Genomic DNA, 56,302 nt, shown 5'->3' with positions numbered 1-56,302 from the left:
CTATCAAGATCCGCAATCGCAACGTCCAGCGCGACTCCGACGGCAATCTCATTGCCATGGTCCGCAACATGTCCATCGTGGTCGTAGACAGCGACGGCAACGAGCGTGCGGTTCACCGGGTCACCTACGGTTCCAAGCTGCACGTGGATGACGGCGACACCGTCAAGCGCGGCCAGCGGATCGCGGAATGGGATCCTTATACACGTCCGATGCTCGCCGAAGTCGACGGTATCGTGGACTTCGAAGACCTCATCGATGGGGCTTCGGTTCAGGAAACGGCCGACGAGGCGACCGGGATTACCAAGCGTGTCGTCATCGACTGGCGTTCGTCGCAGCGCAGCCAGGATCTCAAGCCGGCCATTATCATCAAGAATGACAAGGGCGAGATCGAGAAGACCAGCCGCGGCAGCGATGCCCGTCTGTTGCTCTCGGTGGATGCGATCCTGTCGGTCCAGCTGGGCTCCAAGGTCAAGGCCGGTGACGTTCTGGCCCGTATCCCGCTGGAAAGCGCCAAGACCAAGGACATCACCGGTGGTCTGCCGCGCGTAGCCGAACTGTTCGAGGCTCGCCGTCCGAAGGACCATGCGATCATCGCGGAAATCTCCGGGACGATCCGCTTCGGCCGCGACTACAAGAACAAGCGCCGCATCATCATCGATCCGGCCGAGGAGGGCATGGAGCCCGTGGAATACCTCATCCCGAAGGGCAAGCACTTCCATCTTCAGGAAGGCGACGCCATCGAGAAGGGGGAATACATCCTCGACGGCAACCCGGCGCCGCACGACATTCTGGCGGTTAAGGGCGTAGAAGCGCTCGCGGCCTATCTCGTCAACGAGATCCAGGAGGTCTACCGGTTGCAGGGTGTGACGATCAACGACAAGCACATCGAGGTGATTGTTCGCCAGATGCTGCAGAAGATCGAAGTCACCGATGCGGGCGATACGGAGTTCTTCCCGGGCGAGCAAATCGACCGAATCGACTTCGAGGAAGCCAACGAACGGGCGGTCAACGACGCGAAGCAGCCAGCCAAGGGCAACCCGGTTCTCCTGGGTATCACCAAGGCAAGCCTGCAGACCCGCTCGTTCTTCTCCGCGGCCTCCTTCCAGGAAACCACGCGCGTCCTCACCGACGCCGCGGTCAACGGCAAGGTCGATCCGCTGGTCGGCCTGAAGGAGAACGTGATCGTCGGACGTCTGATCCCGGCCGGTACCGGCGGTGTCATGAAGCGTATCCGTCAGATCGCGACCCATCGCGACGATCTGATCCAGGAACAGCAGCGTAAGGAATCTTCCGAAAGTGCTGCCGAAGGCCTCCTGGAAGATCTGAGCGGCGCGGCCGAATAAGCCTGCCGCATGATTTCGGCAAGTTGACGAAAGGCCGCCTTCGGGCGGCCTTTCTGCGTTGGGGCCTGACCCTTGAGCATGTCTCCCAAAAGTGGATACCGATTTTGGGGGTAAAGACATGCGGCGAAACAATTAAAGAGAGCATGTGGTGTGAATGGCAATGAACGCGAGATGCTTTAAGGAGATGAAGATGAACGACAACGACGAAGATATGGAAGCGACCGTCTACGTCATTATCGGCCGGGTCTGGGCGGAAGAAGGCGGACGGCCGGATACCGCGATCCCGGTGCACGCGTTGCTCAAGGCAGCCGATGACGACGATGCCGTCCGCAAGACCCTGGAGGCCCTGTCGGGCCAGGGTTACGTCGAAGCCGAGCTCGACCAGATCGGCGTGCTCGAGGGTGAGCCGGACGAGCCGCTTTACGAAGAAGCCTATCAGGATGCGCTTGCCGGCAATGTGGCGGTGGTTGCCTTCAATTCCTGAGTACGGGATCGAATCTGCGGCCAATGCATGGATCCCAAGCAAAGTGCGGAGCCTTTTTGTCGGAATTTGAATCAGTGGTTTAACGGCTGATTCATATTTGTAGAGGGGGCACTGTTGCGGCTTGTGTGGAAAGTTGCGTCATGAGGGCTTGATACTTTCCGTTTATTACAAAAAATCGGCCTCCGGCTTCCTGGAATTACCGGAAACCCGCGGATTTCGGAGAAATGCGGAATTTTGGACAAATGACTTGACTGGGAGGGGGCGGATGAGTAGTTTCCGCGCATCCCGAAGGCAGGCGGTAAGTCCTTTTAATGTCCAAGCGCATCAGGCGCCGGACAAAACGGTCTTAAACGCTGCCGGGTTCATATAGGCGAATAAGCGTCGATTGCATGACCGCTGGGCGACCGGTGGTCCTCTGGTTTTTCGCAGCGCCGGCCGTCTCGTTGAGAGACGCGCTGGTGCGATTCTGCTTGCGCAGAGCCTGCGAAGACTGCAGTTGCATACGAATTTTTGGATGGACGAGGTAAAGGGCACAGAATGCCGACCATCAACCAGCTGATCCGCAAGCCGCGGAAGGACCCGCCGAAGCGGAACAAGGTGCCGGCCATGGAGGCCTGCCCGCAGAAACGTGGCGTTTGTACGCGCGTTTACACGACGACGCCGAAGAAGCCGAACTCGGCTCTGCGTAAGGTGGCTAAGATCCGCCTCACCAACGGCTTTGAAGTCATCGGTTACATCCCGGGTGAAGGCCACAACCTTCAGGAACACTCGGTGGTGATGATCCGCGGCGGCCGCGTGAAGGATCTTCCCGGTGTCCGCTACCACATCATCCGTGGTGTGTTGGATACCCAGGGCGTCAAGGACCGTAAACAGCGCCGGTCCAAGTACGGCGCGAAGCGGCCGAAGTAAGGAGCACATCAGATGTCCCGTCGTCACCGCGCAGAAAAACGCGAAATCAACCCGGATCCGAAGTTCGGGGATACCGTCGTCACCAAGTTCATGAATTCCATCATGTACGACGGCAAAAAATCGACCGCCGAGCGCATCGTATACGGTGCTTTCGATGTGATCGAAAACAAGACGCGCGAAAACCCGATCGAGGTGTTCCACGCAGCGCTTGAGAACGTCATGCCGCAAGTGGAAGTGCGCTCCCGCCGTGTTGGTGGTGCGACCTACCAGGTTCCGGTTGAAGTTCGTAACGAACGCCGTCAGGCATTGGCGATCCGCTGGTTGATCACAGCAGCACGCAATCGCAACGAAACCACGATGGTTGATCGTCTTTCCGGCGAAATGCTCGATGCAGCAAACAACCGTGGTACCGCAGTTAAGAAGCGCGAAGACACGCACCGGATGGCCGACGCCAACCGCGCGTTCTCGCACTATCGCTGGTAATTTGACTTCGAAGGGCTGACGCAATGGCGCGCACGCATAAAATCGAGGACTACCGCAACTTCGGCATCATGGCTCACATCGATGCCGGCAAGACCACGACGACCGAGCGGATCCTCTACTACACCGGCAAGAGCCACAAGATCGGCGAAGTCCACGACGGCGCTGCTACCATGGACTGGATGGAGCAGGAGCAGGAGCGTGGCATCACGATCACCTCTGCCGCAACCACCGCTTTCTGGAAAGAAAAGCGCCTGAACATCATCGACACCCCGGGTCACGTGGACTTCACCATTGAAGTCGAACGCAGCCTGCGCGTGCTCGACGGTGCGGTCGCTCTTCTCGATGCCAACGCAGGTGTCGAGCCGCAGACAGAAACCGTTTGGCGTCAGGCCGACAAGTATCATGTCCCGCGCATGATCTTCGTGAACAAGATGGACAAGCTCGGCGCCGATTTCGATCGCTGCGTCGAAATGATCAAGACCCGTCTTGGCGCAAAGCCGCTTGTCATGCAGCTCAACGTCGGTGCCGAAAACGACTTTGCCGGCTGTATCGACCTTCTGAAGATGAAGGCTCTGATCTGGCAGGCTGAAAACCTGGGCGCCGCCTGGGACGAAGTCGACATTCCGGCCGATCTCGTCGACCGCGCTCAGGAAATGCGCGATCTGCTGGTGGAAACCGCCGTCGAAGTCGACGAAGAAGCCATGGAAGCTTACCTGGAAGGCGAAGAGCCCTCCATGGAAAAGCTGAAGGAGCTGATCCGTAAGGGTACCATCAACAGCGAATTCGTTCCGGTCTTCTGCGGTTCCGCGTTCAAGAACAAGGGCGTTCAGCCGCTTCTCGACGCTGTCGTGGACTACCTGCCGAGCCCGGTCGAGGTTCCGGCCATCAAGGGCATCGATCCGAAGACCGAAGAGGAAACGCTCCGCAAGGCTTCGGACGAAGAGCCGCTTGGCCTGTTGGCATTCAAGATCGCCAACGACCCGTTCGTCGGTTCGCTGACCTTCTGCCGCATCTATTCCGGCGTTCTGAACAAGGGCGTTTCCCTGCTGAACACGGTCAAGGACAAACGCGAGCGCGTCGGCCGCATGATGCAGATGCACTCCAACTCCCGTGAAGACATCGATATCGCCTATGCCGGCGACATCGTGGCCATCGCGGGCCTGAAGGACACCACCACTGGCGACACCCTGTGTGACCCGCTGAAGCCGGTGATCCTGGAGCGCATGGAGTTCCCCGAGCCGGTGATCGAGATCGCCGTCGAGCCGAAGACCAAGGCCGACCAGGAAAAGATGGGCCTCGCCCTGAACCGCCTGGCTGCCGAAGATCCGTCCTTCCGCGTGAAGACGGACGAGGAATCCGGTCAGACGATCATCGCCGGCATGGGCGAGCTTCACCTCGACATCATCGTCGATCGCATGAAGCGCGAGTTCAAGGTCGAAGCGAACATCGGTGCGCCGCAGGTTGCTTACCGCGAAACCATCACCAAGCAGGCTGAAGTGGACTACACCCACAAGAAGCAGTCCGGTGGTTCGGGTCAGTTTGCTCGCGTCAAGTTCACCCTTGAGCCGTCAGAGCCGAACGAAGGCTATGTCTTCGAAAGCAAGATCGTCGGTGGTTCCATTCCGAAGGAATATATCCCGGGTGTTACCAAGGGTATCGAGAGTGTGATGTCTTCCGGTCCGCTGGCAGGCTTCCCGATCCTCGACGTCAAGGTAACCCTGACGGATGGTGCCTACCATGACGTGGACTCCTCGGTCCTCGCCTTCGAAATCGCCGGCCGTGCCGGTTTCCGCGAAGGTATCCAGAAAGCGGGTCCGAAGCTTCTTGAGCCGATCATGAAGGTCGAGGTCGTTACCCCTGAAGATTACATGGGTGACGTCATCGGTGACCTGAACTCCCGTCGAGGCCAGATTGCTGGCACCGAAAACCGCGGGATCGTCACGGTCATCACCGCAATGGTGCCGCTGGCCAACATGTTTGGCTATGTGAACAACCTGCGTTCCATGTCTCAGGGCCGTGCGCAGTACTCGATGGTGTTTGATCACTACGAGCAGGTGCCTCAGGCCGTTGCCGAAGAGGTTCAGGCGAAATACGCCTGAGCCCCTCCTGGAACTAGATGAAGAATTAGAGAAAGCGGAGTAATCCGATGGCGAAGGAAAAATTTGAGCGTAACAAGCCGCACGTCAACATTGGCACGATTGGCCACGTTGACCATGGCAAGACCACGCTGACTGCTGCGATCACGATGACGCTGGCTGAAGCCGGCGGCGCGGAAGCCAAGGCCTATGACCAGATCGACGCAGCGCCTGAAGAAAAGGCACGCGGCATCACGATCTCCACGGCCCACGTTGAGTACGAGACGGAAAACCGTCACTACGCTCACGTTGACTGCCCTGGTCACGCCGACTACGTGAAGAACATGATCACCGGTGCTGCCCAGATGGACGGCGCGATCCTGGTGGTTTCGGCCGCCGATGGCCCGATGCCGCAGACCCGCGAGCACATCCTGCTTGCCCGTCAGGTCGGCGTTCCGGCTCTGGTCGTGTTCATGAACAAGGTTGACCAGGTCGACGACGAAGAGCTTCTCGAGCTCGTCGAAATGGAAATCCGTGAACTGCTGTCTTCTTACGAGTTCCCGGGCGACGACATTCCGATCGTCAAGGGTTCTGCCTTGGCAGCTGTTGAAAACCGCGACCCGGCCATCGGCCGCGACGCGATCCGTCAGCTGATGGCTGAAGTGGATGCCTACATCCCGACCCCGGAACGTCCGAAGGATCTGCCGTTCCTGATGCCGATCGAAGACGTGTTCTCGATCTCCGGCCGCGGTACGGTTGTGACCGGCCGTGTCGAGCGTGGCATCGTCAAGGTTGGTGAAGAAGTCGAGATCGTCGGCATCAAGGACACGCAGAAGACGACGGTTACCGGCGTTGAAATGTTCCGCAAGCTGCTGGACAGCGGTGAAGCCGGCGACAACATCGGCGCCCTGATCCGCGGCGTTGGCCGTGAGGACGTTGAGCGCGGCCAGGTTCTTTGCAAGCCGGGTTCTGTGACCCCGCACACGAAGTTCAAGGCCGAAGCCTACATCCTGACGAAGGAAGAAGGCGGCCGTCATACGCCGTTCTTCACGAACTACCGTCCGCAGTTCTACTTCCGTACGACGGACGTGACGGGTGTTGTGACGCTGCCGGAAGGCACGGAAATGGTGATGCCGGGCGACAACGTGTCGGTTGACGTCGAGCTGATCGTGCCGATCGCCATGGAAGAAGGCCTGCGCTTCGCTATCCGCGAAGGTGGCCGCACCGTCGGTGCAGGCGTCGTCGCTTCCATCATCGAGTAATTGACAGCAGGGCCTGTCGCTTCTTTTGAAACGCCGGCAGGCCCGCCTGTCTCATCGGGAAACCAAAAATGAACGGTCAGAATATCCGGATCCGCCTCAAGGCATTCGACCACCGTATTCTCGACGCCTCCACCAAGGAGATCGTCAATACGGCAAAGCGGACCGGTGCGCAGGTGCGGGGACCCGTGCCGCTGCCGACGCGGATCGAGAAGTACACCGTGCTTCGCGGACCGCACATCGATAAGAAAAGCCGCGATCAGTTCGAGATGCGCACGCATAAGCGCCTGCTCGACATCGTTGATCCGACGCCCCAGACGGTTGACGCTCTTATGAAGCTCGACCTGGCCGCTGGTGTCGACGTCGAGATCAAGCTCTGAGGCGGATCGAAGGGGACACGTCAATGCGTTCTGGAGTGATCGCTCAGAAAGTGGGCATGACCCGTATCTACAATGATGCGGGAGAGCATGTGCCGGTGACAGTGCTGAAACTGGACGGCTGCCAGGTGGTTGCCCACCGGACTGAAGAAAAGAACGGCTATACCGCGCTGCAGGTCGGTGCAGGTATGGCCAAGGTAAAGAACACGCCGAAGGCGATGCGTGGCCACTTTGCAGTTGCAAAGGTTGAGCCGAAGCGCACGCTCGTCGAGTTCCGGGTGTCGTCTGACAACCTCATCGACGTTGGCGCGGAAATCACCGCCGACCATTACGTCGAAGGCCAGTTCGTCGACGTGACCGGCACCTCGATCGGTAAGGGTTTTGCCGGTGTGATGAAGCGCCACAACTTCGGTGGTGGCCGCGCATCCCACGGTAACTCGATCTCGCACCGTTCCCACGGTTCGACCGGTCAGTGTCAGGACCCGGGCCGCGTGTTCAAGGGCAAGAAGATGGCCGGTCACATGGGCGACGTCCGCGTGACCACGCAGAACCTGAAGGTTGTGCGCACTGATGTTGAACGCGGCCTGATCATGGTCGAGGGCTCTGTTCCGGGCGCCAAGGGTGGCTGGATCATGGTTCGCGACGCGATCAAGAAGGCGCTGCCGGATGGGGTTCCGATGCCGGGTGCATTCCGGGCTCCCGAGGCTGCTGCCGCCGCCGGGAAGGAGAGTGAGTGATGGAACTCCAGGTCAAGACCCTCGAAGGCGGGGCGGCCGGTTCGATCACGGTGTCTGACGAGATCTTCGGTCTCGAGCCGCGCACCGATCTGATCCACCGCGTGGTGCGCTGGCAGCTTGCCAAGCGCCAGGCCGGTACACACAAGGCACTGGCACGTTCGGAAGTTTCCGGCACGACGAAGAAATTCGTCCGTCAGAAAGGCTCCGGCGGCGCCCGTCACGGCAACAAGAAGGCCCCGCAGTTCCGCGGCGGTGGTAAGGCATTCGGCCCGGTCGTTCGCGATCATGGTCATGACCTGCCGAAGAAGGTGCGCGCTCTCGGGCTGAAGCACGTTCTGTCCGCCAAGGCAAAGGCCGACAGCATCATTGTTGTCGAAGACGCCAAGGCAGCCGAAGCCAAGACCAAGGCGCTCAAGGCTCAGTTCTCGAAGCTGGGTCTGTCGAACGCCCTGATCGTCGACGGTGCCGAGCTGGACCGGAACTTCGCTCTCGCATCGCGCAACATTCCGCATGTGGATGTGCTGCCGGTCCAGGGCATCAACGTTTACGACATCATGCGCGCCGGCACCCTGGTGCTGACGAAGGCTGCGGTGTCTGCACTCGAGGAGCGCTTCAAATGAGCAATCTTCCTCACTACGACAAGATCGTCGGCCCGGTAATCACCGAGAAGGCGACCATGGCTTCCGAAGAGAACAAGGTTGTCTTCAAGGTCGCGAATGACGCGACGAAGCCGGAAATCAAGGCAGCGGTGGAAGCACTGTTCGGCGTAAAGGTCGCAGCCGTCAACACCCTCGTCCGCAAGGGCAAGGTGAAGCGGTTCAAGGGCCGTCTCGGCCGTCAGTCCGACTTCAAGAAGGCCGTCGTAACGCTTCAGGAAGGTCACGCTATCGACGTGACCACCGGGCTCTAGGGCGGGGACGATAGAAAATGGCACTTAAGACATTCAATCCGACCTCGCCGGGCCGCCGCCAGCTGGTCCAGGTTGACCGGTCCGATCTGTGGAAAGGCAAGCCGGTCAAGACCCTGACCGAAGGTCTGTCCAAGACCGGTGGCCGCAACAACATGGGTCGCCTGACGTCTCGCAACGTCGGTGGCGGTCACAAGCGCTCCTACCGTCTGGTCGACTTCAAGCGTCGCAAGTTCGACGTTCCGGCCAAGGTCGAGCGTCTGGAATACGATCCGAACCGGACTGCATTCATCGCGCTGATCCGTTATGAAGACGGTGAGCTGAGCTACATCCTGGCGCCGCAGCGTCTGGCCGTCGGCGACACCGTCGTCTCGGGTCAGTCGGTCGACGTGAAGCCGGGCAACGCGATGCCGCTGTCGTCCATTCCGGTCGGCACGATCGTTCACAACATTGAACTGAAGCCGGGCAAGGGTGCGCAGATAGCTCGCTCCGCCGGTGCTTTCGTTCAGGTCGTTGGCCGTGACCAGGGTTACACCACCCTGCGTCTGATGTCTGGCGAGCAGCGCCGTGTTCTCGGCACCTGCATGGCCTCCATCGGCGCAGTGTCCAACCCGGATCACAGCAACATCAACTACGGCAAGGCCGGCCGTTCCCGCTGGCTGGGCATCCGCCCACACACCCGCGGTGTTGTCATGAACCCGGTCGACCACCCGCACGGCGGTGGTGAAGGCCGGACTTCCGGTGGCCGTCATCCGGTTACCCCTTGGGGTAAGCCGACCAAAGGTAAGCGCACGCGGCGTAACAAGTCGACGGACAAGTACATTGTCCGTAGCCGTCACGCGCGCAAGAAGTAAAGGACAAGGATCGTGGCACGTTCGATCTGGAAAGGTCCGTTTGTTGACGGGTATCTGCTGAAGAAAGCGGACAAGGTTCGTGAATCCGGCCGCAACGAGGTCATCAAGACCTGGAGCCGCCGCTCGACGATCCTACCGCAGTTCGTCGGTCTCACCTTCGGTGTCTACAACGGTCAGAAGCACGTTCCGGTGCTGGTGTCTGAAGAGATGATTGGTCACAAGTTCGGCGAGTTCTCGCCGTCCCGGACCTACTACGGACACGGCGCCGACAAGAAGGCGAAGAGGAAGTAACGATGGGCAAGCCGAAGCGTGAGCGGACGCTCGCTGACAACGAGGCCCGGGCAATGACCCGCATGCTGCGCATTTCTCCGCGCAAGCTGAACCTCGTTGCGGCTGCTATCCGCGGCAAGAAGGTCGGAAACCGCGATTGCGGACCTGACGTTCTCCCGCAAGCGTATCGCTCAAGACGTCAAGAAGACCCTGATGTCCGCGATTGCGAATGCGGGAAAACAACCACGACCTGGATATCGACAACCTGGTGGTTGCCGAAGCTCATGTTGGCAAGGCTTTTGTCATCAAGCGTTTCCAGCCCCGTGCACGCGGTCGTGTTGGCCGGATCGAGAAGCCGTTCTCGAACCTGACCATCGTTGTCCGTGAAGTCGAGGAGAGTGCCTGATGGGACACAAAGTCAACCCGATCGGCAATGCGCCTCGGGATCAACCGCACCTGGGATTCGCGTTGGTACGCCAACAAGGGTGAATACGGCGATCTTCTGCACGAAGATTTCCGCATCCGTGAATTTCTGCTCAACGAACTGAAGCAGGCAGCTGTTTCCAAGGTCGTTATCGAGCGCCCGCACTCGCAAGTGCCGCGTCACCATTTCACTCCGGTCGTCCGGGTGTGGTCATCGGCAAGAAGGGTGCGGACATCGAGCGTCTTCGCAAGAAGATCGCCGAGATCACCAATTCGGAAGTGCACATCAACATCGTTGAAGTGCGCAAGCCGGAAATCGACGCGACGCTGGTCGCCGCTTCGATCGCACAGCAGCTGGAACGCCGTGTTGCCTTTCCGCCGCGCCATGAAGCGGGCCGTTCAGTCGGCCATGCGTCTCGGCGCTCAGGGCATCCGGATCAACTGCGGCGGCCGTCTCGGTGGCGCTGAAATCGCGCGTATCGAATGGTACCGCGAAGGCCGCGTGCCGCTGCACAACCCTGCGCGCCGACATCGACTACGGTGTCGCATCCGCTCACACCGCTTACGGTGTCTGCGGCGTGAAGGTGTGGATCTTCAAGGGTGAGATCCTCGAGCACGACCCGATGGCGTCTGAGCGCCGTGCGACGTCCGGCTCGGATTCAAAACCAGGGTGATCGCGGCGGACGCCGGGATCGTGGTCGCGAGCGCGCAGCTTAATTTAAGCTGCTCGCCGCTCGTCAAACACTAGGAACGAGAGAAGAACGATGCTGCAACCGAAGCGAACGAAGTTCCGCAAGCAGCACAAGGGCCGCATCCATGGTCTGTCGAAGGGAGGGCACCGACCTCAACTTCGGCAAACTACGGTCTGAAGGCGTTGGAGCCGGAGCGGGTTACCGCTCGTCAGATCGAGGCAGCCCGTCGTGCCATGACCCGTCACATGAAGCGTGCGGGCCGTGTCTGGATCCGCATCTTCCCGGATGTGCCGGTCTCCACCAAGCCGGCGGAAGTCCGCATGGGTAAGGGTAAGGGTTCTCCGGATTACTGGGCCTGCCGTGTCAAGCCCGGCCGGATCATGTTCGAGATCGATGGTGTGCCGGAAGATATCGCGCGTGAAGCGATGCGTCTTGCCGCTGCCAAACTGCCGATCAAGTGCCGTTTCGTTCAGCGTATCGGCGAATAAGGCGGTTGAGGAGTTAAGGCCATGAAGGCGACAGACGTAAGGGCAAAGACCCTGGACGAGCTCCGCACGGAACTCGAAGGCCTGAAGAAGGAGCAGTTCAACCTGCGCTTCCAGAGGGCAAACCGGTCAGCTCGAGAACACTGGGCGTGTGCGGCAGGTTCGCCGCCAGATCGCTCAAATTCAGACGATCATGCGCGAAAAGCGCGTGGCGGCAAGCGCGTAAGGAGACGGATATGCCGAAGCGCATTTTGCAGGGCACCGTTGTCAGCAACGCGAATGACAAGTCGGTGACGGTGAAGGTGGAGCGTCGCTTCACACACCCGCTGCTCAAGAAGACCGTGCGCCGGTCCAAAAAGTACCGCGCGCATGACGAAGCAAACAAGTACCAGGTTGGCGACATTGTTCAGATCGAAGAATGCGCGCCGATCTCCAAAAACAAGCGTTGGACCGTGGTCAGCTGACCACGCTCTAAAGGTTGAGCATCAGGCGCCCGTGGCAGGTGCGCCGGACAGAGAACAAGGCAGCCAGTCATGATTCAGATGCAAAACAAACCTCGACGTGGCCGACAATTCCGGCGCCCGTCGTGTCATGTGCATCAAGTGCTCGCGGCTCAAAGCGCAAATACGCCCAGGTTGGCGACATCATTGTCGTCAGCGTCAAGAGGCTATTCCGCGGGGCCGCGTTAAGAAGGGCGACGTGATGAAGGCTGTCGTCGTGCGCACGGCGAAGGATATTCGCCGCCCCGACGGCAGCGTGATCCGGTTCGACCGCAATGCGGCCGTCCTGGTGAACAACAACAAGGAGCCGGTCGGTACCCGTATCTTCGGTCCGGTGCCCCGCGAACTCCGTGCAAAGAACCATATGAAAATCATCTCGCTCGCGCCGGAGGTGCTCTGATGGCTGCGAAAATTAAATCAGGCGACACGGTTATCGTGCTGACGGGTCGCGACAAGGGCAAGACCGGCGAAGTCATCAAGATGATGCCGGATGACAACAAGGCCCTGGTTCGCGGCGTAAACATGGTGCGTCGTCACCAGCGCCAAACCAGACGCAGGAAGGCGGGATCGTCGCTAAGGAAGCGCCGATCCACCTGTCGAACATCGCGATTGTCGATCCGAAGGACGGCAAGGCAACGCGCGTCGGTTTCAAGGTGCAGGATGACGGCACCAAGGTCCGTGTGGCCAAGCGCTCGGGAGATCTGATCGATGGCTGAGACCAATACCATGCCGCGTCTGCGTCAGCAGTATGACAGCGTCATCCGGCAGCAGCTGCAGGAAAAGTTCAATTACAAGAACCCCATGCAGGTGCCGGCTCTGGAAAAAATCGTCTTGAATATCGGTGTCGGCGAAGCCGTTGCCGATTCAAGAGTCACTCGCCGCTGAGGATCTGGCTCTGATCGCAGGTCAGAAGCCGGTTATCACAAGGCGAAAAAGTCGATCGCGACCTTCAAGGTCCGTGAAGACATGCCGCTGGGTACGAAGGTGACCCTGCGCCGCCAGCAGATGTACGAATTCCTTGACCGCCTGATCACCATCGCGCTGCCGCGCGTTCGTGACTTCCGCGGTTTGAACCCGAAGTCCTTTGACGGCCGCGGCAACTATGCCATGGGCATCAAGGAACATATCGTGTTCCCGGAAATCGAGTACGATAAAGTCGACCAGATCTGGGTATGGACGTGATCGTCTGCACCACGGCTCCGAATGATGACGAAGCGCGCGAGCTTCTGCGCGCGTTCACTTCCCGTTCAGCAAGTAAGCGGCGCGGGAAAGGAACGAGGAACGACGATGGCGAAGAAGAGCGCGGTCGAGAAAAAACAAGCGTCGCGAGAAGCTTGTCGAGAAATACGCTGAGAAGCGCGCTGCCCTCAAGGCGATGGCCAAGGACGAGAGCCTGTCCCTTGAAGAGCGGTTCAATGCACGTCTCAAGCTGGCGAAATTGCCGCGGAATTCCGCGCCGAACCGGTTCGCAACCGTTGCGAAGTCTCGGGCCGGCCGCGCGGCTACTACCGCAAGCTGAAGATGTCGCGTATCGCGCTTCGTGAACTGGGTTCCCTGGGCAAGATCCCGGGCCTGGTCAAGTCGAGCTGGTAAGGAGAAACTCCGATGGCAATTTCCGATCCGTTGGGGGATATGCTGACCCGGATCCGCAACGCGCAGATGCGTCGCAAGGGCAAGGTCAGCTCACCAAGTTCCAAATTGCGTGCACATGTGCTTGATGTGCTCGCAAAGGAAGGCTACATCCGTGGCTACACGACGGTTTGAATACGAGGGCGGCAAGTCCGAGTTGGAAATCGAACTGAAGTATTTCGATGGCGAACCGGTCATCCGCACGATTGAGCGGGTCTCCAAGCCGGGCCGCCGGGTTTATTCTTCGGTTAAGAACATCCCGCATGTCTCCAATGGCCTGGGCGTGTCGATCCTTTCGACCCCGCGCGGCGTCATGAGCGACCATCAGGCGCGGGACGAAAACGTAGGCGGCGAGGTTCTGTGCCGCGTCTTCTGACGCGGTGCACTCGCATTAACTAAAACCACAAGGTTGGTCAGATGTCTCGAATTGGCAAAAAGCCAGTCCCCGTGCCGAGCGGGGTAACGGCAACGATCAACGGCCAGACGGTTTGCCGTCAAAGGGCCGAAGGGTGAACTCTCCTTCATGCTCAATGACAACGTGCTGGCCGAAATGACGGACGACGGGATCCAGGTTGATCCTCGCGGTAACTCCAAGACGGCTCGCTCCATGTGGGGCATGAGCCGGACCATGGTGCAGAACATCGTCACCGGCGTGAGCGACGGCTTCGAAAAGAAGCTGGACATCACCGGTGTCGGTTACCGTGCACAGGTCCAGGGTTCGAACCTTCAGCTGGCGCTGGGTTTCTCGCACGATGTTCTCTATCCGATTCCGGAAGGGATCGACATCAAGTGCCCGAAGCCGACGGAGATCATCATCTCCGGCATCGATAAGCAGACAGTAGGCCAGGTAGCGGCCGAAATCCGCAAATTCCGCCCGCCGGAGCCCTACAAGGGCAAGGGCGTTCGTTATGCAGGCGAGTTCATCGTCCGCAAAGAAGGCAAGAAGAAGTAACGGACCAGGATCATGGCGAACAGCAAAATTGCTTTCGAACGCCGCCGCGATCGCGTGCGCCGTTCTATCAAGAAGGTGGCGAACGGACGTCCGCGGCTTTCTATCTTCCGCTCGTCGAAGCAGATCTACGCTCAGATCATCGACGACGGCAAGGGACAGACCATTGCCTCTGCCTCAACGATCGAAAAGGATCTGAAGGGCAACCTGAAAACGGGCGCCGATACCGCTGCTGCGGCAGCCGTCGGCAAGCTTGTCGCGGAGCGTGCTCTGGCCGCCGGTGTCAAGCAGGTCGTGTTCGACCGGGGCGGATACATGTATCACGGGCGCATCAAGGCGCTTGCCGATGCAGCCCGCGAAGGCGGACTGGAATTCTGACCAGCGCCCGTTGGCGCTCCTAAGAACGGAAGACGTAAAAAAATGGCGAGACAGGATAATCGCGATCGCGAAGAGCGAGACAGCGAATTCGTCGACAAGCTGGTCCACATCAACCGCGTCGCCAAGGTGGTCAAGGGTGGCCGCCGTTTCGGCTTCGCAGCGCTGGTCGTCGTCGGCGATCAGAAGGGCCGTGTCGGCTTCGGTCATGGCAAGGCGCGTGAAGTGCCGGAAGCCATCCGCAAGGCAACGGAAGCTGCCAAGCGCACCATGATCCGCGTTCCCCTTCGGGAAGGCCGGACCCTCCACCACGATGTGGAAGGCCGTCACGGTGCCGGCAAGGTTCTGCTGCGTGCGGCTCCGGCCGGTACCGGTATCATTGCCGGCGGTCCTATGCGTGCGGTTTTCGAAACGCTTGGCGTGCAGGACGTGGTGGCGAAGTCCCTGGGGACCTCCAACCCCTACAACATGGTTCGCGCTACCTTTGCAGCGCTGACCAAGGAAGACAGCCCGCGTTCGGTCGCGGCACGTCGTGGCCTGAAGGTCTCGGTGTTGCAATCGCGCCGTCGTGATAAAGATGATGCGGCTCCGGCAGCTGCCGAGGCTTGACCTCGGCCGCACCGGTACCCAGCTGAATAAGGGTTAGTTCCATGGCGAACACCGAAAACACTGTCACGGTCGAACAGATCGGCAGCCCGCTGCGCCGTCCCAAGGACCAGCGCGCGACGCTCATCGGTCTCGGCCTGAACAAGATGCACCGCCGTTCCACACTGAAGGACACTCCTGAAGTGCGCGGCATGATCAATAAGGTCCAGCATCTCGTTCGCGTCGTTGAAGACGCGTAATCGGGATCGGGAGATAAAAAGATGAAGCTCAACGAACTCAGGGACAATCCCGGTTCTACTTCGAGCCGCACCCGCGTCGGACGCGGCATCGGTTCGGGCAAGGGCAAGACCGGTGGCCGTGGCGTGAAGGGGCAGAAATCCCGTTCCGGCGTTGCGATCAAGGGCTTTGAAGGCGGTCAGATGCCGCTTCACCGCCGTCTGCCGAAGCGTGGCTTTACGAACATTTTCGCCAAGGAATACAATGTTGTTTCCCTTGGCCGTGTTCAGCAGGCAATTGACGCCGGCAAGCTCGATGCTGCAGCGGCCGTTACGGTCGAAGCACTCAAGGCCGCCGGCATCGTCAAGCGCGTCAAGGACGGTGTCCGTCTGGTAAGCGATGGCGAACTGAAGGCTGCTGTCACCTTTGAAATCGCAGGCGCCTCCAAGGCTGCCGCTGAAGCGGTTGAAAAGGCTGGCGGCAAGGTTGTCGTTCTGGGAGCTCAGGCCTAACAGGCCTGGGCTTTTCCCGTTTGTCGGCACAAAACTGACCGGAGTAGGGCATGGCATCCGCCGCCGAACAACTGGCGTCAAATCTCAATTTCTCAGCTTTCGCCAAGGCTGAAGAACTCAAGAAGCGCATCTGGTTCACGCTGGGGGCGCTTTTGGTTTATCGACTGGGGACTTACATCCCGCTTCCTGGCATCAACCCGGATGCCTTCGCGAACGCTTTCAACCAGGCGCAGTCCGGCATTATCGGCATGTTCAACATGTTCGCTGGCGGTGCGGTCGAGCGTATGGCGATCTTCGCCCTCGGCATCATGCCGTATATCTCCGCCTCCATCATCATGCAGCTGATGACGAGCGTCGTGCCGTCGCTTGAGCAGATGAAGAAGGAAGGGGAGCAGGGACGCAAGGTCATCAACCAGTATACCCGCTACGGTACGGTGATCCTGGCTGCTTTCCAGGCTTACGGCATCGCTGTCGGGCTTGAGAGCGCAACCAATGTTGTGTCCGATCCGGGCTGGTTCTTCCGCGCTTCGACGGTGATTACCCTGGTCGGTGGCACCATGTTCCTGATGTGGCTGGGTGAACAGATCACTTCGCGCGGCATCGGTAACGGCATTTCGCTGATCATCTTCGCCGGGATCGTTGCCGGGCTGCCGTCGGCAGTCGTATCGACCCTGGAGCTCGGTCGTCAGGGGGCGCTCGCTACCTGGATCATCCTGTTGGTGATCGCGCTCGCGATTGCGGTGATCGGTGTGATCGTCTTCATGGAACGGGCGCAGCGGCGCCTGCTGATCCAGTATCCGAAGCGCCAGATGGGCAACCGGATGTTTGAGGGCAATACGTCGTTCCTGCCTTTGAAGCTGAATACCGCCGGTGTCATTCCGCCGATCTTCGCGTCCTCTCTGTTGCTGGTTCCGGCCACGATTTCGGGCTTCGCAGGTCAGGGCGGGCAGAATGAATGGGTGACCACCATCACGGCCCTGCTGGGTCACGGGCAGCCGCTCTACATGGTCTTTTACGCGACCATGATCGTTTTCTTCTGCTTCTTCTATACGGCAATCGTGTTCAATCCGAGCGATACGGCCGACAATCTGAAGAAGCACGGCGGCTTCATTCCGGGTATTCGTCCGGGTGAGCGGACAGCGCAATACATCGATTATGTGCTGACTCGCATCACCGTGGTGGGTGCAATCTACATCACCCTCGTTTGTCTATTACCCGAATTCCTCATTTCGGCGACCGGCGTTCCGTTCTATTTCGGGGGAACCTCGCTTTTGATTGTGGTCAGCGTGACCATGGATACTGTATCCCAGATCCAGGGCCATCTGCTCGCTCATCAGTACGAGGGCCTTGTAAAGAAAGCGAAACTTAGGGGGAGACGTCGATGAGGCTCATACTGGTCGGACCGCCGGGGGCGGGGAAGGGAACACAGGCAACGCGCCTGGTCGCCAAATATGGCATTCCCCAACTGTCGACGGGTGACATGCTGCGGGCAGCCGTTGCCGCGCAGACGCCGATCGGCCTGAAGGCCAAGGAAGTCATGGATGCCGGCGGTCTGGTGTCCGACGAGATCGTCGTCGGAATCATCCGGGACCGGATCGGCGAAGAGGATGCGCAAAAGGGTTTTATCCTTGATGGCTTCCCGCGCACGCTGGCCCAGGCGGAAGCCCTGGATGAGATGCTGGCTGAGAAAGGCATCAAGCTGGACTGCGTTCTCGAACTCCGGGTCGATCAGGAAAAACTCGTTGGCCGAATCATCAACCGCGCCGAGGAAGCCAAGGCGCGGGGCGAAGCGGTCCGCAAGGACGACGATCCGGAAGTCTTCAAGCAGCGCCTTGAAGCCTATAACCGGGACACCGCGGTGGTCGTTCCTTTTTACGACAAGAACGGCCTTTTGACCGTTGTTGACGGAATGCAGTCAATCGACGAAGTGACGGCGGCGATCGACGCCGTGTTGTCTGGTCTTGACGAAAACGTTTAGAGCCGTTAAACGACGCGCTCAATCTGAAATGAATGGTGTCGCTCCCGTCTTTCGCGGGACCGGCACGTTCTGTGCTTGGTGAACCTGATTCCGTCGGGAGACCTCGCAAAACAAGCGCTCCGCAAGGGCCGGCCTCCACCGGACGCGGGGAATAATAGTGGACGCGGCCGCATTTGCGGTCGCCAGAAATGGAGACGAACGTGGCACGTATTGCTGGCGTTAACATCCCGACGAACAAGCGCGTCGTTATCGCGCTTCAGTACATTCACGGCATTGGCCCGAAGCTGGCGCAGGAAATCACCACGAAGGTGAACATTGCCCCTGAGCGTCGCGTGAATGAGCTTTCCGACGCAGAAGTCCTGCAGATCCGTGAAACCATCGACCGGGATTACATGGTCGAAGGTGATCTGCGCCGTGACACCGCAATGAACATCAAGCGTCTGATGGACCTTGGCTGCTACCGCGGCCTGCGTCATCGCCGTGGCCTTCCGGTTCGGGGTCAGCGGACGCATACGAACGCACGTACCCGCAAGGGTCCGGCTAAGCCGATCGCAGGCAAGAAGAAGTAAACCACCAGCGATTGGCGGTGGAGCTGCCGGGATTACGGCAGTGTAGAGATCGAAGTAAGGAACAAGAATGGCTAAAGACACGACACGCGTGCGTCGCCGCGAACGCAAGAACATTTCGTCCGGCGTTGCGCATGTGAATTCCACATTCAACAATACCATGATCACGATCACGGATGCCCAGGGAAATACGATTTCCTGGTCCTCCGCCGGTGCACTCGGCTTCAAGGGTTCGCGTAAGTCTACCCCTTATGCTGCCCAGGTTGCCGCTGAAGACGCTGCCAAAAAGGCATCCGAACACGGCATGCGTACGCTGGAAGTGGAAGTTCGTGGTCCGGGCTCGGGCCGTGAATCGGCTCTTCGCGCCCTTCAGGCTGCCGGTTTCCTGATCACGTCCATCCGCGACGTGACGCCGATTCCGCACAACGGCTGCCGTCCGCGCAAGCGTCGCCGCGTCTAAGGCCTTACCGCCTGACGCAAATGTTTCTCCAATGGCAAAGAATAGTCCGGCCGCAAACAGGCCGGACGGGATAGCCGAAGGGGCAAGAACGTGACCATTCAAAAGAACTGGCAAGAACTGATCAAGCCGACCAAGCTCGAAGTCAAGCCGGGTGAAGACCCCCGGTTTCTGGCGACGGTTGTTGCCGAGCCGCTCGAGCGCGGATACGGCCTGACGCTGGGCAACGCCCTGCGCCGCATTCTTCTGTCCTCTCTCCAGGGGGCAGCCGTGACTGCGGTCCAGATCGACGGCGTCCTGCACGAGTTCTCGTCGATCCCCGGCGTCCGCGAAGACGTCACCGACATCGTTCTCAACATCAAGGAAATCGCCATCCGCATGGAAGGCGAAGGTCCCAAGCGCATGGTCGTGCGCAAGCAGGGCCCGGGTGTCGTGACCGCCGGTGACATCCAGACCGTCGGCGACGTGGAAGTGCTCAACCCGGACCTCGTCCTGTGCACGCTCGACGAAGGTGCGGAGATCCGCATGGAATTCACCGTCAACACCGGCAAGGGCTACGTGTCGTCCGACCGTAACCGCCCGGAAGACGCTCCGATCGGTCTGATCCCGGTCGACAGCCTCTATTCCCCGGTGAAGAAGGTTTCCTACAAGGTCGAGAACACCCGTGAGGGACAGGTCCTCGACTATGACAAGCTTACCCTGACTGTCGAAACCGATGGTTCGGTGAAGCCGGATGACGCTGTGGCATTCGCAGCGCGCATCCTCCAGGACCAACTGTCCATCTTCGTCAATTTCGAAGAGCCGAAGCGCGAAGCAGCCGAGGAAACTGTCCCGGAACTCGCCTTCAACCCGGCCCTTCTGAAGAAGGTCGACGAGCTGGAACTGTCGGTCCGTTCGGCCAACTGCCTGAAGAACGACAATATCGTGTATATTGGCGATCTCATTCAGAAGACCGAAGCGGAAATGCTGCGCACGCCGAACTTCGGCCGCAAGTCGCTCAACGAGATCAAGGAAGTTCTCGCACAGATGGGCCTGCATCTGGGCATGGAAGTGGCCAACTGGCCGCCTGAGAACATCGAAGACCTCGCCAAGCGTTACGAAGACCATCAGTATTAAGGGACGCAAGCGTCCCTGAAGGATCAACCGGGTAGGGCATCAGACGAGCCGCCCGACAGAAAAAGGAGAGGGCCATGCGCCACGGTAAAACCGGCCGCAAGCTCAACCGGACCTCTAGCCACCGTAAGGCTATGTTCGCAAATATGGCGGCGTCGCTGATCAAGCACGAGCAGATCGTCACGACCCTGCCGAAGGCCAAGGAAATGAAGCCGATCATCGACAAGCTGATTACCCTCGGCAAGCGCGGTGATCTGCATGCACGCCGTCAGGCGATTTCGCAGATCCGCGATGTCGCCATGGTGCGCAAACTGTTCGAAACGCTCGGTGAGCGCTACAAGGACCGCCAGGGCGGCTACAGCCGTGTTCTGAAGGCTGGTTTCCGTCACGGCGACAGCGCGCCGATGGCCGTGATCGAACTGGTCGATCGCGACCTGGAAGCCCGTGGTTCTGAAGACCGGGCTCGCGTGGAAACTGCAGAAATGGCAGAAACCGCTGCGTAAATAAAGCTTCAAGTTAATAGAATGTAAAAGGCGGGTGTTAACCCGCCTTTTATTTTGTCTCGAATTGTGATTTTTGAAGAACCTATTTGTTTTCAATAAGATGAGTTTTGGATACTCTGTATTTTTTCCAATTATCGTTATTTTAACCGGCTTAGACGAAAATCGCTTCCAGTCCTAAGTATTATCGCTGGTGGGAGGATGGAATGGCCGCGGAACAGCAATCATCCGCTGAGAATTACAAGAAGAACCGGTTTTTAAGGCTCAAGGTCATTGTGCCGGTTCTTATGGTGGGTGTCACTTTCGCATCCTGCGTAGCAGTTGGCATTGGCGGCTACCTGAACGCGCGTTCGGGCCTGCAAGAAGCGGCCCAGGGTGAATTGTCCATGGTGGCCAAGGCGCGCCAGGCTCTGGTCGGCATGCGGCTGGAAGGGTTGGCCGGGTCGCTGTCGAATGTTTCCTCCGGTGCCGGTGCGTCGCTGGCGCTCAATGACATGAACTCCGCCCTGGTGAACCTGGACAATGACCGGGCATCGCTGAAGGACTATTTCCAGGCAGAGGGATCCACGCCTGAGGAACGGTCGCAGAAGACCGGCAAGGACAACAAGACAATGTATGCCTGGCGTCACACGGACGTCCACGGCAGCTTCTATTCCGAATGGAAGAACGGCAACTACGCCGATATTTACGTCCTCAACAAGGAAGGCCGGGTGATCTACACGGTCACCAAGTCGGCAGACTTCCTTGAAAAGGTCGATGGCGACGTCCTGAAAGATACCGCGCTCGCAGCCATCTATCAGCAGGCAATGGCCGGCGAAAAAGGCCAGCAGTTCTTCTCCAAGTTCGAAAAGTACGGACCTGCGGGCGGCGAAGCTTCGATGTTCATCGGCTCGCCGGCCTTCCTGACTTCCTTTACCGGCGAAGAACTGGGCGGGGTTGTCGTTATCCGGATCAACTCCGGATATCTGGAAGCCGTGACCAACGACCGCAAGGGGCTGGGTGAAACCGGTCAGGTCTATATGGTCAACCAGGACGGTACCCTGATCACCAACCAGCCGCTGTCAGCCGATCCGACCGCGTTGAGCAAGACCATGACGTCCGACCTGGTCATCAAGGCGGCCAATGGTGCTGAAACCAAGGGTGTGATGAGCGGTCAGGATGGCGTCGACCGCATGATGGTGGCAGAGCCGGTTTCCTTCGGGGACGCGAGCTGGGCGATGGTTGCGGAACGGTCCGTTGCCGAGGCGATGTCGAGCGTCGATGAAATGCGCAATTCCATGATCCTGTCGACGCTGATCACCGTCGGTATCGCAGCGGTCATCGCCTTGCTCTTCTCCCGCTCGATCACCAATCCGCTCGGAACGCTGGTGACCGCGCTGGAAGACATTGCTCGCGGCAATCACAGTGCCGATATCTCCGCTGCTCGCCGCGGCGACGAAATCGGCGACATTGGCCGTGCGGTCGTCAAGATCCGCGAAAATGCGGCCGAAGAGCAGGAGCAGCGGGCTCAGCTGGAAGCGCGGAATGCGGCTACCCAGGCCGAACAGCGCAAGGAAATGCTGTCCGGACTGGCTGCCGAGTTCGAGGCAAGCGTCGGCAAGGTGGTCGAACATGTGACCCATTCCGCAAGCACTTTGCGCGAAGCGGCCAATGAAATGCGTCAGATGACGGAACAATCGGGAGACACGTCTACCCGTGCCGCCCAGGTTTCCGCCGATGCCATGAATGAGGTGCAGTCGATCGCGACCGCATCGGACCAGCTGTCGAGCTCCATTCAGGAAATCTCGTCGCTGATCGAGCGGTCTTCGGCGGTTGCCCAGACGGCCACGGTGCGCGCGGAATCCACCAACAGCACGGTGCGTTCGCTGGCGGAAGCCGCAAACCGCATCGGCGAGGTCGTCACCCTGATCAGCGACATCGCCGATCAGACCAACCTGCTTGCCCTCAACGCCACGATCGAGGCCGCACGTGCCGGCGAGGCAGGCAAGGGCTTCGCGGTCGTTGCGTCCGAGGTGAAGGAACTCGCTTCCCAGACGGGCAAGGCCACCGGCGAGATCCAGCAGCAGATCGACGCGATCCGTCAGGCGACCGACGAAGCGGTATCCGCGATCGGCGAAATCCAGGAGACGATCGGAGAGATCACCCAGTCGGTGACCGACGTGTCCGCCGCCGTGACGGAACAAAGCTTCGCCACCCGCGGCATCGCTGAAAACACCCAACGGGCGGCCGAAGGCACGTCGCGGGTCTCTGAAGACATTTCCAACGTCAGCGAGATGTCCCAGAAGACCAACCAATCCGCCAATGTTTTCACTGAAAAGGTCGCGGAACTTTCCCAACAGGCAAGCCATCTGGACGAGGAAGTCCGCGGGTTCCTGTCGCAGGTCCGCTCCGCCTGATCCGCAACGCGGAACCAGATAACACCAGCGGCCGCCGGTCCTTCCGGCGGCCGTTTTTCTTTGTGCTTTGCCATTGCCTCTTTTTGTCCCCATCTGGCATGTATCAGGACCGGCGACCGGTGCGGATTCGCTTATTTTTGGAGAAAGTTTGATGGCAAGGGCAATGTCCAGGGGTGCCTTTCGTGTTTCAATTACCGTCTTGCTCGGGCTGGTGATCGGTTTTGCAGGTGCGGCCCAGGCGCAGCAGGACAACCGGCAGGTGCCGGCGTCGGCGGCGGAGGTCAAGCTCTCCTTCGCGCCGATCGTCAAGCAGGTCGCCCCCGCCGTCGTCAACGTCTATGCCACCCGGAAGGTGGTCGAGCGGCGGTCGGTTTCTCCGTTTTTCAACGACCCCTTCTTTCGCCGGTTCTTCGGCGACAACGGCTCCGGATTTGGCCAGCCCCAGGAACGGGTACAGCGGGCGCTCGGGTCGGGCGTGGTCATTTCTTCCGACGGTATCGTCATCACCAATCACCATGTGATCAAGGATGCCGACGAGGTTCGTGTTGCCCTGAACGATCGCCGCGAGTTTGACGCGGATATCATCCTCAAGGATGAACGCACGGATCTGGCGGTGCTGAAGATCAAGGGTGACGGGCCGTTTGATTTCGTTCCCTTCGCCGATTCCGACAACCTCGAGGTGGGCGATATCGTGCTTGCCATCGGCAACCCGTTCGGGGTCGGCCAGACCGTGACCCAGGGCATCGTATCGGCCCTGGCGCGGACACAGGTCGGCGTCACCGACTATCAGTTCTTCATTCAGACGGATGCGGCGATCAATCCGGGCAATTCCGGCGGTGCGCTGGTGGACATGCACGGCAAGCTGGTCGGCATCAACTCGGCGATCTTTACCCGCTCCGGCGGGTCCAACGGCATCGGTTTCGCCATTCCTGCCCATATGGTCCAGTTCGTGGCCTCACAGGCGGGGCAGGGCGACAAGATCAAGCGGCCCTGGCTCGGGGCGACGGTCCAGCTGGTGAGCGCGGAAATCGCCGACGCGATGGCGCTCGAACGTCCACGCGGCGTCCTGATTACCAATGTTTATGACGGGTCTCCGGCGAAAGAGGCGCAATTGCAAGTCGGCGACCTGGTTCTTGCCATCGATGGCAAGGAAGTCTCCGATCCGGATTCCTTCGGCTACCGCTTTGCCACCAAGACGCTGGGTGGAACGGCGACGTTCACCATCGAACGTGATCAGAAGCAGATCGAGGTGGCCGTCGTGTTGCGACCGGCGCCTGAAACCGTGCCTCGGGACGCGCGCCGCCTGACGGAATACTCGCCTTTCGAAGGTGCGACGGTGATGAACCTGTCGCCGGCGGTTGCCGATGAGTTGCGCCTCGACGGCGATCCGGAAGGTGTGGTCGTTTCCGCGATTGCACCGAACGGGGCAGCGGCTCGCATCGGACTGCGGGTTGGCGATATCGTGCGGGCGGTCAATGAGCAGGAGGTGCAGAGCACCCGGATGCTTGAAGCGATCACCCGGTCATCGCCGCGTCTGTGGCAGCTTGATATCGAACGCAACGGCAAGGTCAACCGCATCGTCTTGCGCGGATAGGGCAAAGGGTGGCGCGGCGGTGAGCGATCTTTTCGAAGCTTCCGGACTTGGTGCGAACGTGGCCCGGCCTCTGGCCGACAGGCTGCGCCCACAGAAGCTTGAAGATGTGGTCGGGCAGGATCATCTGCTCGGGCCCGAAGGCACGCTGTCGCGCATGCTCAAGAGCCGGACGCTGGGCTCGCTGATCTTCTGGGGACCGCCGGGGACGGGCAAGACGACCGTTGCCCGGCTGCTGGCGGCGGAAACCGATCTGGCGTTTGAGCAGATTTCGGCGATCTTCTCCGGTGTTGCCGATCTGAAGAAGGTGTTCGAGGCTGCCCGCGCGCGGCGGATGGGCGGGCGGTCCACTCTGCTGTTCGTCGACGAGATCCACCGGTTCAACCGGGCCCAACAGGATAGTTTCCTGCCTGTGATGGAAGACGGCACCATCACGCTGGTGGGGGCCACGACGGAAAACCCGTCGTTTGAACTCAATGCCGCACTGCTGTCGCGCTCCCATGTGATGACGTTTCATTCCCTCAATATCGAGGCGCTTGGGCGGCTGCTGGACCGTGCCGAGGAGGTGGAAGGCAAGCCGCTGCCGCTCGATCAGGAGGCCCGCGCGGTGCTGGTGCGCATGGCCGATGGCGACGGCCGGTCGGCACTGACGCTGGCGGAGGACGTCTGGCGGGCGGCGGACGAGGGCGAGGTGTTCGACGCGGAGCGTCTGCAGGAGATCGTCCAGCGCCGGGCACCGATCTACGACAAGAGCGCGGACGGGCACTACAATCTGATTTCCGCGCTCCACAAGTCGGTGCGCGGCTCGGATCCGGACGCGGCGCTCTACTGGTTCTGCCGTATGCTCGACGGTGGCGAGGACCCGCTTTATCTTGCCCGCCGGCTGATCCGCATGGCCGTGGAGGATATCGGCCTGGCCGACCCCCATGCCCTGGTGCAGGCGAACGCGGCGCGGGACGCCTATCAGATGCTGGGCTCGCCGGAAGGCGAGCTGGCGCTCGCCCAGACGGTGGTCTACCTGGCGACCGCGCCGAAATCCAACGGGGTCTATATGGCCTACAAGGCGGCGACCCGTAGCGCCAAGTCCAGCGGTTCGCTGCTGCCGCCTAAACATATCCTCAACGCGCCGACGAAGCTGATGAAAGAAGAAGGCTACGGAGCCGGCTATCAGTACGACCACGACGCGCTGGACGGCTTCTCCGGTCAGGACTATTTTCCCGAGGATCTCGGCCGCCAGACCTATTACGATCCTCCGGAGCGCGGGTTTGAGCGTGAATTGCGCAAGCGGCTGGAATACTGGAGCAAACTGCGCAGGGAGCGGGGCGGAGCCTAGGCTCACGCAGGACGTCGGCTTGCAACACAACGTGATGCGCGCCCGCGTTGCGGTGCCAATCAAAGCACCTCATCATCTATGCCTGACGTCAAGCCGCTCTTAAGGAGGCTTGGCGTAAACTGCCACATACTCTGTGGGTGTAGGCGCGAACGGGATGAAGGAACTCGAGCTCCGGCTGGCTTTTGTGTTTTATGGCGGCGTTTCGCTGGCCATCTACATGCATGGCGTCAGCCGGGAGGTGCTCAATCTGGTCCGTGCCTCCGCCTCGCGGGCGGCCGGTAACGGGCGCATCTACGTGGCGCCGTCCATGGACAGGCCCGCCTCTCCCAGCGAAGTGGTCTACAGGGACCTTCTCGACCGGATCGCCGGAACGATCGATATTCGTGTCGTGACCGACGCGATCGCGGGCGCGTCCGCCGGCGGGGTCAACGGCATCATGCTCGCCCGCGCGCTCGCGCACGACCTTCCGCTCGACAGTCACCGGGATCTTTGGCTCAAGAATGCCGACGTCACCGAACTGGCGCGGCCGCAGAACGGGTTTTCCCGCTACCTCAAGTCAGGCGTCAGCCCGGTGCTCGACCGGCTGATCTCGCGCCAGTTGAAGGCCCGGATCAAGGATCCCGAGACCCGGGACAAGCTGCGCACCTTCATGCTGTCGCGCTGGTTCAAACCGCCGTTTTCCGGATCCCGCTATATCGGCTGGATGCTCGATGCCTGTGCGCGGATGGACCACCACATGGAAGACGGCAGGACCCTGATCCCGCGCGGCCAGACACTGGACCTGTTCGTGACCCTGACGGACTATTACGGCCAGCGTCGGCGTATCCGGATCGACGATCCGAACTTCATCGAAGAGCTGGATCATCGCCGGATCCTGAATTTCCATGCGATGCACAGGATGCCGGGCGATCTGCAGAGCCAGTTCGGCTCGGACTGCATTCCCGAACTGGTGTTTGCCGCCCGGTCCACCTCTTCCTTCCCCGGCGCTTTTGCCCCGGCGACGGTTTCGGAGATGGATCACGTCCTGAAGAAAACCCGTCTTCCCTGGCCGAACCGAGCGGCCTTTTTGGCCAAGGGGCTTGAACTGGATCCCGAACAGCCCGGCAACCGCTGTTTCGTCGACGGCAGCGTGGTCATGAACAAACCGTTCGGACCGGTGATCGAGGTCATCAAGCAGCGTCCGGCTTCCCGCGAAGTGGCGCGCAGGCTGGTCTACGTGGACCCGTCGCCGGGCGGTGTCGAGGCAGTCGAGGACAACGGGCAGCAGATGCCGAGTTTCTTCCGCACCATTCTGGCCTCGCTTGCCCATATCCCGCGCAACGAACCCATCGGCGATGAACTGAGGGAGATTGAAGCCCGCAACCGACGGGGACGGTGGCTGGCGGAGACGATTGCCGCGGCCGATCCGGTGGTGGACAAGGCGGTGCGCAAGATCCTGCGCGGGCGGACGCGGATCAAGGCCGATGCGCTGACCAAATACCGGGCGCTGGCCAATGCGGATGCCCATGCCCAGGCCGGCTATGCCTTCCTGAACTATCAGTCACTCAAGCTTCATGCGGTCTGCGAACGGCTGTCGGACCTGATCGCGGCCATGGCGGGGCCGACGGGTCGAGCGGAGCGCAAGGATGCGCTGTTATGGCTGATCGGGGGCTACTTCGCGGATCTTGCCAAGGAAAGCGGGGAAGGGCCGCCCGATCCGGATACGGAGGTGGTCGCCTTGCTGCGCGGTCTCGACGTGGATTATCGTGTCCGGCGTCTGCGTTTTGCCATCCGCAAGCTCAACGGCCTTTACCAGCGGATTCGGCAGGTGGACGACGGCGATCAGGCGATTGCCGGTATGGACCACCTCAAGAGCCGGCTCTACCAGCAGATTGACAATCTGCGCTGGCGCTGGCGGGAAGACTTCTACGGCGAAGACAGCGGGAAACTGGCGAGCGATCTGTGCCGGGCCCTGGCCCAGCCGGCTGAAGCGGCTCCGAACAGGACCACGCTCCTGAAGGAGCTTCTGGAGCATCTCGCCCAACTCATGGGGTTGCAGGATCTCGACCGGATGCAGGATGAGGTGTTTGCGGAACTCACCCAGGATCCGCTGCTCACGGATATTGTCGGTCGTGAACTGACTGAGCGCTATGTCGGCTTCGCGTTCTATGACCTGGTGACCTTTCCGCTGCTGCAGAGCAACGACTTTTCCGAGGTCAGCGAAATCCTGGTCGACCGGATCAGTCCGCGCGATGCCGGCAGCTTCGGGGAGGAGGGGTTCGAGCTCAAGGGTGAGAACCTCAATACGTTCGGGGCATTCTTCAACCGGCGCTGGCGCGAGCACGACTATCTCTGGGGACGCCTGAATGCCGCGGACCGGCTGATCAGCATCGTTTTGTCGGCCGCGGGCGCGCAGGTTCTTTCCGCTGACGAGGAACGGGCCTGCCGCCATGCGATCTTCAGCGCCATTCTGGACGAAGAAGAGCCGGTACTGACCGCCGATCCGGATCTGTTCCCACCGATCCGGGCGCAAATTGCCGCATTCGCCGGAGAAACGGTCAATTTCTGTATCTAAGCATTCGCCACGGTTTGCATTGCAACGTCTGGTGTTTTTATAAAGAGATCATTCAGTTGCTCGAAACTGGATGGCTGTGCTGGCCTGTCCGGCTGTTTTTTATTCCCACGCGAGGCGTGTTCATGGCATTGGTGGACAATCCGTTCCTGAACGGTATCCTGGAATTCCTTCTGCTTTTTGCCGCGCTTTATCTGGCAAGCCTCGTCATCCTGTTTTCTGTCGGTCTCTTCATGACCGCGCTCAATGCCCGTCATCCCGAGCGGCGCATCCAGAAGCGCGATCCGTCCCACAAGCCGCTCCGTGACATCAAGTCGTCGATGCGGCAGCTTTCCATCACCAGCACCTGCCTGGCGATCGGTCTCTACGCCCAGTTCAACGGTTGGACTCTGGTGCAGCCCGTGGCGCTCACGTGGTGGTCGGCGCCGCTGTTCTTCGTGCTGTCGCTGTTCCTGCACGACACCTGGTTCTACTGGGGTCACCGGATCCTGCACACCAAGGCGTTCTACCGGTTTCACAAGCCGCACCACATGACCATCACGCCGACGGTCTGGTCGAATGATGCCGGGTCTTCGGTGGACACGCTGTTTGCCCATTCCTACTACGCGCTGGTGCTGTTCGTCGTGCCCATGCCGGCGGCGGTGTTTCTCGCCCACCGGGTGTTCGACCAGGTGTCGGCCGCCATCGGCCATTGCGGCTACGAACATTTCGCCAGCCCGAGCGCGCGCCGGCCGTGGCCGTTGCTGTGCACGCTCTATCACGACCAGCATCACCAGTATTTCGTCTACAATTACGCCAATTATTTCTCCTTCTGGGACCGGCTGTGCGGTACGGTCCACCCGACCTACGACCAGAGGGTCGCGGAGTTCGAAGGGATCTACGCGGAACAGCGGAATTAGGTCATGCACCTCCTGCTCGACTACCTGATCGTTTTCGCCGTGATCTACGCGGCCATGCTGGCCGTCTATTTCGCGACCGGTCTGACCATGACGGCGATCAACCGGCGCCATCCGGACCGGCGCATCCAGAAACACCGGGACGGCATGAAGCGGGTGAAGAAGGAAATCCTCGCGTCGCTGTCCGCGCTTGCAACGTCTTCGGTTCTCCTGTCGGCGGGATATTTCGCGCAGACGCAGGGCTGGACTCTGGTCGCGCCGTTGCCGCTTTCCTGGTGGTCGTTCCCGCTGATGTTCGTGATCTGCATGGTCCTGTTCGACGGCTGGTTCTATTGGGGGCACCGGATCCTGCACTGGCCGTCTTTTTACAAGTGGCACCTGCCGCATCACCGCTCGGTGGCGCCGACGGTGTGGAGCAACGACAGCTCCGCGGTTGTCGACACGCTGATCGAGCACGGGTTCTATCTGGTCGTCTGGTTCGTGCTGCCGGTTCCGGCCCTTTCGGTTTTCGCGCTCAGGCTGTTCGACCAGATCACGGGCATGGTCGGCCACTCGGGCTTTGAATATTTCGCCTCGAAGTCGTCGCGCTGGCCGTCGCCGATGATCTGCACCACCTTTCATGACCTGCATCATTCCCAGTTCCACTATAATTATGGCAACTTCTTCTCCATCTGGGACCGCATGATGGGAACGGTTCATCCGGGCTATGACGCCATGGTCAAGCAGATGGAAACGACGGGCGAGATCCCTGATACGGCTCTTGAAAAGGTGCGCTGATTTGCGCGGATCCTGCCACGGCCTTTCGAGGTACGTTGGCATAAATCGGAACGGAACATGCTGAAACAGGCCCTCGACATCTTTCTGGATTTCCTGCCCTTCTGGGCGGTGGCCTATGCGGTCAATGTGTTCCTGTATTTCGCCACCGGCTGGGTGCTGGTGAAGATCCAGAACCGCCATCCGGAACGCCGGATCCAGGCCCACAGGCGCGGCGAAAAGCGCATGTGGAAGGAAATCCGACAGAGCGTCTGGTCGCTGACGGCGACCGCCGGCTGCCTGGCGGGCGGGGTCTTCCTCTCGGTGCGCGGCTACACCTTCGTCGACCCGCTGCCGCTGACCTGGTGGTCCGTACCGCTGATGTTCATCATCTCCGTCGTCGCCTTCGACGCCTGGTTCTACTGGGGCCATCGGCTGATGCACACCAAGTGGCTCTACCGTTTCCATGCGGAGCATCACCGCTCCGTGGCGCCGACCGTGTGGAGCACCTATTCCGACGATCTGGTCGATGCCTTCGTCATGCAGAGCTATTACCTGTGGGCGGTGCTGTTCCTGCCGATCCCGGCCGTGGTGCTCGTCGCCCACAGGCTGTGGGACCATTTCAACGGCACCATCGGCCATTCCGGCTTCGAGTTCTACGCCTCGCCGCTGTCGCGCATGCCGTCGCCCATGGTCTGCGTGACCTTCCACGACCAGCACCATTCGCGCTTCAAGTACAATTTCGCCAATTTCTTCTCCTTCTGGGACCGGCTGTGCGGCACCATCGATCCGAAATACGATGAACAGGTGAAGAAGTTCGAGGCGATGGGCAAGGATGCCGAAAAGCAGGTTGCTGCGGAATAGGCCGACCTGTCTCCATCCGGTTACTCTCACTCTAGAACCGCTGTTTCGATGCTTGAATTCCTCGACAAGATCCCTCTGACCGGCCTGCTGCTGTTCGCGGTCGTGCTTGGCCTGGCCCCGTTCTTCCCCGAGCCGCATCTGGTGGAAAAGCTGCGCATGCTGGCCCATGGACAGCTGAAAAAGCCCATCGATATCTTCGATCTTTTCTGGCACACATGGCCGATCGTGCTTGTTATCCTGAAGCTGATACGGATGCGGCAGACGGGCGCGTTCTAAGCAAGAGGGGCTCATGAACCATTTCCTCCTTGTCGCCCTTGGCGGCGGCATCGGCGCGGGCTTGCGCCACCTGGTCGGCCTGTGGACGCTGAAGGCCTTCGGGCCTGGCTTTCCCTATGGCACGATCACGGTCAACATCGTCGGTTCGCTGATCATGGGTCTCTTCATCGGCTGGCTCGTCCGCCATGGTGTTGGAGGGTCCCAGTCGCTGCGCTATTTCGTGGCAACGGGCTTGCTCGGTGGCTTCACCACCTTTTCCGCCTTTTCGCTCGATGTGGCGCTGATGTGGGAGCGCGGCGCCACCCAGGCGGCGATTGCCTATGTTCTTCTGTCGGTCGGCCTTGTCGATTGCCGCCGTCTTCGCCGGCCTGTTCGTGATGCGCCAGCTGGCCGCCTGAGGGGCGTCCCTTTCGTCTCCGACAGCAGCAGGGCTTTCAAAATGTCCAGAAACCGCCTATATGCGGGGCCGACCCTATGCGCCGGCCGGATGGCCGCATGCGCCAAAGAGAACGAAATGTCCGCAATCGACCAGAAAACAGTGACCGCAGACGAAGCGGGCATGCGCCTCGACCGTTGGTTCAAGGTGCACTATCCGGGACTTGGCTTCGGCCGGCTGCAGAAGCTGCTGAGGACAGGGCAGGTGCGCGTCGACGGCAAGCGTGCGGAAAGCTCGACCCGGATCGCCAAGGGCCAGATCGTCCGCGTGCCGCCGCTTGGCGTGGAACTGACCGCGGACGACACCAAGAACAAGAGGCCCAAATCCACCAAGCTGATCGCCGACGACCGCAAGGCGGTCGAGGATATGATGCTGTTCGAGGACGATCATGTAATGGTCCTCAACAAGCCGGCCGGCCTTGCCGTGCAGGGCGGCTCGGGGCTGAAGCGCCACCTGGACGGCATGCTGGACGCCTTCACCGACCGCAAGGGCAACAAGCCGAAGCTGGTACACAGGCTCGACCGGGAAACCTCCGGCATCATTCTGGTCGCCAAGACGCGCAAGGCCGCCCAGGAACTCACCAAGGCGTTCCGTCACCGCAACACCCGCAAGATCTACTGGGCGATGCTGGCGGGCGTGCCCAAGCCGAAGCAGGGACGGATCTCCACCTTCCTTGCGCGGTCCGACGAGATGGAGCGCATGCGGGTGGCACGCCAGGGCGAGGACGACGCCCAGCACGCGGTTTCGCTTTATTCGGTGGTTGAGCAGTCGGCACAGAAGCTGTCCTGGGTTTCCATCGCGCCCGGTGACCGGGCCGGACCCACCAGCTCAGGGCCCACGCCGCCCATATCGGTCATCCGATCATCGGCGACGACAAGTACTTCAACATCGAGAACTGGGAATTGCCCGGCGGCATCCAGAACCGGCTGCACCTGCTCGCCCGCCGGATCGTGATCCCGCATCCGTCGGGCCACGGCGTCATCGATGTCTCCGCTCCCCTGCCGCCGCATATGCAGCAGACCTGGAACCTCTTGGGCTTCGATGCTTCCGACTACGACCCGGACATGAACGACCCGGAGGAGTGAGGAGTGGTCGGCGTAGCCGACAAAAAGCAAACGATTTTGCTTTTTGAACGACGAACGCCCGGAGCTCTAGCGGAGGGCAGGCCCGCGCTGGGGCGACAACGATTTGTCGATTGGAATGCCGAACCCGCGGAGCCATAGCGAAGCGCTAGTATTCGCTACAGTTCTAACCCAGCCGCTTCCTCATCTCCAACTGCAACACGCTCTTTTTCGCTCCGACGCATTCCAGGAAAGCCGCGAAGCCGTGGTCGGCGGCGTCGGCAATTCAGGAGCCTGAGATTCACACCGGTGCTGCGTTCCGCTGCGGCCGTGATCAACGTCGATCCGATTCCCTTCTGCCGGTACTCCGGATGAACCGCGATCTGGAACAGGGTGCCTGTCTCCGGTTCAACAATGGCATATCCGGCGGTATTGCCTTCCGTTTCGAAGGTTAGAACGACGAGGCGGTCGCCAAGGTTCGATACGGCTTCATCCGCATTCTGCCAACTCGGCCTCCAGTCCCGGAAGCGTGACACAGCCGGTTGCAGCGTTTGCCAGTCTTTCTGCACGACTTCATACGCTTGCCCGAGGGCGTCCGGGTAGCCCGGCCAGGCGTAGCATTGCAGGTCGCGTATCACCTGGAACCCCAGTTTTTCATAGACACGGATCGCCGGGGCGTTGGTGCTGATCACTTCCAGCTGGAGGCTCGTCACCCCGGCTTGCTTCAACAACGCTTCGCTTCTGCCTGCGAGCGCCTGCGCCAGCCCTTTGCCGCGCCAGGCGGGCAGGGTGCCGCTGGAGATGAGATAGCCGGCAGTCTCCCGCCGTCCGATCAGTCCAGAGGGCAACTGGCTTGCCGTCCTCAAAGGGCGACGGACGTCAGCGCCGGGTCGAAGGAACGCTGGCGCAGCATCGCCTCGAATTGCGCCAGGGTCGGGCGCATGGGCACGACATAATCGGAAAACGCTTCCACCATTGCCGCATGGAGGGTGGCAGTGGAAAGCTGTTCTGCCGTCGTGATTGCGATGCCGGGATTTTGAAAGTCGGTCAAAGCCGCATCCGCCTCTATTGGTAGAGCGCGATCATCCCGATAGAGATCACGACCACCATCAACCCGCCAAGCGCCAGTTTCCAGGCATCCGAGCGTTTCTTCAGCCCCGGCCAGCCGAGCGGCTTGATGATCTGGATCAGAGCCAGGGCAAGCAGGAACAGGACGATAATCTTGGTCAACGGAAGCTCCGGGACGGGGCGGTTGGTGCGAGGAGGATCAATAGAGGGGATGGGCGGGGGAGTCGAGGGGCCTCGCCAGCGAAGATGCCAAGGTGCCGCTCTTCGATTTCATCCAGGGGTTGTTGAGTTGGCAAGGTGCTGATAACACTCGCAAACTTATTTCCTGATTGGTTCCTTTATGCAGATCGAACTGACATTGCTGGCAAAAGCCGGTGCGGACTACAGCGCCCGCGACCTCGGATTTCTCCTTCATAAGCATCCCGATCACCTGCACAAGCGGGAGGTGGCAACGGGCGAAGTGTCGATTTTCTTTTCCGAAGTTTCCGATACCCGGACAACCGCCGTGGTCTATCTGGCGGTCGACCCAGTCGGCCTCGTCCGGGGCCGAAGCCAGCAGGGCGACGGCTTGCTGACCCAGTATGTCAACGACCGGCCTTATGCCGCCAATTCCTTTCTGTCGGTGGCGCTGGCCAGGTCGGTCGGTCAGTCCCTGTCGGGCAAGTCGAAGGAGCGGCAGGACCTGGCGGATCGCACGCTTCCCTTTGAAGCGCGGATCGTCCCGGTTTCCCTAGCCGGCGACACCGACCTGATCCATACCGTTTTCGACCCATTGGGCTATGAAGTCGACATAACGGTTCTTGATCAGGACGCGGGGATCGTAGATCTGACGCTGAAAGGCACGATGCGGCTTTCGTCCCTGCTGAGCCATCTCTATGTGCTGATTCCGGTGCTTGATAATGCCAAGCACTATTGGGTGGACAAGGACGAAGTGGACAAGCTGTTGGCCAAGGGCGAAGGCTGGCTTGCTGAACACCCCAAGCGGGACCTGATTACGCGTCGGGCCCTGAAACACAGGCGGGCGCTGATGAATATGACGCTGGCGCGCCTGGACGAAACCCTGGCAGCTGCGGAAGCGGAAGACGAACCGGTGCCAGAGCCGGAAGAGCGCCTGGAAGAACCGATCCGCCTGCATGACCTTCGGCTGAACGCGGTCGTGGAGATATTGGAAGCCCACCGGGCTGCTACGGTTCTCGATCTCGGTTGCGGTGAGGGCAAGCTCCTGTCCCATCTCGTCAGGAAGCGGGGATTCAGCCGGATTGTCGGTGTCGATCCTTCTGTACACACGCTGGCCAAAGCGCGTCGCAAGTTGCGCCTGGATCAGGCCGGCGATGCGGTGCAGGAACGGGTTACCTTGCAGATGGGGAGCCTGACTTACGGCGACAGGCGATGGAAAGGGTTCGATGCGGCGACGCTGGTTGAAGTCATCGAGCACATCGAGCCGCACAGGCTGTCATCGCTTTCGCTTTCGCTGTTCGGAGATGCACGGCCCGGCCTGGTTGTCGTGACCACGCCTAACCGGGAATACAACGCCTTGTTTTCGGATCTGGAACCGGGACGGCTCCGCCATCCTGACCACCGTTTCGAGTGGGCGCGTGCGGAGTTTACGGATTGGGGCGAGGCGGTTGCCGCGGACTACGGTTATGAGGTGTCGTTTTCGCCACTGGGACCGGTGGACGAGGCGCTGGGCGGACCGTCGCAGATGGCGGTTTTCACAAGAGGAGCGGATCAGTGACGGCGATTTCGATTCCAGACTTCTCCCTGGTCGTTCTGATCGGGCCGACCGGCTCGGGTAAATCCAGCTTTGCCCGCAAACATTTCCTGGAGACAGAGATCGTGTCGTCCGACCACTGCCGTGCGCTGGTTTCGGATGATGAAACGGACCAGGGAGCCACGGCCGATGCCTTCGACCTTCTGAGCTACACAGCCGGGCTGAGACTCAAGCGGCGCCTGTTGACGGTCATTGATGCGACGTCGGTCAAGCGGGAAGACAGGGCCGGATTGGTGGCGCTTGCAAGGAAGTACCACGCCCTGCCTGTCGCCCTGGTCCTGGATATCGATCCGGGAATCTGCCACGCACGCAATGAGAACCGGCCAAATCGGGCTTTCGGCGAGCATATTTCCCGCAATCACTCCAGGGCTCTACGGAAAGGTCTGCGGGGGCTGCAAAAGGAAGGCTTCCGACAGGTTCAGATCATGAAATCGCCGGAAGAGGTCGACAGGCTGGAGATCCGCCGGGAGCCGCTTTGGACCGATCGGCGTTCGGAACAGGGTCCTTTCGACATCATCGGCGACATCCACGGCTGTTTCGATGAACTGACCGAGCTGTTGACCCGGCTCGGATATGTCATCGATCCGTTCGAAGAAGGAGCAGAAGAGCTGATCCATGTCCGTCCGCCCGAAGGCCGGATGGCCTTCTTCGTCGGCGACATCACCGACCGGGGCCCGAAGAACGTGAATTGCCTGCGGCTGGTCATGGGGATGGTCGAGGACGGCGCGGCTCACTGCGTCGTCGGCAATCATGATTTCAAGCTCAACAAATGGCTCAAGGGGCGCGACGTCAAACTGACCCATGGCCTCGACCTGACCGTGGCGGAACTGGAACAGACATCTCCTGAATTCCGAAAAAAGGTCAGCGACTTCATCTGGGATCTCAGATCCCATTTCTGGCTTGCTGACGGCAGGCTGGTTGTCGCCCATGCCGGTCTGAAGGAAGAGATGCACGGGCGGGGGTCCGGCGCGGTCCGTACCTTTGCCATGTTTGGCGAGACGACCGGTGAGGTCGATGAATTCGGCTTGCCCGTGCGCCTGGAATGGGCGCGGGACTACCGGGGGAAGGCCGATGTCGTTTTCGGTCATACGCCCGCGGCGGAAGCGGAATGGCTCAACAACACGCTTTGTATCGATACCGGCTGCGTGTTCGGCGGCAAGTTGACAGCCTTGCGCTGGCCGGAACGCGAGACCGTATCGGTTGCCGCGTGGCAGCAGTATGCCGTTCCGGCAAAGCCTCTCGACGGTAGCCAGCAGCGTTCTGCTCAGCAGGATCATGACCGGCTGCTTTATTTCGATGATTACGCCACCAAGATGCGGATCGAAACCCGGTTCAAGTCGACGATCCAGATCCCGGAGGAAAACAGTCTCGCGGCGCTGGAGGTAATGAGTCGGTTTGCCATCGACCCCAGATGGTTGATCTATCTGCCGCCCACCATGGCCGCGTGCCCGACCACGCCCGAGGGGCCGTTTTTGGAGCACCCTGAACAAGCGATAATGCATTATGTCGACCGCGGAGCGGTAGATCTCGTAGCGGAAGAAAAACACATGGGTTCTCGAGCCCTCCTGGTCATTGCCAGGGATCGTGATGCTGCCGCGCGCCGGTTCGGCGTCGAAGACGGCAAGTCCGGCGTGATTTACACTCGAACCGGCCGACCGTTCTTCAAGGATGATGGACAGGAAGCCGCCATTATCGCGCGCATCGGTCAGGCGATGGAAACATCCGGCCTGTGGGGCGAGCTTCAGACGGAGTGGGTCCTGCTTGATGCGGAACTCATGCCCTGGTCTGCGAAGGCGCAGGACCTGCTGAAGACACAATACCTGCCGACTGTTGCGGCCGCTTCTCAATCCGCGACCGCATTGATGGATGCCATCGGGAAGGCGCCGGATATCGAAGGGCTGGAGGCGTTGAAGGAATTGTCCGTAACCCAGCTTGCCAACGCGACTGCAATGCGCAAGACCATCGATGGATATTGCTGGGAAGCGGCGACGGTCGACGATTTCAAGATCGCGCCGTTCCACGTCCTTGCCGCGGAGGGGCAGGTGTTTACCGACAAGCCCCATACCTGGCACATGGAAATGCTCGGCCGGTTGGCGGAGCGGGATCCTATCCTGCAGACAACGGGCTGGAGGCGCTTTGACGGAGGAAATGAGACCGAACGAGCGTCCATCTGCGACTGGTGGCTTCAGCACACGGGCGCGGGCGGCGAAGGGATGGTGATCAAGCCGACCGGCTTTCTGGCCTACGGCGAACGGGGCCTCCTTCAGCCCGCAATGAAGGTCCGGGGCAGGGACTACCTCCGGATCATCTACGGGCCCGATTACGACATGCCCGGCAATATCGAACGCCTTCGTGAGCGCGGCCTTGGCCGGAAGTTCTCTCTGGCCGAGCGTGAGTTCAAACTCGGCCTGGAGGGATTGCACCGGTTTGTGGAGAGGAAGCCCCTGTCAAAGATTCACGCTTGCGCGCTTGCTGTTCTGGCCCTGGAAAGCGAGCCGGTCGATCCGAGATTGTAACGCTTTGCCTGTTTGGCAGAGGTTTTGCCTGCCAAACCAAATCTTGAAACTCTTACGCAAGTTCGGCATTTCCACGCGGGTAGGCTTGAGCGCTGCGGAGGCGTTCCTGTTCCTCCTGTTCTCAGTAGACGGGGCGTCCGCCCGCATTGCATACAGGTTCGGGAAGCGGATCGTCTAATTGCACGGGAGCGATGTATGAAACGGTGTCTGATGCTGGATGTTGACGGGGTCGTCGTCAATGGCCGCCAGGAGGACGGGCGGTCCTGGGCTACCGACATCGAACGGGATCTGGGCGTGGCTCCGGACCGGCTGCAGGCTGTCTTCTTTGCTCCCCATTGGGCTGATATCGTGACAGGCCGAAAAGACCTGCTCGACGTGCTCGAAGCGTGTCTGCCCGCGCTTTCGCCGACTGTTACCGCACAAGCCTTCATCGACTATTGGTTTGAGAGGGATTCCTGCGTGGATGAAGCCATTCTGGCAGAATGCGATGAGCTTCGCCGGCGGGGCCTGCGCATTTTTCTCGCAACCAACCAGGAGCACATGAGGGCGCGCCATCTCATGGATCGTCTTGCGCTTGGAAAACACGTCGACGGGATGGTGTACTCAGCTCAGATTGCCGCGCAAAAACCTCAGCAGGCGTTTTTCGACGCGGCCGCGATGAGCAGCGGCTCGGCCCCGGAAGATATTGTTCTGGTAGATGACACGAAGGCCAATGTGGAGGCCGCACTTGAAGCGGGTTGGCAGGCACTACACTGGTCCAAGGGTTCGAGCCTGCTGGACCTGTTGGAAAACAGCCAGATCGGGCAGGCTCCATCCCGTCCTGGCGGATAGCGTATTGGTTTGCGGGACCCTTAAATCTTGTAGCTCTGGTGCAGTTTCGGCATTTCCACGCGGGTGTGCTTGAGGGCCTTGGCGAAGCTTTCCTTTTCCTCCTGTTCGCCGTGAACCAGGAAGGTGATTTCCGGCTTGCCGGCCTGGCGGTGCCAGGCGAGCAGTTCGGAGCGGCCGGCATGGGCGGAGAAGCCGTTGATGGTGTGGATCTTGGCCTTCACCGGGATTTCCCTGCCCCACAGGCGGACGGAACGGGCGCCGTCGACGATGATGCGGGCCAGCGTGCCTTTCGCGGCGAAGCCAACGAAGATGACGCTGCAGTCGGAATGGGCCAGGTTGTGGCGCAGGTGGTGGCGGACGCGGCCGCCGGTGCACATGCCGGACCCGGCCATGAGGATCGCGCCGGAGCGGATCCGGTTCAGCGCCATCGATTCATGGCTTTCGCGGGTGAAGCGCAGGTTGGGAAGCTGGAACGGGTCCTGGCCGCTGTTCAGCATGCGAGTGATTTCGGTGCGCATGGCCTCCGGATGGCGGCGGAAGATCTGGGTTGCGGAAATCGCCATGGGCGAATCCAGGAACACGTGCAGCGTGTCGGGGATTTCTTTCCGTTCCATACCTTCGCGCAGGTAGAACAGCAGTTCCTGGGCGCGTTCCAGGGCGAAGGTCGGGATGATAATGTTGCCGCCGCGTTCCTGGGCATCGTCGATGGCGTCGTAGAACTCCTCGACGGAGGCCTGCAGCGGTCTGTGGTCCCGGTCGCCGTAGGTGGTCTCCATGACGACGATGTCGACGTCTGAGGGTGCCTGGTTGTCGCTGAGCAGAGGTCTTTCATCCGGACCGAGATCGCCGGAAAAGAGAACGCGCCGTTTGTGGCCTTCTTCTTCCAGTTCCAGCAGGATGCTGGCCGAGCCGAGGATATGGCCCGCATCGACGAAGGTCGCCGTGATGTGATGGCCCAGGTGGATCGGCTTGTCGTAATGGGCGTCGCGCCCGAATCGATCCATGGCATCGAAGGCGTCCATGGTGTCGTAGAGCGGTTCGCTGCCCTTGCTGTGGTTGCCGTGGCGCCGCCGCCGGCGGGCCTCTTCCTCGTGCAGATGAGCCGAATCGAGCATGACCAGGCGCGCCAGGTCGCGGGTGGCGGCGGTGCAGATGATTTCGCCGCGGAACCCCTGTTTCACCAGCAGCGGAATTCGGCCGCAGTGATCGAGGTGGGCGTGGGTCAGAAGCAGGACATCGATCTGGCGCGGATCGAAACCGAAGGGTTCGGCATTGTCCTCATTGAGTTCGTGGCCGCCCTGAAACATACCGCAATCAACAAGGATCTTCTTGCCGGCGCAGGTGATCATGTGACAGGAGCCAGTCACACCTTCCGCCGCTCCGTGAAACGAAATCTCCATGCCTGGCATCTCCCTGAATTGTCGATTGTTTGGGTGTGGCGACGCTATTCCGTGAGCGGTTTCCCCGCAAGCTCATACCAGCGCAGAATGTCGTCCCAGATCTCTGTTGCCGTTTCGGCGTACCAGAACAGGTCCCGGTCTTCCGGATCGATCACGCCCTCGGCGACCAGGAAGTCCGGATCGAAGACCTTTCGCCAGTAATCTTCGCCGACGAGGATTACGGGGACGGGGTCGATCTTGCGGGTCTGGATCAGCGTCAGGGTCTCGAACAGTTCGTCGAGGGTGCCGTAGCCGCCGGGAAAAACCACGAGGGCCCGGGCGCGCATAACGAAGTGCAGCTTGCGCAGGCCGAAATAGTGGAAGCGGAAGCACAGGTCCGGCGTGATATAAGGGTTGGGATATTGTTCGTGGGGCAGGGTAATGTTGAGCCCGACCGTACGCGCGCCGACATCGGCAGCGCCGCGATTGGCCGCCTCCATCATGCCCGGACCGCCGCCGGTAACGATCGCCATATGATCGCCGACCTTGTGTTCGGCTTCTCCGACCAAGCGGCCGAATTCCCGCGCGATGTCGTAGTAGCGGCTCTTGTCGAGAACCCTCCGGGCAATCGCAAGGCGCTGGGCCAGGTCGGCGTTGCCCGGATCCCGTTCCGAAGCGGCTTGCAGGTCCTCCACTTTGCGGCGCGCGGCGACCGGTTCGGGGACCCGCGTGCTGCCAAACACGACGATGGAATGCGAGATGCCATGTTCCTGAAACAGCGTTTCGGCCTTGGTGTAGTCCAGTTGCAGACGGATACCGCGGATCTCGTCCCGGTCCAGAAAGTCGACGTCCTCATCGGCCTGGCGGTAGTTCGGGCTGCGCATGATGGCTGCGATGAGTTCAGGAGCCTTTGGGTCCTCGTGGCTGGATTTGGGCGATTTCCAGGGCAGGTCGGTCTGGCGGCATTCCGGCTGAGCGGGGGACGGCTTGCAGATCGGCGTTACGGGATTTTCGGACATGTTTCTGGTTTCTCTGACTGAACTCGGCTTCCGGACCGGGCGGCCAAAGGCGCTGCCGGTTCACGGGAGGGATTTTATACCACTCCATATCGGCAATGAGCGGCATTGCTCAAGATGGCGGCCGAATGAGGTCGGGCGGCTCTAAGGTGAGCGAAACAGTAACTCTCGTTAGGGTTGATGGTTCGGCCGGCGGTAGCAAACTCTGCTGCTTTCGCAGCAAGATTCCCGAATTGGGATAATTACGAATAATTTTCTCGTAGAAACTGTATTTTAACTGTCAATAATCACGATGTCGGCGTAGGGAGCGTTTCTGCAAAGTTTAATGAATACATTATCTGTCCGGGAGAGCAGAGATGAAATTACTTCTGCTAATACCTGAACGTACAAAATGCCCGGTTCTGTTTCGTCAATTGGCCCAGTTTTTTGACGCAGTCCTGCTTGGTTACGAGGACGAGGCATTCCCTGTGCCGACACCGGTGGAATTCATTCTGGCGGACGTTCGAACCACGAACGCGGCGGCCGTTGAGAACCTACGCTCCATACTCGATCAGGCGGGCGACAGTCCCAGGATCGGGCTCATCAATATGGAAAAGCGGCAGGAACAGGTCCAGGCCAAGGCACTCGGTTTTACCGAACTCTGGCACGAGGCGTTTTCCCTGCAGGACGCGCTGGCGCAGATGCGGCCGCTGATCGGGGACTATTCCGCCCCGAATCTGCCGCCCGACACGCCCGAGGCGACACGTGTTTCGGTCGAACGGCTTTGCGCAACCTTCGACAAGATCTCCCTGTCGGTCATGACGGACGAGCAACTGCCGGTCACGCAAATGGCGGAGGCGGTCCAATTGACGTTGAGCGCGATAAAGTCTGATGGGCTTTACGAATGGATGTCGGCCGTGCAGGGGCATCACAGCCACACTTTCCGCCACTCGATGATGGTGACGGGATTTGCTGTCGCCTTTGCCAGACAGCTCGGGGCATCGGCGGAAGAACACGCGCTGCTGGGTATCGGGGCCATTGTCCATGATATCGGTAAGGTGCGCATTCCACTGGCCATTCTGGACAAGCCCGGCAAACTGACACCGGACGAGTTCGCCCTGGTGAAGAAACACCCGGTCTATTCACGCATGATCCTGAGCGGCCGGCCGGAAATCGGCCCCGATGTTCTCGACCTGGCCCTACACCACCATGAATATCTGGACGGGAGCGGCTATCCGGACGGGCTGTCCGCAGACCAGATCAGCCGGCATGTGCGCATGCTCACTATTTGCGATATCTATTCGGCGCTGACGGAAGAACGGGCCTACAAGAAGGCATTCGGGTCCCGTCAGGCTTTTGCGACGCTTTTGGAAATGGGCGGGAAAATCGACCAGGACCTGCTGCAGAAATTCCGCCCGGTCGCCTTTCGAACGGACCTGGGCGAAGTCAGGCGGAGTGCCACTCCCACCGCGAAGACCGGTTGAAACAAGGCGTTACCGGAAAAGATCACGGCTGTTTCTGCATCCCGAACGGCGGTTCGTCCCCGGCATCAAGGACTGTTGCGGCTTTGGCGGCATTACGGGCCGACAGGCGGGTACGCCATGTCAGGGCGGCGATGAAGAACGCCGTCAGGATCAGGACAATGGTCGGGGCGGGGGCACTGTCGATCCAAAAGCTGGCGTAGATGCCCGAGATCCCGGAGATCAGCGCCACGATCACTGCGGCAAAAAGCATCGGGCCGAAGCGTCGGGTCAAAAGGAATGCGACGGCGCCGGGCGCAATCAAAAAGGCGATCGAGAGAATGATGCCCACTGAGGAGAGCATGGCCACGATCGTTGCCGACAGGGTCGCCAGGAGCCCGTAGTGGATCACCTTGACCGGCAAACCCACCATCTGAGCCTGCACCGGATCGAAGGCCTGGGCCAGGACATCGCGCCACTTTACCAGCAGGATCAGGGCTACCGGTACGGCGATCAGGCTGGTGGTCCAAAGATCTTCGCTGCCAACGCCGAGCATGTTGCCGAACAGGATATGATCGAGATGGAGTCCGCTGTCGATCCGGGTGTAGATCACGATGCCGAGGCCGAACATGCCGGAAAAGACCACGCCCATCACCGTGTCCTGCTTGACCCGGGAATGGTCCTTGATGAAGCCGGTCGCAAGAGCGGTGAAGAGCCCGGCGAGAAAAGCGCCGAAAACCAGCGGTATGCCTGCCACGTAGGCGAGGACCACTCCGGGCAGGACCGCATGGCTGACCGCATCGCCCATCAGCGACCAGCCCTTGAGAACGAGAAAACAGGATAGCATCGCGGCAGCCGGTGCGATGATGACGGTAATCAGCAGGGCCTTCTGCATGAAAGGGAACTGAAGGGGCAACAGAGCCAGTTCCATCAGGTTGTCTCCCATCAGGCCGTCTCCTTCAGCGCCGCGCGGGCCCGGCGGCGGGCGGCGAGAGTGCCGTGCTTGGGGGCAAAGAAGAAGGCGAGAACAAACAGAGCGGTCTGCAGGCAGACGATGACGCCGCCCGTGGCCCCGTCGAGAAAATAGCTGAGATAGGCTCCAACCGCGCTGGTCACCGCGCCGATGGCGACAGACAGGGCGATCAGGCGGGGGAAGCGGTCGGTCAGCAGGTAGGCGGTCGCCCCCGGTGTGACGACGAGCGCAATGACGAGGAACGCACCGACTGTCTGCATCGCGGCCACCGTGCATGCGGCCAGAAGCGTGAAGAAGACGATTTGAAGCGCCCCCGGGTTCAACCCGATGGAGCGGGCATGGCCCTCATCGAAGAAGACGGCCATCAGGTCGCGCCACTTGGCCAGAAGGACCACAAGCGACACGCCGCCGATCAGGACCAGCTGCAGCGTGTCGGAAGGGGTGATGGCCAGGATGTTGCCCATGGTGATGGTCTGGATCGAGACGGCCATGGGCTTGAGGGACACCATGAACAGTCCAAGCCCGAAGAAGGACGTGAAGATCAGCCCGATCACCGCATCTTCCTTGAGTCCTGAGCGCGAGCGCAGGAACAGCATCGCCAGGGCGGCAAGCCCGCCGGACAGGAAGGCGCCGATGGAAAAGGGCAGCCCGAGCATATAGGCGCCGGCGACACCGGGCACGATGGAATGAGAGAGCGCATCGCCGATCAGCGACCAGCCTTTGAGCATGAGATAGGCCGACAGGAAGCCGCAGACCGCACCAACCAGGGCGGACACCCAGATGGCATTGGTCATGTAGCCGTAGGAAAAAGGCTCGAGCAAAAGGTCGATCACGGCGCCTTTTCCTCTGTCGTCTGTTGCCTGTCGTCGTAGAAGATCGCCGCACGCTCGTCGTCGGTGAAAACCTCGACCCGGCGGGCGTCCGCGTCGTCGTGCAGGGTCTCGCCACCGAGAACGAAATGACGCAAGACCCCGCCGAAGGCCATGCGCAGGTTCTCCGGCGTGAAGATCTCCGCGGTGGGGCCGTGGGCGAGGACGGTTCCCTTGACCAGAACCACCCGGTCACAGAATTCAGGTACCGAGCCGAGATTGTGGGTCGCGACCAGCATGACCCGGCCTTCCTCGCGCAAGGTCCGCAGCAGGGCGATAATCTGTTCCTCGGTCTTGACGTCGACGCCGGTGAACGGTTCGTCGAGCAGAATGACCTTTGCATCCTGCGCCAGGGCTCTGGCCAGGAACACCCTCTTCTTCTGTCCGCCCGACAGTTCGCCGATCTGGCGGTGGCGGAATTCGGTCATGTTGACCCGGGCCAGGGCGGCATCGACCGCCTGATGATCTGCCGCACGCGGACGGCGCAGAAAGCCCATGTGCCCGTAGCGGCCCATCATGACCACATCCTCGACAAGGACGGGAAACGACCAGTCGACCTCTTCGGCCTGAGGGACATAGGCAATCGCCTGGGCTTTCAGGGCTTGTTTGACCGGTTGTCCCAGGATTTCGACCTCACCCCTGGACACAGGAACGAAGTTCATCAGCGCCTTGAACAGGGTCGACTTTCCGGCACCGTTCACCCCCACCAGGGCGGTGATCGTGCCGGTGGGAATGGCAAAGGAGGCATCGCTCAGGGCGGTGTGGCCGTTGCGATAGGTTACGGTCAGCCCTTCAGCGCGGATGCCTTCACTCATGGGTCAGACCTTTCACAATGGTCTCGGATGTGACGCGCAGCAGGTCCAGATAGGTTGGCACAGGGCCATCCGCTTCGCTGAGGCTGTCCACGTAGAGGACGCCACCGTAGTGCGCGCCTGTCTCACGTGCAACTTGCCTGGCCGGCTTGTCGGATACGGTCGATTCCGAAAAGACCGCTGGAATCTTATGCTCTCGCACTGCGTCGATCACCGCCTTGACCTGTTTCGGGGTGCCCTGTTGGTCGGCATTGATCGGCCACAGATAGACTTCCTTCAATCCGAAGTCGCGGGCCAGGTAAGAGAACGCTCCCTCGGACGTCACCAGCCAGCGGCGGTTTTCCGGAAGAGCGTGTGCTGCGTCGCGCAGCGGGCCGATGACGTCGGCGATCTGCTTCTTGTAGGCCGCTGCATTGGCCGCATAGGCGTCCTCATTGTCCGGATCGGCCTGGCTCATCGCCTTGGCGATGTTGTCGACATAGATCTCGGCCGAGGTGAGGGCCATCCATCCATGGGGATTGGGTTTGCCGTCATAGTCTCCGCCCGCAATCGCCATCGGGACGACACCGTCGGAAACCACGGCGGCCGGTACATCACTCAGGTTGGAGAAGAACTGCTCGAACCAGCGTTCCAGGTTCATTCCGTTCCACAGAACAAGATCGGCACCCTGCGCCTTGAGCAGATCGCGCGGTGTCGGCGAGTAGCCGTGGATCTCCGCTCCCGGCCTGGTGATGGAAACGACCTCGGCGGTGTCGCCCGCCACGTTCTGCGCCATGTCGGCAATGACGGTGAAGGTCGTGACCACCTTGAGTTTGTCCGCGGCCCGCGAAGGGGCGGCCCCAAGGAATAAAAATACGGTCATGAAACCGATCAGGGCGCGTTTGGCGAACATCATCCTCTCCTGCTGTTCTCTATATGCATCTGGGAATGATTTGCATTTGTCAATCCTAGTTGCAAATGATTTGCAAAAAGCCTTGCGTGACCCGATCCGCCATGCCAAAAAAACGCATGACGAAAACACAGGAAAGAGCCGAGCGGCTGACCCGGGCCCTTCGCGATGCCGGAGTTCGGATCACGCGCCAGCGGACGGCGCTTTTGAACGTCCTGGCGGAAGCGGATGACCATCCGGATGCGGTGGAACTGCATCGGCGCAGCGAAGAGCAGGTGCCCGGGATCTCCCTTTCGACCGTGTATCGCACGCTTAGCGCTCTGGAGGACCAGGGGGTGATCCAGCGCCATCAGTTCGAAGGTGATGCGGCCCGGTTCGAACATGCGGAAACGGAGCACCACGACCACATGATCGACGTGGACACGGGCAATGTCATCGAATTCTGCTCCGACCGGATCGAGCGCCTGCAGGCCGAAATCGCCGCCGAAATGGGCTACGAGATCGTCCATCACCGCATGGAGCTTTATGTCCGCAAGAAGGGACGCGACGGCGGTGCATCCGCAGACGGGCTCCCCGGCGATGAGGAGCAGGACTGACAAAACGGGGCGGGCAAAACGTGGCGGGGCGGCGTCGGCCCTTGACCCGGCCCTGAAAACCCGCCACATGCGGGGCCTGAAACACAGGCCCGGAAGAGCATTTCATTCCCATGTATCTCGTCATCTTCGATTGCGACGGCACGCTGGTGGACAGCCAGGAGACCATCCTGCACGGGCTGGAGGTCGGATTTGCCGCGGCAGGGTTGCCGATGCCGGACCGGCGCACGGCGCTTTCCATCGTGGGACTGTCGCTGGAACGGGCGTTCCTGACGCTGGTGGGGCCGGAGAATGCCCACCATGTGCAGGCGATGGCCGATGCCTACCGGACCTCGAAGGGGGAGCGGCGGGGGCAGGGGCTGGACCTGGATCCGCTTTACCCCGGGACCATGGAGGTGCTCGACCGGCTGTCTGCGCGCGATGACGTGCTGTTAGGCGTCGCCACCGGCAAGGCGCGGCGCGGTGTCGACCACATGGTCGAGGTGCACGGGCTGCACGGCCGGTTCATCACCATTCAAACGGCGGATACCTCGCCCTCCAAGCCTCATCCGGATATGATCCTGCAGGCACTGGCGGAAACCGGCGCGGAAGCCGTCAACACGGTCATGATCGGCGACACGTCCTTCGACATGGAAATGGCGGTCGCCGCAAACGTGCGCGGCATCGGGGTCACATGGGGCTATCACGACCGGCCGCGCCTGGAAGCGGCGGGCGCTGCCCGCGTGATCGATCATTTCGACGAGCTCGATGGGGTGTTGGAGCAGCTTTTCGGTTTTGACAGGGAAACGGCATAATGCGTGATCTTCTTGAAACGCTGGCAGACGATGCGGCGAAGGATCCCGAACAGCGGGCGCGGGAATTGTCCCGGCGCCAGTTGCCAAAACGATTCTATGAACGCGCGGAACATGCTGAACAGACAGGCGGTTTTGCCATTCATCTGGACGGCCGGCCGGTGAAGACACCGGGCAAGGCCGTGCTCGTTCTGCCGAGCGAGGCGCTGGCAAAGGCGGTTGCGGCGGAATGGGCGGCGCAGGAAAAGGAAATCAATCCGGCCAACATGCCGCTGACGCGGATTTCGAATTCGGCGATCGACGCGGTCTCGGTCCGGTTTGGCGAAGTCGCCGATGAGATTGCCCGGTTCTGCGGCACCGATGCGCTCTGCTACCGCGCGGACGATCCGGAGACCCTCGTCCAGCGTCAGACCGAGCTGTGGGATCCGGTGCTCGCCTGGGCGGAGGATCTGCTCGGCAACCGGTTCGTCCTGATCGGGGGCATTATCCATCAGGATCAGCCGGAGGCGCTCCTGAAGGCGTTCCGGGCGCGGCTCGATACGCTCACGCCGCTTCAGCTTGCGGCGCTTCACACGGCAACGACCTTGTCCGGGTCCGCCGTCCTGGCGCTCGCTGTGCGCGAGGGGAGGCTCAGTGCGGACGAGGCCTGGCAGGCGGCCCATGTGGAAGAAGACTTCAACATCGAACGCTGGGGCGAGGACGCGGAAGCCGCCGCCATCCGCACCTACAAGCGCAAGGAATTCGAAGCGGCGGTTCTGATCCTGAAGGGATAGGCGGACGGTGAGATTGTTAATTCCGTCTGCCATCATCTCCCGTCATTCCAGACAAGCGAGGCGCAGCCGAACGCTGATCTGGAATCCAGAAATCAGGCGCGCCATAGGTGCGTCCTAATCTTGATTGAAAGCGGTGCTCGCTGACGCTCGCGCTGTCAGCTGGATTCCGGATCTCGCGACACGCTTGCAGCGTGCGCGGTCCGGAATGACATGTAAGGAATAAAACCTCTGCCCGCCCGGCCCTTCGCCAGGGCTCCGGGCGTTCGGCGCTCAAAAAATCAAAATCGTTTGCTTTTTGCCGGCTGCGCCGGACGCGTCTCACCCCAGATAAAACGTCGTCGCCATCAGGAAGAACACCAGCACGCCGAGCACGTCGTTGGTGGAGGTGATGAAGACGCCGGTGGCCATGGCCGGGTCGATGCCGAACTTGTCGAGCACGATCGGGATGGTGGCGCCGACCATGGCGGCGAGTGTCGTGACGCAGAGCAGGGAGAGCGACGTGGCGAGCGCCAGGTGGACCGGGTCGGCAATTGGGATCACCGTCGAAGCGATCAGGACCAGAGTGGCGAGGATGCAGCCAGCGACGGCACCGTTTGCAAGCGCCGCGATCAATTCCTTCAAGAGCCGGTAGGCGATGTCGCCGGACCACAGCGCCCCGGTGGCAATCCCCTGAACGGCGACGGCGGATGCCTGCAGACCGGCGTTGCCGGCCATGGACATGGTGACCGGAATGAAGGCGGCGAGGATGGCGGCGGTGGAAAGCTGGTTTTCGAAGGAGCCGACCACGGTGGCGGCAATACTGGAACCGATCAGGCCGGCGAGCAGCCAGGGCAGGCGACCGCGCATGATCTTCAGGACCGTGTCGTCGGCCTTGGCCTCCGACGACACGCCGCTCATCAGGAGCATATCCTCGGTCGCTTCCTCGGAGGCGACACGGGCCATCTGTTTCGGTGTGATCCTGCCGATCAGTTGGCCGTCCGCATTGAGGACGGGCACGGTGTGCATGTCCCGCTTGCGCGCCAGGCGGAGGACTTCCTCCTGGTCTGTCTCGGCGGAGACCGCCAGGAAGTCCCGGTTCATGATTTCCGCCAGCGTTGCTGCCGGCGGGGACAGCAGCAGCTTGCCGACGGCGATGGTACCGGTGAGGCGGCCGTCGTCGTCCAGGACATAGACGGTGTAGATCTTGCGGATCCGATCCGCCTCGGCGCGGATCAAGGCAGCGGCGTCTTCCACACTGCAGCTTTCCGGCAGGGCGACGAACTTGCGGGCCATGATCCGGCCGGCGCTGTCGTCGGCGTAGGATTCGAAACCGGCCACGGCTTCCACGTCGGGCAGGCGTTCGGCAAGGGTCTCGGCAACTTCGTCGGGGAAGTCGTTGAGCATTTCGGCCGCGTCGTCCGGATCGAGGCCGGCGAGAATGTCGCGGAACTGCTCCAGGGTAGATTCCTCCATCAGGATGGAGCGGAATTCCGGCCTCAGTTCGGCAATCACCTTGATGGACGGATTGGACGGCAGCCATTTGAAAAGCTTGCGTGCTTGCTTCAGCCGCAGCCGGACCAGAAGCTGCATGACGTCGATCGGGTCCCAGCGCTTCATCAGGTCGACGAGGGCAGCGCGCTCGCCTGTCCTGATCATCTGCCGGATCCGGTTCAGGGTCTCGTCATTGGCCTCGAGCGGTTCCTGTGCCGGCTCGCGATGCCAGACGAGGATTTCCGGCTCATCGGTTGAAGTCATCGCGTCGCTCCGGGTCTGTTGCTTGCCGGCTTTTATCGATTGGTCATGACAGATCGCTGAACGCCATGGCGAACGCACGGCGGCCTTCCGTCAGATCAGACTTCCAGTTCCTCGATCTCGGTGAAGGCGTCGCGGAGCGCGTCGGACCAGGCCGTGGAGAGCTTGCGGAAATAGGGGTCGTCCTTCTCGATGCGAAGCTGGCGCTCCGAGGAGAAACTGTCCTTGTTGTAGAGCAACAGATCGATCGGCAGGCCGACGGAGAGGTTTGAGCGCAGGGTGGAATCGAAGGAGAGCAGGATCATCTTCGCACCTTCACCCAGCCGCATGTCGGCATGGGTCACCCGGTCCAGGATCGGCTTGCCGTATTTGTGCTCGCCGATCTGCAGGTAAGGGGTGTCGTCGCTCACCTCGATGAAATTGCCCGCGGAATAGACCTGGAACAGGCGCGGTTCCTCGCCCTTGATCTGGCCGCCGAGGATGAAGGTGACGAAGAAATTGTCGGCGGTCGCCTCCAACGCCTCGCCGTCGATCTGGCGCACTTCGCGCACGGCACTGCCGACAAGCCGGGCGGCCTGGAACATGGTGTCCACGTTCATCAAGGTGGCGCGATTGCCGTCGAGGCCGCCGGCGATATGCTCGGTCAGGATCGATACTACCGCCTGGGTGACGGCAAGATTGCCGGCCGACAGCAGGGTAATCATCCGCTCGCCCGGCTTTTCCCAGACATGGAGCTTCTTGAAGGTGGAGATGTTGTCGAGACCGGCGTTGGTGCGCGTATCGGCGGCAAACACAAGGCCTCGGTCGAGTTTCAGTCCAACGCAATAGGTCATTTTGGTCTCTCGCAGGCCCTGCTGGGCTGCCGGCAGGCAGCCCGGTTGCCCTATTGCTGCTGCTGTTGCTGGCTCGTGGCCTGTTCCACGTCTACCTCGACATCCATGTTCTCTTCATGACCGCCGAACCGGATGCCGCGTATAGGTGCAGCGGAACGCGAATCCAGGCCAACGGTCAAGCGGATATAACGATCCGTGGGACAGATAGCGTTGGATATGTCGAAGCCGACCCAGCCGAGATCGGGAACGAAGGCTTCCGCCCAGGCGTGGTGGGCTTCCGATGACTGCTCGTCTTCCAGGAGGAGATAGCCGGACACGTAGCGTGCCGGCACCTCGATCGAGCGGCAGGCGGAAATGAAGATATGGGCGTGGTCCTGGCAGACCCCTTCGCCGTTCGCGAGCGCGGAGACGGCCGTTGCATGGGTCTCGGTGACGCCGACCTTGTAGTCGACCTTGTCCCGGATCGCATGCATCAGCTCGTGGAGGCCGGCGATCAGGTCGTCCTTTTCGGCGTGGGCGGCGAGGCGGCGGATCGCCTGGTTTGCCTTGGTCTGGGGCGTGAACCGCGTGAAGATCCGCGCCGGCGGAGATGTGCCGTTTTCAGGGCCGATCACACCGTTGACGTCAAAGGTGTCGACCGTTCCGGACGCGGTGATCTCGACCTCTTCGGACAGTCCCTCGGCAGAGACCATGTGAACCAGATTGCCGAAGGCGTCCTCGTAGGTCGTGGCCCGGTCCATACCGGGGGCTTCGATCTTCCAGTCAACGATTGTCTGGCCAGGGCCGGTCTTCGGCGTCAGGCGGATCTGCTGCATTGCGTTGGCAAGCGGCGTGTCGTAGCGGTAGTGGGTCTTGTGACGAACGGTCAGTCGCATATCGAATACCGGCTCCCGTTTCCTCAGGCGAAGTTGTAGTCGATCGACAACTGGTGGGCAAAGGCGTTGTTGCGCCCGATGAAGTCGGTCAGAAATTCATGCAGCCCGTTTTGATAGATCGCGTCCATGTTCGTCGCTTTCAGATCTTTCCAGATCTGCGTGCCCATTTCCAGGCTCGGCTGGACGGATCCGTAAAACTCGCCGAGATCTTCGACCGTATCGTCGATCCAGTTGTAGCAATGGGCGAGCGAGCGCGGCATTTCCTCCCTCAGGATCAGGAAGGTGGCGATATTGCCGGCCTTCAGCTTTGCATCCTCATAGGCAAACCGGTAGCTCCTGAGGCCCGAAAGCGCCCTGAGGATCACGGTCCACTGGTAGCGCTCACCCGACGCGCCGCCGGCGACGTCATTGTCGGGAAGGAGCACCCAATATTGGGTGTCGAGAATGCGCGCCGTGTTTTCCGCCCGTTCCACGAAATTGCCGAGCTGGCTGAAGTAGTAGCCGTCATCGCGCAGGATCGTGTTCAAAAGGGCGCCGCGGAAGAGATGCGACCGCTGGGTAATCCAGGCAAGGAAATCCGGCAACTTTTCCTGGGTGATCGACTGCGGATTGACGTCCGCGAACTCGATCCAGGTGGTGTTGATCGCTTCCCAGAGTTCGGCGGTGATGCCGGTCCTGACGGCGCGGGCATTGTTGCGCGCCGTTTCCAGGCAGACCCGGACACTGGACGGATTGGTCTTGTCGAAGACCATGTAGGAAATGACACCCTTGGGGGTCAATTCTCCGATCTTTTCCGTATATCCGAACTCACTGCCGGAACTTGCCAAGGCAAAGCGCCAGTTTTCGCCGTCCGCTTGTCCGGCATGGTTCACCATGGCCGTACGGTAGGCAGCCTGAAGCAGTTTGGCGGTATTCTGTGCGCGCTCCTGATAGCGCGACATCCAGAACAGAGAGGAGGCGGTACGTCCTAACATGATGCCGTTTAATCCTCCAAAACCCAGGTGTCCTTGGTGCCGCCGCCCTGGCTTGAGTTGACCACGAGCGAGCCCTTCTTCAGGGCGACGCGGGTCAGCCCGCCAGGTGTAATACGCACCTGGTCGCCGATCAGAACGAACGGGCGCAGGTCCACATGGCGCGGAGCGACGCCGGAAGCGACATGGGTCGGGCAGGCCGAAAGCGCCAGGGTCGGCTGGGCGATGTAGTTGGACGGATTGGCGGTCAGGATCTTTCGGAACTCCGCGATCTGGCGCTTGGAGGCCGTCGGACCGATCAGCATGCCGTAGCCGCCCGAACCGTGAACCTCCTTGACGACGACCTCGTCGAGGTGGTCGAGCACATAGGCCAGATCGTCCTCCCGCGAGCAGTGCCAGGTTGGTACGTTGTTCAGGATCGGCTTCTGGCCGGTGTAGAACTCGATGATGTCCGGCACATAGGCATAGATCGCCTTGTCGTCGGCAATGCCCGTTCCCGGCGCGTTGCAGATGGTGACGTTGCCGGCACGGTAGGCGTCGAACAGCCCGGGCACGCCCAGCATGCTGTCGGGATTGAAGGTGAGGGGGTCGAGGAAGGCGTCATCGATCCGCCGGTAGATCACGTCCACCTGCTGCGGCGCGCGGGTGGTGCGCATGAACACCTTGCCGTCGTCCACGAAGAGATCACGGCCTTCCACCAGTTCCACACCCATGGAATCGGCGAGGAAGGCGTGCTCGAAATAGGCCGAGTTATAAATGCCAGGCGTCAGTACGCAGATGGTCTGCTTCGATTTGGAGAGATCGGGGGCCACGCTTTCCAGCGTCTCCCGCAGGTTCGCCGGATAGTGTTCCACGGGCGCGATGCGATGCATCTCGAACAGGTCCGGGAACATGCGCATCATGGTTTCCCGGTTCTCCATCATGTAGGAGACACCGGACGGTGTGCGGGTGTTGTCCTCCAGTACGTAGAATTCGTTCTCCGAAACGCGCACGAGGTCGGTGCCGATGATGTGGGCATAGACCTTTTGTGCCGGCGTGAAGCCGACCATTTCCGGCAGGAAAGCCTCGTTCTGGAGGATCAGGCTTTCTGGAATACGTCCCGCACGGAGGATCTCCTGACGGTGATAGATGTCGTGGAGGAAGGCATTCAGGGCCCGGACCCGCTGATCGATGCCGGCGGACAGCTTGCGCCATTCAGCGGCCGAGATGATCCGGGGGATCGGGTCGAAGGGGATCAGCCGTTCCGTGGCCTCGTCGGCGCCGTAGACGGCAAAGGTAATGCCGAGCCTGCGAAAGATCGTTTCCGCTTCGCGGGTCTTGCGCGAAAGATAGTTGGGCGGCTTGGCATCCAGCCACTCGGACAGCCTTGCATAGGCCGCCCGCGGATTGCCCGCGCTGTCCAGCATCTCGTTAAAATAGGAACGCTCTTCGGCCATTACCTCCCCGTTCATCGCTGCTGCGTTGTTAGGCAATCATCGCAAATCACGCCACGGTGTCAAAGTGTATTCTTCAGGCGCCTGTGATTATGGATTGTGCAATGAGGCGATAATCCCCGGTCTCGCAGGGCTTAGCAACTCCGCCCATGTGCTGACTATGCGTGCGCCGGTGCACATGCTAGGACCACATAAATTTACGTGTTTCGGAGACAGCCATGAAGGAAATCCTTGCCGAACTGGAAGAGCGCCGCGGTACCGCGCGCCTTGGGGGTGGTGAACGGCGGATCGAGGCCCAGCACAAAAAAGGCAAGCTGACGGCCCGGGAACGGATCGAACTCCTGTTGGACGAAGGGTCCTTCGAGGAATTCGACATGTTCAAGACCCACCGTTGCACCGATTTCGGCATGGACGAGCAGCATATTCCGGGCGACGGCGTGGTCACCGGATGGGGGACCGTGAACGGGCGCACGGTTTACGTGTTCTCCAAGGATTTCACTGTCTTCGGCGGTTCGCTGTCTGAGACCCATGCCCAAAAGATCATCAAGATTCAGGACATGGCTTTGCAGAACCGGGCGCCGATCATCGGCCTGTTCGACGCGGGCGGCGCGCGTATCCAGGAAGGCGTCGCGGCCCTTGGCGGGTACGGCGAGGTTTTCCAGCGCAACGTGCTCGCCTCCGGCGTGATCCCGCAGATCTCGCTGATCATGGGCCCGTGCGCGGGCGGCGACGTCTATTCGCCTGCCATGACCGATTTCATCTTCATGGTGCGCGACACCTCCTACATGTTCGTCACCGGTCCGGATGTGGTGAAGACCGTGACCAACGAGACGGTGACGGCCGAACAGCTCGGCGGAGCCTCGGTTCATACGGTGAAATCCTCCATCGCCGACGGTGGCTTCGACAATGACGTCGAGGCGCTGTCGGAAATGCGCCGGCTGATCGACTTCCTGCCGATGAACAACCAGGCGGAGCTGCCGGAACTGACCTGCCACGACGATCCGGAACGGATCGACGACAGCCTCGACACCCTGATTCCGAACAATCCGAACAAGCCCTATGACATGAAGGAGCTTGTCCTGAAGACGGTGGACGAGGGCGACTTCTACGAAATCCAGGAGAAATTCGCCGGGAATATCATCACCGGTTTCGGCCGGATGGAAGGCCGGACCGTGGGCATCGTCGCCAACCAGCCGATGGTGCTGGCGGGCGTTCTCGATTCCGACGCCAGCCGGAAGGCGGCCCGGTTCGTGCGCTTCTGCGACTGTTTCAACATTCCGCTGGTGACCTTCGTCGATGTGCCGGGCTTCCTGCCGGGTACGGCCCAGGAGTACGGCGGCCTGATCAAGCACGGCGCCAAGTTGTTGTTCGCCTATGCGGAGGCCACGGTGCCGAAGGTGACGGTGATCACCCGCAAGGCCTATGGCGGCGCTTATGACGTGATGAGCTCCAAGCACATCCGCGGCGACGTCAACTACGCCTGGCCGACCGCGGAAATCGCGGTCATGGGTGCAAAAGGCGCGGTCGAAATCCTCTATCGTTCCGAACTGGGCGATGCGGACAAGATCGCGAAGCGGACCAAGGATTACGAGGAACGCTTTGCCAATCCGTTCGTGGCCGCCGAGCGCGGCTATATCGACGAGGTGATCCTGCCCCATTCCACGCGCCGTCGCGTGGCGCGGGCGCTCGCCCTGCTGCGGTCGAAGAACCTTCAGAACCCGTGGAAGAAACACGACAACATCCCGCTTTAAAAGCGGGAACGGTCTAACGCGGCCCTAAGCCTTTCGCAGGTTCGGAACAGGCTGGGCTGCGTCTTTCGCAACGGTGTGAAGCGCGGTGAGCAGGGTCTCGATGTCGCGTTTCGGCATCGGACGGCCATAGAG

Annotated in this window: 56 protein-coding genes and 11 pseudogenes (2 of these 67 running past the window's edge); 52 read left to right on the top strand and 15 right to left on the bottom strand. The window is 60.7% G+C overall.

Annotated elements, in window-relative coordinates:
- From rpoC to ABIN98_RS10215, 44 genes and pseudogenes are all read left to right on the top strand, one after another.
- Positions 1–1,343 carry the 3' end of a DNA-directed RNA polymerase subunit beta' gene (gene rpoC / locus ABIN98_RS10430; RefSeq protein ID WP_346909738.1) on the top strand. It extends 2,857 nt beyond the left edge of the window, so only the last 1,343 of its 4,200 coding nucleotides appear in the window; its start codon lies beyond the left edge, outside the window; the stop codon is at positions 1,341–1,343.
- Positions 1,344–1,533: 190 nt separating this feature from the next.
- Positions 1,534–1,827, top strand: coding sequence for a regulator (locus tag ABIN98_RS10425; protein ID WP_346909736.1), 294 nt, complete (start codon positions 1,534–1,536; stop codon positions 1,825–1,827).
- A gap of 537 nt (positions 1,828–2,364) precedes the next feature.
- Positions 2,365–2,736 (top strand): 30S ribosomal protein S12, encoded by a 372-nt coding sequence (rpsL, locus tag ABIN98_RS10420; protein WP_006936459.1) that lies wholly within the window; start codon positions 2,365–2,367, stop codon positions 2,734–2,736.
- A gap of 12 nt (positions 2,737–2,748) precedes the next feature.
- Complete coding sequence (rpsG, locus tag ABIN98_RS10415; RefSeq protein WP_346909735.1) at positions 2,749–3,219, top strand: 30S ribosomal protein S7; 471 nt, start codon at positions 2,749–2,751, stop codon at positions 3,217–3,219.
- A 23-nt stretch (positions 3,220–3,242) separates the two neighbouring features.
- The gene (gene fusA / locus ABIN98_RS10410) at positions 3,243–5,318 is read left to right on the top strand and encodes an elongation factor G (protein ID WP_346909733.1); all 2,076 of its coding nucleotides are present in this window, start codon (positions 3,243–3,245) and stop codon (positions 5,316–5,318) included.
- 47 nt (positions 5,319–5,365) lie between these two features.
- Complete coding sequence (gene tuf / locus ABIN98_RS10405) at positions 5,366–6,556, top strand: elongation factor Tu (RefSeq protein WP_346909731.1); 1,191 nt, start codon at positions 5,366–5,368, stop codon at positions 6,554–6,556.
- A gap of 68 nt (positions 6,557–6,624) precedes the next feature.
- Positions 6,625–6,933: a 30S ribosomal protein S10 gene (rpsJ, locus tag ABIN98_RS10400; RefSeq protein ID WP_006936455.1), complete on the top strand. Its 309-nt coding sequence runs from the start codon at positions 6,625–6,627 to the stop codon at positions 6,931–6,933.
- A gap of 23 nt (positions 6,934–6,956) precedes the next feature.
- Positions 6,957–7,667 (top strand): 50S ribosomal protein L3, encoded by a 711-nt coding sequence (gene rplC / locus ABIN98_RS10395; RefSeq protein WP_346909730.1) that lies wholly within the window; start codon positions 6,957–6,959, stop codon positions 7,665–7,667.
- Positions 7,667–8,287: a 50S ribosomal protein L4 gene (gene rplD / locus ABIN98_RS10390; RefSeq protein ID WP_346909729.1), complete on the top strand. Its 621-nt coding sequence runs from the start codon at positions 7,667–7,669 to the stop codon at positions 8,285–8,287. The genes rplC and rplD overlap by 1 nt, the downstream gene beginning before the upstream one ends.
- The gene (locus tag ABIN98_RS10385) at positions 8,284–8,577 is read left to right on the top strand and encodes a 50S ribosomal protein L23 (RefSeq protein WP_346909727.1); all 294 of its coding nucleotides are present in this window, start codon (positions 8,284–8,286) and stop codon (positions 8,575–8,577) included. Before rplD ends, ABIN98_RS10385 begins: the two co-directional genes overlap by 4 nt.
- 17 nt (positions 8,578–8,594) lie before the next feature.
- Positions 8,595–9,428 (top strand): 50S ribosomal protein L2, encoded by an 834-nt coding sequence (gene rplB, locus ABIN98_RS10380; protein ID WP_346909725.1) that lies wholly within the window; start codon positions 8,595–8,597, stop codon positions 9,426–9,428.
- 12 nt (positions 9,429–9,440) lie between these two features.
- On the top strand, positions 9,441–9,719 hold the full coding sequence (gene rpsS / locus ABIN98_RS10375; RefSeq protein ID WP_022998243.1) for a 30S ribosomal protein S19: 279 nt from the start codon (positions 9,441–9,443) through the stop codon (positions 9,717–9,719).
- A gap of 2 nt (positions 9,720–9,721) precedes the next feature.
- Positions 9,722–10,104: pseudogene (rplV, locus tag ABIN98_RS10370) on the top strand (50S ribosomal protein L22).
- A pseudogene (gene rpsC / locus ABIN98_RS10365) lies at positions 10,104–10,838 on the top strand (30S ribosomal protein S3). The pseudogenes rplV and rpsC overlap by 1 nt, the downstream one beginning before the upstream one ends.
- Positions 10,839–10,885: 47 nt before the next feature.
- A pseudogene (gene rplP / locus ABIN98_RS10360) lies at positions 10,886–11,301 on the top strand (50S ribosomal protein L16).
- A 21-nt stretch (positions 11,302–11,322) separates the two neighbouring features.
- Positions 11,323–11,524: pseudogene (rpmC, locus tag ABIN98_RS10355) on the top strand (50S ribosomal protein L29).
- Between the two features lie 10 nt (positions 11,525–11,534).
- Complete coding sequence (rpsQ, locus tag ABIN98_RS10350; protein ID WP_346909723.1) at positions 11,535–11,762, top strand: 30S ribosomal protein S17; 228 nt, start codon at positions 11,535–11,537, stop codon at positions 11,760–11,762.
- A 127-nt stretch (positions 11,763–11,889) separates the two neighbouring features.
- Positions 11,890–12,198 (top strand): 50S ribosomal protein L14, encoded by a 309-nt coding sequence (gene rplN, locus ABIN98_RS10345; protein WP_346909960.1) that lies wholly within the window; start codon positions 11,890–11,892, stop codon positions 12,196–12,198.
- Positions 12,198–12,401 (top strand): annotated as a pseudogene (gene rplX, locus ABIN98_RS10340) (50S ribosomal protein L24); the annotation flags it as partial. The gene rplN and the pseudogene rplX, both read left to right, overlap by 1 nt.
- Positions 12,365–12,514, top strand: a complete 150-nt coding sequence (locus ABIN98_RS10335) for a hypothetical protein (RefSeq protein ID WP_394701483.1) — start codon at positions 12,365–12,367, stop codon at positions 12,512–12,514. The pseudogene rplX and the gene ABIN98_RS10335, both read left to right, overlap by 37 nt.
- Positions 12,507–13,056 (top strand): annotated as a pseudogene (gene rplE / locus ABIN98_RS10330) (50S ribosomal protein L5). Before ABIN98_RS10335 ends, rplE begins: the two are co-directional and overlap by 8 nt.
- A 29-nt stretch (positions 13,057–13,085) precedes the next feature.
- A pseudogene (gene rpsN, locus ABIN98_RS10325) lies at positions 13,086–13,391 on the top strand (30S ribosomal protein S14).
- Between the two features lie 12 nt (positions 13,392–13,403).
- Positions 13,404–13,803: pseudogene (gene rpsH, locus ABIN98_RS10320) on the top strand (30S ribosomal protein S8).
- Between the two features lie 41 nt (positions 13,804–13,844).
- Positions 13,845–14,379 (top strand): annotated as a pseudogene (gene rplF, locus ABIN98_RS10315) (50S ribosomal protein L6).
- A gap of 12 nt (positions 14,380–14,391) precedes the next feature.
- The gene (gene rplR / locus ABIN98_RS10310) at positions 14,392–14,754 is read left to right on the top strand and encodes a 50S ribosomal protein L18 (protein WP_190290506.1); all 363 of its coding nucleotides are present in this window, start codon (positions 14,392–14,394) and stop codon (positions 14,752–14,754) included.
- 42 nt (positions 14,755–14,796) lie between these two features.
- Entirely contained in the window at positions 14,797–15,360 is a 564-nt protein-coding gene (rpsE, locus tag ABIN98_RS10305) for a 30S ribosomal protein S5 (RefSeq protein WP_190290507.1), read from the top strand.
- Between the two features lie 41 nt (positions 15,361–15,401).
- Positions 15,402–15,596, top strand: coding sequence for a 50S ribosomal protein L30 (gene rpmD, locus ABIN98_RS10300; RefSeq protein ID WP_190290508.1), 195 nt, complete (start codon positions 15,402–15,404; stop codon positions 15,594–15,596).
- A gap of 21 nt (positions 15,597–15,617) precedes the next feature.
- Positions 15,618–16,085 (top strand): 50S ribosomal protein L15, encoded by a 468-nt coding sequence (rplO, locus tag ABIN98_RS10295; RefSeq protein ID WP_346909721.1) that lies wholly within the window; start codon positions 15,618–15,620, stop codon positions 16,083–16,085.
- A 50-nt stretch (positions 16,086–16,135) separates the two neighbouring features.
- Positions 16,136–17,470: a preprotein translocase subunit SecY gene (gene secY, locus ABIN98_RS10290; protein WP_346909719.1), complete on the top strand. Its 1,335-nt coding sequence runs from the start codon at positions 16,136–16,138 to the stop codon at positions 17,468–17,470.
- Positions 17,467–18,063: an adenylate kinase gene (locus ABIN98_RS10285; protein WP_346909718.1), complete on the top strand. Its 597-nt coding sequence runs from the start codon at positions 17,467–17,469 to the stop codon at positions 18,061–18,063. The genes secY and ABIN98_RS10285 overlap by 4 nt, the downstream gene beginning before the upstream one ends.
- Before the next feature lie 200 nt (positions 18,064–18,263).
- Positions 18,264–18,632 carry a 30S ribosomal protein S13 gene (gene rpsM / locus ABIN98_RS10280; protein ID WP_346895046.1) on the top strand — a complete coding sequence of 123 codons (369 nt, stop codon included), beginning with the start codon at positions 18,264–18,266 and terminating at the stop codon, positions 18,630–18,632.
- 67 nt (positions 18,633–18,699) lie between these two features.
- Positions 18,700–19,089, top strand: a complete 390-nt coding sequence (gene rpsK, locus ABIN98_RS10275; protein WP_055678260.1) for a 30S ribosomal protein S11 — start codon at positions 18,700–18,702, stop codon at positions 19,087–19,089.
- 90 nt (positions 19,090–19,179) lie between these two features.
- Positions 19,180–20,202, top strand: a complete 1,023-nt coding sequence (locus ABIN98_RS10270) for a DNA-directed RNA polymerase subunit alpha (RefSeq protein WP_190290513.1) — start codon at positions 19,180–19,182, stop codon at positions 20,200–20,202.
- Positions 20,203–20,276: 74 nt separating this feature from the next.
- A complete protein-coding gene (gene rplQ / locus ABIN98_RS10265) occupies positions 20,277–20,702 on the top strand; it encodes a 50S ribosomal protein L17 (RefSeq protein WP_346909716.1) in 426 nt (141 codons plus the stop codon).
- Positions 20,703–20,905: 203 nt separating this feature from the next.
- Positions 20,906–23,095, top strand: a complete 2,190-nt coding sequence (locus ABIN98_RS10260; RefSeq protein ID WP_346909714.1) for a methyl-accepting chemotaxis protein — start codon at positions 20,906–20,908, stop codon at positions 23,093–23,095.
- A gap of 151 nt (positions 23,096–23,246) precedes the next feature.
- Entirely contained in the window at positions 23,247–24,689 is a 1,443-nt protein-coding gene (locus tag ABIN98_RS10255; RefSeq protein WP_346909712.1) for a DegQ family serine endoprotease, read from the top strand.
- A gap of 19 nt (positions 24,690–24,708) precedes the next feature.
- Positions 24,709–26,019: a replication-associated recombination protein A gene (locus ABIN98_RS10250; protein ID WP_346909710.1), complete on the top strand. Its 1,311-nt coding sequence runs from the start codon at positions 24,709–24,711 to the stop codon at positions 26,017–26,019.
- 154 nt (positions 26,020–26,173) lie between these two features.
- A complete protein-coding gene (locus ABIN98_RS10245; RefSeq protein WP_346909708.1) occupies positions 26,174–28,573 on the top strand; it encodes a patatin-like protein in 2,400 nt (799 codons plus the stop codon).
- A 122-nt stretch (positions 28,574–28,695) separates the two neighbouring features.
- On the top strand, positions 28,696–29,469 hold the full coding sequence (locus tag ABIN98_RS10240; RefSeq protein WP_346909706.1) for a sterol desaturase family protein: 774 nt from the start codon (positions 28,696–28,698) through the stop codon (positions 29,467–29,469).
- Between the two features lie 3 nt (positions 29,470–29,472).
- Positions 29,473–30,243, top strand: coding sequence for a sterol desaturase family protein (locus ABIN98_RS10235; protein ID WP_346909704.1), 771 nt, complete (start codon positions 29,473–29,475; stop codon positions 30,241–30,243).
- A gap of 57 nt (positions 30,244–30,300) precedes the next feature.
- Positions 30,301–31,083: a sterol desaturase family protein gene (locus ABIN98_RS10230; RefSeq protein WP_346909702.1), complete on the top strand. Its 783-nt coding sequence runs from the start codon at positions 30,301–30,303 to the stop codon at positions 31,081–31,083.
- Positions 31,084–31,131: 48 nt separating this feature from the next.
- Entirely contained in the window at positions 31,132–31,359 is a 228-nt protein-coding gene (locus tag ABIN98_RS10225) for a hypothetical protein (protein ID WP_346909700.1), read from the top strand.
- A 13-nt stretch (positions 31,360–31,372) separates the two neighbouring features.
- Positions 31,373–31,690, top strand: a pseudogene (gene crcB, locus ABIN98_RS10220) (fluoride efflux transporter CrcB); the annotation flags it as partial.
- Between the two features lie 183 nt (positions 31,691–31,873).
- Positions 31,874–32,880 (top strand): annotated as a pseudogene (locus ABIN98_RS10215) (RluA family pseudouridine synthase).
- 155 nt (positions 32,881–33,035) lie between these two features.
- Here the strand turns inward: ABIN98_RS10215 and ABIN98_RS10210 are convergent.
- From ABIN98_RS10210 to ABIN98_RS10200, 3 genes are read right to left on the bottom strand one after another with little or no spacing between them, the layout of a single operon-like run.
- Positions 33,036–33,704, bottom strand: a complete 669-nt coding sequence (locus ABIN98_RS10210) for a GNAT family N-acetyltransferase (RefSeq protein WP_346909698.1) — start codon at positions 33,702–33,704, stop codon at positions 33,036–33,038.
- 14 nt (positions 33,705–33,718) lie between these two features.
- The gene (locus ABIN98_RS10205; RefSeq protein WP_346909696.1) at positions 33,719–33,907 is read right to left on the bottom strand and encodes a hypothetical protein; all 189 of its coding nucleotides are present in this window, start codon (positions 33,905–33,907) and stop codon (positions 33,719–33,721) included.
- A gap of 14 nt (positions 33,908–33,921) precedes the next feature.
- A complete protein-coding gene (locus tag ABIN98_RS10200) occupies positions 33,922–34,086 on the bottom strand; it encodes a hypothetical protein (protein WP_346909694.1) in 165 nt (54 codons plus the stop codon).
- Positions 34,087–34,264: 178 nt separating this feature from the next.
- On the opposite strand from ABIN98_RS10200, the gene ABIN98_RS10195 reads away from it, so the two are divergent.
- From ABIN98_RS10195 to ABIN98_RS10185, 3 genes are all read left to right on the top strand, one after another.
- Positions 34,265–35,659 (top strand): 3' terminal RNA ribose 2'-O-methyltransferase Hen1, encoded by a 1,395-nt coding sequence (locus ABIN98_RS10195; RefSeq protein WP_346909692.1) that lies wholly within the window; start codon positions 34,265–34,267, stop codon positions 35,657–35,659.
- Complete coding sequence (locus ABIN98_RS10190) at positions 35,656–38,211, top strand: polynucleotide kinase-phosphatase (RefSeq protein ID WP_346909690.1); 2,556 nt, start codon at positions 35,656–35,658, stop codon at positions 38,209–38,211. Before ABIN98_RS10195 ends, ABIN98_RS10190 begins: the two co-directional genes overlap by 4 nt.
- Before the next feature lie 210 nt (positions 38,212–38,421).
- Positions 38,422–39,042, top strand: a complete 621-nt coding sequence (locus tag ABIN98_RS10185; RefSeq protein ID WP_394701479.1) for an HAD-IA family hydrolase — start codon at positions 38,422–38,424, stop codon at positions 39,040–39,042.
- Between the two features lie 20 nt (positions 39,043–39,062).
- Here ABIN98_RS10185 and ABIN98_RS10180 read toward each other — a convergent pair whose 3' ends face one another.
- Positions 39,063–40,442 (bottom strand): MBL fold metallo-hydrolase, encoded by a 1,380-nt coding sequence (locus ABIN98_RS10180; protein WP_346909686.1) that lies wholly within the window; start codon positions 40,440–40,442, stop codon positions 39,063–39,065.
- A 44-nt stretch (positions 40,443–40,486) separates the two neighbouring features.
- Complete coding sequence (locus ABIN98_RS10175) at positions 40,487–41,440, bottom strand: LOG family protein (RefSeq protein WP_346909684.1); 954 nt, start codon at positions 41,438–41,440, stop codon at positions 40,487–40,489.
- A 353-nt stretch (positions 41,441–41,793) separates the two neighbouring features.
- Here ABIN98_RS10175 and ABIN98_RS10170 point away from each other — a divergent pair, with 353 nt between their 5' ends.
- Positions 41,794–42,900, top strand: coding sequence for an HD-GYP domain-containing protein (locus ABIN98_RS10170; RefSeq protein ID WP_346909682.1), 1,107 nt, complete (start codon positions 41,794–41,796; stop codon positions 42,898–42,900).
- Between the two features lie 22 nt (positions 42,901–42,922).
- Here ABIN98_RS10170 and ABIN98_RS10165 read toward each other — a convergent pair whose 3' ends face one another.
- From ABIN98_RS10165 to ABIN98_RS10150, 4 genes are read right to left on the bottom strand one after another with little or no spacing between them, the layout of a single operon-like run.
- Positions 42,923–43,822: a metal ABC transporter permease gene (locus ABIN98_RS10165; protein WP_346909681.1), complete on the bottom strand. Its 900-nt coding sequence runs from the start codon at positions 43,820–43,822 to the stop codon at positions 42,923–42,925.
- On the bottom strand, positions 43,822–44,682 hold the full coding sequence (locus tag ABIN98_RS10160; protein ID WP_346909679.1) for a metal ABC transporter permease: 861 nt from the start codon (positions 44,680–44,682) through the stop codon (positions 43,822–43,824). Before ABIN98_RS10160 ends, ABIN98_RS10165 begins: the two co-directional genes overlap by 1 nt.
- Complete coding sequence (locus ABIN98_RS10155; protein WP_346909678.1) at positions 44,679–45,533, bottom strand: manganese/iron ABC transporter ATP-binding protein; 855 nt, start codon at positions 45,531–45,533, stop codon at positions 44,679–44,681. The genes ABIN98_RS10160 and ABIN98_RS10155 overlap by 4 nt, the downstream gene beginning before the upstream one ends.
- On the bottom strand, positions 45,526–46,422 hold the full coding sequence (locus tag ABIN98_RS10150) for a metal ABC transporter substrate-binding protein (protein WP_394701478.1): 897 nt from the start codon (positions 46,420–46,422) through the stop codon (positions 45,526–45,528). Before ABIN98_RS10150 ends, ABIN98_RS10155 begins: the two co-directional genes overlap by 8 nt.
- A 116-nt stretch (positions 46,423–46,538) precedes the next feature.
- On the opposite strand from ABIN98_RS10150, the gene ABIN98_RS10145 reads away from it, so the two are divergent.
- The 3 genes from ABIN98_RS10145 (at position 46,539) to ABIN98_RS10135 (ending at position 48,576) form a co-directional block, all read left to right on the top strand.
- Positions 46,539–47,015 (top strand): Fur family transcriptional regulator, encoded by a 477-nt coding sequence (locus ABIN98_RS10145; RefSeq protein ID WP_346909676.1) that lies wholly within the window; start codon positions 46,539–46,541, stop codon positions 47,013–47,015.
- Positions 47,016–47,125: 110 nt separating this feature from the next.
- Entirely contained in the window at positions 47,126–47,806 is a 681-nt protein-coding gene (locus ABIN98_RS10140; protein ID WP_346909675.1) for an HAD-IA family hydrolase, read from the top strand.
- Positions 47,806–48,576, top strand: a complete 771-nt coding sequence (locus ABIN98_RS10135) for an ATP12 family protein (protein WP_346909673.1) — start codon at positions 47,806–47,808, stop codon at positions 48,574–48,576. Before ABIN98_RS10140 ends, ABIN98_RS10135 begins: the two co-directional genes overlap by 1 nt.
- A gap of 318 nt (positions 48,577–48,894) precedes the next feature.
- Here the strand turns inward: ABIN98_RS10135 and mgtE are convergent, their stop codons facing one another.
- From mgtE to ABIN98_RS10110, 5 genes are all read right to left on the bottom strand, one after another.
- Complete coding sequence (mgtE, locus tag ABIN98_RS10130) at positions 48,895–50,310, bottom strand: magnesium transporter (protein WP_346909671.1); 1,416 nt, start codon at positions 50,308–50,310, stop codon at positions 48,895–48,897.
- 95 nt (positions 50,311–50,405) lie between these two features.
- The gene (locus tag ABIN98_RS10125; RefSeq protein ID WP_346909670.1) at positions 50,406–51,140 is read right to left on the bottom strand and encodes a proteasome-type protease; all 735 of its coding nucleotides are present in this window, start codon (positions 51,138–51,140) and stop codon (positions 50,406–50,408) included.
- Positions 51,141–51,190: 50 nt separating this feature from the next.
- Positions 51,191–52,015: a transglutaminase family protein gene (locus ABIN98_RS10120; protein ID WP_346909669.1), complete on the bottom strand. Its 825-nt coding sequence runs from the start codon at positions 52,013–52,015 to the stop codon at positions 51,191–51,193.
- Between the two features lie 23 nt (positions 52,016–52,038).
- Positions 52,039–52,989, bottom strand: coding sequence for an alpha-E domain-containing protein (locus ABIN98_RS10115; protein ID WP_346909667.1), 951 nt, complete (start codon positions 52,987–52,989; stop codon positions 52,039–52,041).
- A gap of 8 nt (positions 52,990–52,997) precedes the next feature.
- Entirely contained in the window at positions 52,998–54,422 is a 1,425-nt protein-coding gene (locus ABIN98_RS10110) for a circularly permuted type 2 ATP-grasp protein (RefSeq protein WP_346909666.1), read from the bottom strand.
- A 215-nt stretch (positions 54,423–54,637) separates the two neighbouring features.
- Between ABIN98_RS10110 and ABIN98_RS10105 the strand changes: the two genes are divergently transcribed.
- Positions 54,638–56,170, top strand: a complete 1,533-nt coding sequence (locus ABIN98_RS10105; RefSeq protein ID WP_346909664.1) for an acyl-CoA carboxylase subunit beta — start codon at positions 54,638–54,640, stop codon at positions 56,168–56,170.
- Between the two features lie 24 nt (positions 56,171–56,194).
- Here ABIN98_RS10105 and ABIN98_RS10100 read toward each other — a convergent pair whose 3' ends face one another.
- Positions 56,195–56,302: the 3' end of an EAL domain-containing protein gene (locus ABIN98_RS10100; protein WP_346909663.1), read on the bottom strand. 1,746 nt of this gene lie beyond the right edge of the window; only the last 108 of its 1,854 coding nucleotides appear in the window; its start codon lies beyond the right edge, outside the window; the stop codon is at positions 56,195–56,197.

The organism is uncultured Roseibium sp. (assembly GCF_963675095.2).
In the GTDB taxonomy this organism is placed as follows: Bacteria; Pseudomonadota; Alphaproteobacteria; order Rhizobiales; family Stappiaceae; genus Roseibium.
Note: the sequence above shows the minus strand (reverse complement) of the source record. Positions and strands in the feature narration are given on the sequence as shown.

Bases quoted from the DNA above. Each gene is read 5' to 3' on its own strand.
- ABIN98_RS10135 (WP_346909673.1), top strand. From the start codon at position 47,806: ATGCGTGATCTTCTTGAAACGCTGGCAGACGATGCGGCGAAGGATCCC.
- secY (WP_346909719.1), top strand. From the start codon at position 16,136: ATGGCATCCGCCGCCGAACAACTGGCGTCAAATCTCAATTTCTCAGCT.
- ABIN98_RS10185 (WP_394701479.1), top strand. From the start codon at position 38,422: ATGCTGGATGTTGACGGGGTCGTCGTCAATGGCCGCCAGGAGGACGGG.
- ABIN98_RS10195 (WP_346909692.1), top strand. From the start codon at position 34,265: ATGCAGATCGAACTGACATTGCTGGCAAAAGCCGGTGCGGACTACAGC.
- ABIN98_RS10120 (WP_346909669.1), bottom strand. From the start codon at position 52,015: ATGCGACTGACCGTTCGTCACAAGACCCACTACCGCTACGACACGCCG.
- ABIN98_RS10165 (WP_346909681.1), bottom strand. From the start codon at position 43,822: ATGGGAGACAACCTGATGGAACTGGCTCTGTTGCCCCTTCAGTTCCCT.
- ABIN98_RS10170 (WP_346909682.1), top strand. From the start codon at position 41,794: ATGAAATTACTTCTGCTAATACCTGAACGTACAAAATGCCCGGTTCTG.
- rplR (WP_190290506.1), top strand. From the start codon at position 14,392: ATGGCGAACAGCAAAATTGCTTTCGAACGCCGCCGCGATCGCGTGCGC.
- rplD (WP_346909729.1), top strand. From the start codon at position 7,667: ATGGAACTCCAGGTCAAGACCCTCGAAGGCGGGGCGGCCGGTTCGATC.
- rplQ (WP_346909716.1), top strand. From the start codon at position 20,277: ATGCGCCACGGTAAAACCGGCCGCAAGCTCAACCGGACCTCTAGCCAC.
- ABIN98_RS10285 (WP_346909718.1), top strand. From the start codon at position 17,467: ATGAGGCTCATACTGGTCGGACCGCCGGGGGCGGGGAAGGGAACACAG.
- rplC (WP_346909730.1), top strand. From the start codon at position 6,957: ATGCGTTCTGGAGTGATCGCTCAGAAAGTGGGCATGACCCGTATCTAC.
- rpmD (WP_190290508.1), top strand. From the start codon at position 15,402: ATGGCGAACACCGAAAACACTGTCACGGTCGAACAGATCGGCAGCCCG.
- rpsJ (WP_006936455.1), top strand. From the start codon at position 6,625: ATGAACGGTCAGAATATCCGGATCCGCCTCAAGGCATTCGACCACCGT.
- ABIN98_RS10240 (WP_346909706.1), top strand. From the start codon at position 28,696: ATGGCATTGGTGGACAATCCGTTCCTGAACGGTATCCTGGAATTCCTT.
- ABIN98_RS10230 (WP_346909702.1), top strand. From the start codon at position 30,301: ATGCTGAAACAGGCCCTCGACATCTTTCTGGATTTCCTGCCCTTCTGG.
- ABIN98_RS10245 (WP_346909708.1), top strand. From the start codon at position 26,174: ATGAAGGAACTCGAGCTCCGGCTGGCTTTTGTGTTTTATGGCGGCGTT.
- rpsL (WP_006936459.1), top strand. From the start codon at position 2,365: ATGCCGACCATCAACCAGCTGATCCGCAAGCCGCGGAAGGACCCGCCG.
- ABIN98_RS10125 (WP_346909670.1), bottom strand. From the start codon at position 51,140: ATGACCTATTGCGTTGGACTGAAACTCGACCGAGGCCTTGTGTTTGCC.
- rpsQ (WP_346909723.1), top strand. From the start codon at position 11,535: ATGCCGAAGCGCATTTTGCAGGGCACCGTTGTCAGCAACGCGAATGAC.
- ABIN98_RS10385 (WP_346909727.1), top strand. From the start codon at position 8,284: ATGAGCAATCTTCCTCACTACGACAAGATCGTCGGCCCGGTAATCACC.
- ABIN98_RS10115 (WP_346909667.1), bottom strand. From the start codon at position 52,989: ATGTTAGGACGTACCGCCTCCTCTCTGTTCTGGATGTCGCGCTATCAG.
- rpsK (WP_055678260.1), top strand. From the start codon at position 18,700: ATGGCTAAAGACACGACACGCGTGCGTCGCCGCGAACGCAAGAACATT.
- rpsE (WP_190290507.1), top strand. From the start codon at position 14,797: ATGGCGAGACAGGATAATCGCGATCGCGAAGAGCGAGACAGCGAATTC.
- ABIN98_RS10425 (WP_346909736.1), top strand. From the start codon at position 1,534: ATGAACGACAACGACGAAGATATGGAAGCGACCGTCTACGTCATTATC.
- ABIN98_RS10105 (WP_346909664.1), top strand. From the start codon at position 54,638: ATGAAGGAAATCCTTGCCGAACTGGAAGAGCGCCGCGGTACCGCGCGC.
- rplB (WP_346909725.1), top strand. From the start codon at position 8,595: ATGGCACTTAAGACATTCAATCCGACCTCGCCGGGCCGCCGCCAGCTG.
- mgtE (WP_346909671.1), bottom strand. From the start codon at position 50,310: ATGACTTCAACCGATGAGCCGGAAATCCTCGTCTGGCATCGCGAGCCG.
- ABIN98_RS10110 (WP_346909666.1), bottom strand. From the start codon at position 54,422: ATGGCCGAAGAGCGTTCCTATTTTAACGAGATGCTGGACAGCGCGGGC.
- fusA (WP_346909733.1), top strand. From the start codon at position 3,243: ATGGCGCGCACGCATAAAATCGAGGACTACCGCAACTTCGGCATCATG.
- ABIN98_RS10225 (WP_346909700.1), top strand. From the start codon at position 31,132: ATGCTTGAATTCCTCGACAAGATCCCTCTGACCGGCCTGCTGCTGTTC.
- ABIN98_RS10150 (WP_394701478.1), bottom strand. From the start codon at position 46,422: ATGTTCGCCAAACGCGCCCTGATCGGTTTCATGACCGTATTTTTATTC.
- rplN (WP_346909960.1), top strand. From the start codon at position 11,890: ATGTGCATCAAGTGCTCGCGGCTCAAAGCGCAAATACGCCCAGGTTGG.
- ABIN98_RS10140 (WP_346909675.1), top strand. From the start codon at position 47,126: ATGTATCTCGTCATCTTCGATTGCGACGGCACGCTGGTGGACAGCCAG.
- ABIN98_RS10235 (WP_346909704.1), top strand. From the start codon at position 29,473: ATGCACCTCCTGCTCGACTACCTGATCGTTTTCGCCGTGATCTACGCG.
- rpsG (WP_346909735.1), top strand. From the start codon at position 2,749: ATGTCCCGTCGTCACCGCGCAGAAAAACGCGAAATCAACCCGGATCCG.
- ABIN98_RS10155 (WP_346909678.1), bottom strand. From the start codon at position 45,533: ATGAGTGAAGGCATCCGCGCTGAAGGGCTGACCGTAACCTATCGCAAC.
- ABIN98_RS10175 (WP_346909684.1), bottom strand. From the start codon at position 41,440: ATGTCCGAAAATCCCGTAACGCCGATCTGCAAGCCGTCCCCCGCTCAG.
- ABIN98_RS10180 (WP_346909686.1), bottom strand. From the start codon at position 40,442: ATGGAGATTTCGTTTCACGGAGCGGCGGAAGGTGTGACTGGCTCCTGT.
- tuf (WP_346909731.1), top strand. From the start codon at position 5,366: ATGGCGAAGGAAAAATTTGAGCGTAACAAGCCGCACGTCAACATTGGC.
- rplO (WP_346909721.1), top strand. From the start codon at position 15,618: ATGAAGCTCAACGAACTCAGGGACAATCCCGGTTCTACTTCGAGCCGC.
- ABIN98_RS10145 (WP_346909676.1), top strand. From the start codon at position 46,539: ATGACGAAAACACAGGAAAGAGCCGAGCGGCTGACCCGGGCCCTTCGC.
- ABIN98_RS10260 (WP_346909714.1), top strand. From the start codon at position 20,906: ATGGCCGCGGAACAGCAATCATCCGCTGAGAATTACAAGAAGAACCGG.
- ABIN98_RS10255 (WP_346909712.1), top strand. From the start codon at position 23,247: ATGGCAAGGGCAATGTCCAGGGGTGCCTTTCGTGTTTCAATTACCGTC.